The sequence below is a fragment of the Pseudomonas sp. FW305-70 genome (assembly GCF_058783925.1).
In genome coordinates this window covers 170,883-218,819 of record NZ_JBYSYZ010000001.1, presented here as the reverse complement: position 1 = coordinate 218,819, position 47,937 = coordinate 170,883, and the positions used below count along the sequence as shown (strand labels likewise).

Annotated in this window: 48 protein-coding genes and 2 tRNA genes (1 of these 50 cut by a window edge); 22 read left to right on the top strand and 28 right to left on the bottom strand. The window is 60.5% G+C overall.

The window, feature by feature from the left end:
• The 12 genes from AC3WN7_RS01050 to AC3WN7_RS00995 all read left to right on the top strand — a co-directional run.
• Positions 1–176, top strand: a 176-nt coding sequence (locus tag AC3WN7_RS01050) for a FimV/HubP family polar landmark protein (RefSeq protein WP_218276781.1), incomplete at its 5' end; no start/stop codon positions are given.
• A gap of 13 nt (positions 177–189) precedes the next feature.
• Positions 190–1,014 (top strand): tRNA pseudouridine(38-40) synthase TruA, encoded by an 825-nt coding sequence (gene truA / locus AC3WN7_RS01045; RefSeq protein ID WP_095943676.1) that lies wholly within the window; start codon positions 190–192, stop codon positions 1,012–1,014.
• 63 nt (positions 1,015–1,077) lie between these two features.
• Entirely contained in the window at positions 1,078–1,704 is a 627-nt protein-coding gene (locus AC3WN7_RS01040) for a phosphoribosylanthranilate isomerase (protein ID WP_095965299.1), read from the top strand.
• Between the two features lie 191 nt (positions 1,705–1,895).
• On the top strand, positions 1,896–2,816 hold the full coding sequence (gene accD, locus AC3WN7_RS01035; RefSeq protein WP_015095887.1) for an acetyl-CoA carboxylase, carboxyltransferase subunit beta: 921 nt from the start codon (positions 1,896–1,898) through the stop codon (positions 2,814–2,816).
• Positions 2,813–4,120, top strand: coding sequence for a bifunctional tetrahydrofolate synthase/dihydrofolate synthase (gene folC / locus AC3WN7_RS01030; protein WP_102675815.1), 1,308 nt, complete (start codon positions 2,813–2,815; stop codon positions 4,118–4,120). Before accD ends, folC begins: the two co-directional genes overlap by 4 nt.
• Positions 4,104–4,775: an SPOR domain-containing protein gene (locus AC3WN7_RS01025; RefSeq protein WP_102675816.1), complete on the top strand. Its 672-nt coding sequence runs from the start codon at positions 4,104–4,106 to the stop codon at positions 4,773–4,775. The genes folC and AC3WN7_RS01025 overlap by 17 nt, the downstream gene beginning before the upstream one ends.
• A gap of 98 nt (positions 4,776–4,873) precedes the next feature.
• Entirely contained in the window at positions 4,874–5,434 is a 561-nt protein-coding gene (locus AC3WN7_RS01020) for a CvpA family protein (protein WP_007975669.1), read from the top strand.
• Positions 5,435–5,475: 41 nt separating this feature from the next.
• On the top strand, positions 5,476–6,981 hold the full coding sequence (gene purF, locus AC3WN7_RS01015) for an amidophosphoribosyltransferase (protein WP_007975670.1): 1,506 nt from the start codon (positions 5,476–5,478) through the stop codon (positions 6,979–6,981).
• A gap of 73 nt (positions 6,982–7,054) precedes the next feature.
• Positions 7,055–8,266: an O-succinylhomoserine sulfhydrylase gene (locus AC3WN7_RS01010; protein WP_007975671.1), complete on the top strand. Its 1,212-nt coding sequence runs from the start codon at positions 7,055–7,057 to the stop codon at positions 8,264–8,266.
• Entirely contained in the window at positions 8,263–9,039 is a 777-nt protein-coding gene (locus AC3WN7_RS01005; RefSeq protein ID WP_102675817.1) for an SDR family oxidoreductase, read from the top strand. Before AC3WN7_RS01010 ends, AC3WN7_RS01005 begins: the two co-directional genes overlap by 4 nt.
• A 183-nt stretch (positions 9,040–9,222) precedes the next feature.
• Positions 9,223–9,298: transfer RNA gene (locus AC3WN7_RS01000), tRNA-Val, on the top strand.
• 53 nt (positions 9,299–9,351) lie between these two features.
• A tRNA-Asp gene (locus AC3WN7_RS00995) sits at positions 9,352–9,428 on the top strand.
• Between the two features lie 190 nt (positions 9,429–9,618).
• Here AC3WN7_RS00995 and AC3WN7_RS00990 read toward each other — a convergent pair.
• Both AC3WN7_RS00990 and AC3WN7_RS00985 read right to left on the bottom strand, forming a co-directional pair.
• Complete coding sequence (locus tag AC3WN7_RS00990; protein ID WP_102673313.1) at positions 9,619–10,752, bottom strand: catalase family protein; 1,134 nt, start codon at positions 10,750–10,752, stop codon at positions 9,619–9,621.
• Positions 10,753–10,780: 28 nt separating this feature from the next.
• A complete protein-coding gene (locus AC3WN7_RS00985) occupies positions 10,781–12,583 on the bottom strand; it encodes a di-heme-cytochrome C peroxidase (RefSeq protein WP_102673341.1) in 1,803 nt (600 codons plus the stop codon).
• A gap of 267 nt (positions 12,584–12,850) precedes the next feature.
• On the opposite strand from AC3WN7_RS00985, the gene bamJ reads away from it, so the two are divergent.
• The 5 genes from bamJ (at position 12,851) to AC3WN7_RS00960 (ending at position 15,547) form a co-directional block, all read left to right on the top strand.
• Positions 12,851–13,567 (top strand): BamJ family beta-barrel-assembly machinery protein, encoded by a 717-nt coding sequence (bamJ, locus tag AC3WN7_RS00980; RefSeq protein WP_015096142.1) that lies wholly within the window; start codon positions 12,851–12,853, stop codon positions 13,565–13,567.
• A gap of 292 nt (positions 13,568–13,859) precedes the next feature.
• Positions 13,860–14,315, top strand: coding sequence for a YkvA family protein (locus AC3WN7_RS00975; protein ID WP_102673312.1), 456 nt, complete (start codon positions 13,860–13,862; stop codon positions 14,313–14,315).
• A gap of 114 nt (positions 14,316–14,429) precedes the next feature.
• Complete coding sequence (locus tag AC3WN7_RS00970; RefSeq protein WP_007974980.1) at positions 14,430–14,771, top strand: helix-turn-helix domain-containing protein; 342 nt, start codon at positions 14,430–14,432, stop codon at positions 14,769–14,771.
• The gene (locus AC3WN7_RS00965; protein WP_003223109.1) at positions 14,768–15,139 is read left to right on the top strand and encodes a hypothetical protein; all 372 of its coding nucleotides are present in this window, start codon (positions 14,768–14,770) and stop codon (positions 15,137–15,139) included. The genes AC3WN7_RS00970 and AC3WN7_RS00965 overlap by 4 nt, the downstream gene beginning before the upstream one ends.
• Positions 15,140–15,547, top strand: coding sequence for a hypothetical protein (locus AC3WN7_RS00960; protein ID WP_102673311.1), 408 nt, complete (start codon positions 15,140–15,142; stop codon positions 15,545–15,547). It abuts the gene before it with no gap.
• A gap of 510 nt (positions 15,548–16,057) precedes the next feature.
• Here AC3WN7_RS00960 and AC3WN7_RS00955 read toward each other — a convergent pair.
• Together AC3WN7_RS00955 and AC3WN7_RS00950 are read right to left on the bottom strand one after the other, a co-directional pair.
• Positions 16,058–17,842, bottom strand: coding sequence for a bifunctional diguanylate cyclase/phosphodiesterase (locus AC3WN7_RS00955; RefSeq protein ID WP_102673310.1), 1,785 nt, complete (start codon positions 17,840–17,842; stop codon positions 16,058–16,060).
• Positions 17,843–17,987: 145 nt separating this feature from the next.
• Complete coding sequence (locus AC3WN7_RS00950; protein ID WP_173862036.1) at positions 17,988–20,069, bottom strand: carboxy terminal-processing peptidase; 2,082 nt, start codon at positions 20,067–20,069, stop codon at positions 17,988–17,990.
• A 138-nt stretch (positions 20,070–20,207) separates the two neighbouring features.
• On the opposite strand from AC3WN7_RS00950, the gene AC3WN7_RS00945 reads away from it, so the two are divergent.
• Positions 20,208–21,170 carry a zinc-binding dehydrogenase gene (locus AC3WN7_RS00945; RefSeq protein ID WP_102673308.1) on the top strand — a complete coding sequence of 321 codons (963 nt, stop codon included), beginning with the start codon at positions 20,208–20,210 and terminating at the stop codon, positions 21,168–21,170.
• Between the two features lie 113 nt (positions 21,171–21,283).
• On the opposite strand, the gene AC3WN7_RS00940 is transcribed toward AC3WN7_RS00945, so the two are convergent.
• The 6 genes from AC3WN7_RS00940 to AC3WN7_RS00915 all read right to left on the bottom strand — a co-directional run bounded on the left by AC3WN7_RS00940 (position 21,284) and on the right by AC3WN7_RS00915 (position 26,706).
• On the bottom strand, positions 21,284–21,937 hold the full coding sequence (locus AC3WN7_RS00940; protein WP_102673307.1) for an HAD family hydrolase: 654 nt from the start codon (positions 21,935–21,937) through the stop codon (positions 21,284–21,286).
• A gap of 104 nt (positions 21,938–22,041) precedes the next feature.
• Positions 22,042–23,031, bottom strand: coding sequence for an ABC transporter ATP-binding protein (locus AC3WN7_RS00935; RefSeq protein WP_095964001.1), 990 nt, complete (start codon positions 23,029–23,031; stop codon positions 22,042–22,044).
• Positions 23,028–23,828 (bottom strand): ABC transporter permease, encoded by an 801-nt coding sequence (locus AC3WN7_RS00930; RefSeq protein ID WP_095964002.1) that lies wholly within the window; start codon positions 23,826–23,828, stop codon positions 23,028–23,030. The genes AC3WN7_RS00935 and AC3WN7_RS00930 overlap by 4 nt, the downstream gene beginning before the upstream one ends.
• Positions 23,815–24,651, bottom strand: coding sequence for an ABC transporter permease (locus AC3WN7_RS00925; protein ID WP_165824810.1), 837 nt, complete (start codon positions 24,649–24,651; stop codon positions 23,815–23,817). The genes AC3WN7_RS00930 and AC3WN7_RS00925 overlap by 14 nt, the downstream gene beginning before the upstream one ends.
• A gap of 5 nt (positions 24,652–24,656) precedes the next feature.
• Positions 24,657–25,463, bottom strand: coding sequence for an alkaline phosphatase family protein (locus AC3WN7_RS00920; RefSeq protein ID WP_095964004.1), 807 nt, complete (start codon positions 25,461–25,463; stop codon positions 24,657–24,659).
• A 178-nt stretch (positions 25,464–25,641) separates the two neighbouring features.
• Positions 25,642–26,706 carry an ABC transporter substrate-binding protein gene (locus AC3WN7_RS00915; RefSeq protein WP_095964005.1) on the bottom strand — a complete coding sequence of 355 codons (1,065 nt, stop codon included), beginning with the start codon at positions 26,704–26,706 and terminating at the stop codon, positions 25,642–25,644.
• 363 nt (positions 26,707–27,069) lie between these two features.
• Between AC3WN7_RS00915 and phnR the strand changes: the two genes are divergently transcribed.
• Positions 27,070–27,783: a phosphonate utilization transcriptional regulator PhnR gene (gene phnR, locus AC3WN7_RS00910; RefSeq protein WP_095964006.1), complete on the top strand. Its 714-nt coding sequence runs from the start codon at positions 27,070–27,072 to the stop codon at positions 27,781–27,783.
• Between the two features lie 131 nt (positions 27,784–27,914).
• On the opposite strand, the gene AC3WN7_RS00905 is transcribed toward phnR, so the two are convergent.
• The 7 genes from AC3WN7_RS00905 to minC form a co-directional block, all read right to left on the bottom strand.
• Complete coding sequence (locus tag AC3WN7_RS00905) at positions 27,915–30,068, bottom strand: mechanosensitive ion channel family protein (protein WP_102673304.1); 2,154 nt, start codon at positions 30,066–30,068, stop codon at positions 27,915–27,917.
• Positions 30,069–30,146: 78 nt separating this feature from the next.
• Positions 30,147–30,323 (bottom strand): hypothetical protein, encoded by a 177-nt coding sequence (locus tag AC3WN7_RS00900; RefSeq protein ID WP_015096128.1) that lies wholly within the window; start codon positions 30,321–30,323, stop codon positions 30,147–30,149.
• A 171-nt stretch (positions 30,324–30,494) separates the two neighbouring features.
• Entirely contained in the window at positions 30,495–31,784 is a 1,290-nt protein-coding gene (locus AC3WN7_RS00895) for a M18 family aminopeptidase (protein WP_007974949.1), read from the bottom strand.
• Between the two features lie 209 nt (positions 31,785–31,993).
• On the bottom strand, positions 31,994–32,629 hold the full coding sequence (locus AC3WN7_RS00890) for an RluA family pseudouridine synthase (RefSeq protein WP_007974948.1): 636 nt from the start codon (positions 32,627–32,629) through the stop codon (positions 31,994–31,996).
• Between the two features lie 91 nt (positions 32,630–32,720).
• Complete coding sequence (minE, locus tag AC3WN7_RS00885; RefSeq protein WP_007974947.1) at positions 32,721–32,975, bottom strand: cell division topological specificity factor MinE; 255 nt, start codon at positions 32,973–32,975, stop codon at positions 32,721–32,723.
• A gap of 3 nt (positions 32,976–32,978) precedes the next feature.
• The gene (gene minD / locus AC3WN7_RS00880; protein WP_007974946.1) at positions 32,979–33,791 is read right to left on the bottom strand and encodes a septum site-determining protein MinD; all 813 of its coding nucleotides are present in this window, start codon (positions 33,789–33,791) and stop codon (positions 32,979–32,981) included.
• Positions 33,792–33,993: 202 nt separating this feature from the next.
• On the bottom strand, positions 33,994–34,731 hold the full coding sequence (gene minC / locus AC3WN7_RS00875) for a septum site-determining protein MinC (protein ID WP_102673340.1): 738 nt from the start codon (positions 34,729–34,731) through the stop codon (positions 33,994–33,996).
• Positions 34,732–34,849: 118 nt separating this feature from the next.
• Here minC and AC3WN7_RS00870 point away from each other — a divergent pair, with 118 nt between their 5' ends.
• Positions 34,850–35,782 (top strand): lipid A biosynthesis lauroyl acyltransferase, encoded by a 933-nt coding sequence (locus AC3WN7_RS00870; protein ID WP_102673303.1) that lies wholly within the window; start codon positions 34,850–34,852, stop codon positions 35,780–35,782.
• 151 nt (positions 35,783–35,933) lie between these two features.
• A complete protein-coding gene (locus tag AC3WN7_RS00865; RefSeq protein ID WP_102673302.1) occupies positions 35,934–37,088 on the top strand; it encodes a patatin-like phospholipase family protein in 1,155 nt (384 codons plus the stop codon).
• Positions 37,089–37,186: 98 nt separating this feature from the next.
• Here AC3WN7_RS00865 and AC3WN7_RS00860 read toward each other — a convergent pair whose 3' ends face one another.
• The 9 genes from AC3WN7_RS00860 to puuE all read right to left on the bottom strand — a co-directional run bounded on the left by AC3WN7_RS00860 (position 37,187) and on the right by puuE (position 45,386).
• Positions 37,187–37,972 carry an outer membrane protein OmpK gene (locus AC3WN7_RS00860; RefSeq protein ID WP_095964010.1) on the bottom strand — a complete coding sequence of 262 codons (786 nt, stop codon included), beginning with the start codon at positions 37,970–37,972 and terminating at the stop codon, positions 37,187–37,189.
• Positions 37,973–38,004: 32 nt separating this feature from the next.
• Positions 38,005–38,349, bottom strand: coding sequence for a hypothetical protein (locus tag AC3WN7_RS00855; RefSeq protein WP_141249696.1), 345 nt, complete (start codon positions 38,347–38,349; stop codon positions 38,005–38,007).
• On the bottom strand, positions 38,349–39,134 hold the full coding sequence (locus AC3WN7_RS00850; RefSeq protein WP_095964011.1) for an outer membrane protein OmpK: 786 nt from the start codon (positions 39,132–39,134) through the stop codon (positions 38,349–38,351). Before AC3WN7_RS00850 ends, AC3WN7_RS00855 begins: the two co-directional genes overlap by 1 nt.
• Positions 39,135–39,304: 170 nt before the next feature.
• On the bottom strand, positions 39,305–40,663 hold the full coding sequence (locus tag AC3WN7_RS00845) for a nucleobase:cation symporter-2 family protein (RefSeq protein ID WP_095964012.1): 1,359 nt from the start codon (positions 40,661–40,663) through the stop codon (positions 39,305–39,307).
• A 193-nt stretch (positions 40,664–40,856) separates the two neighbouring features.
• Positions 40,857–42,161, bottom strand: coding sequence for a urate hydroxylase PuuD (locus AC3WN7_RS00840; RefSeq protein WP_095964013.1), 1,305 nt, complete (start codon positions 42,159–42,161; stop codon positions 40,857–40,859).
• A gap of 50 nt (positions 42,162–42,211) precedes the next feature.
• Entirely contained in the window at positions 42,212–42,715 is a 504-nt protein-coding gene (locus tag AC3WN7_RS00835) for an ureidoglycolate lyase (protein ID WP_007960046.1), read from the bottom strand.
• A gap of 147 nt (positions 42,716–42,862) precedes the next feature.
• On the bottom strand, positions 42,863–43,858 hold the full coding sequence (alc, locus tag AC3WN7_RS00830; RefSeq protein ID WP_007974931.1) for an allantoicase: 996 nt from the start codon (positions 43,856–43,858) through the stop codon (positions 42,863–42,865).
• An 89-nt stretch (positions 43,859–43,947) separates the two neighbouring features.
• A complete protein-coding gene (uraD, locus tag AC3WN7_RS00825) occupies positions 43,948–44,463 on the bottom strand; it encodes a 2-oxo-4-hydroxy-4-carboxy-5-ureidoimidazoline decarboxylase (protein ID WP_095964014.1) in 516 nt (171 codons plus the stop codon).
• Positions 44,460–45,386, bottom strand: coding sequence for an allantoinase PuuE (puuE, locus tag AC3WN7_RS00820; RefSeq protein ID WP_102673301.1), 927 nt, complete (start codon positions 45,384–45,386; stop codon positions 44,460–44,462). The genes uraD and puuE overlap by 4 nt, the downstream gene beginning before the upstream one ends.
• Before the next feature lie 434 nt (positions 45,387–45,820).
• On the opposite strand from puuE, the gene uraH reads away from it, so the two are divergent.
• The gene (uraH, locus tag AC3WN7_RS00815; protein WP_007974925.1) at positions 45,821–46,174 is read left to right on the top strand and encodes a hydroxyisourate hydrolase; all 354 of its coding nucleotides are present in this window, start codon (positions 45,821–45,823) and stop codon (positions 46,172–46,174) included.
• A gap of 193 nt (positions 46,175–46,367) precedes the next feature.
• Here the strand turns inward: uraH and AC3WN7_RS00810 are convergent, their stop codons facing one another.
• Positions 46,368–46,994 (bottom strand): LysE family translocator, encoded by a 627-nt coding sequence (locus AC3WN7_RS00810; protein WP_102673300.1) that lies wholly within the window; start codon positions 46,992–46,994, stop codon positions 46,368–46,370.
• 72 nt (positions 46,995–47,066) lie between these two features.
• On the bottom strand, positions 47,067–47,937 hold the 3' portion of the coding sequence (locus AC3WN7_RS00805; protein WP_102673299.1) for an NCS2 family permease. It continues 479 nt past the right edge of the window; the window shows 871 of its 1,350 coding nt (coding positions 480–1,350); the start codon falls outside the window, past its right edge; the stop codon is at positions 47,067–47,069.

Below are 47,937 nucleotides of genomic sequence, written 5' to 3'. Positions count from 1 at the left end.
AAGCCGCTACCAAGCTCGATCTGGCCCAGGCCTATATCGACATGGGAGACAGCGACGGTGCCCGCGAAGAGGCCGGAACAGTCAAAGGAGATCTCTCTGGTATCCCCGCCCGGCGGCCTTATAATGCCCGCCTTTGGTACATCATCAGGCTGTCCCTCCTTGGCAAATATAGATAACCCGGCCGCCGAAATGGCAGCCGACGGCTTTTTCCGGATCGCGCTGGGAGTCGAATACAAAGGCTCGCGCTACCGTGGCTGGCAGCGCCAGGCGTCCGGGGTGCTCACTGTGCAGGAAACCCTCGAAAACGCCTTGTCCAAAGTCGCCGATTCACCCGTCTCGCTGATGTGCGCCGGGCGTACCGACGCCGGGGTGCATGCCTGCGGGCAGGTGGTGCATTTCGATACCCAGGTCGAGCGTTCGATGAAGGCCTGGACCATGGGCGCCAACATCAACTTGCCCCACGACGTCAGTGTCAGTTGGGCCAAGGTCATGCCGGCGCATTTCCATGCGCGGTTCAAGGCGATTGCCCGGCGTTATCGCTACGTGATCTACAACGATCAGATCCGCCCCGCGCACCTGAACGAAGAAGTGACCTGGAACCACCGTCCGCTGGACGTCGAGCGCATGGCCGAGGCCGCTCAATACCTGCTTGGAACCCATGATTTCAGCGCTTTCCGTGCCGGCCAGTGCCAGGCCAAGTCGCCGATCAAGGAGCTGCATCACCTGCGCGTCACCCGCCACGGCAAGATGATCGTGCTGGACATTCGCGCCAGCGCCTTCCTGCACCACATGGTGCGCAACATCGCCGGTGTGCTGATGACCATTGGCGCCGGTGAGCGTCCGGTGGAGTGGATGAAAGAGGTGCTGGAGAGCCGGATTCGCCGGACCGGTGGCGTGACGGCGCATCCATTCGGCTTGTATCTGGTGCAGGTCGAGTACCGTGACGAGTTCCAATTGCCAGAACGTTACATCGGTCCACACTTCCTGACCGGCTTCTCCGAACTTGGCGGCTGACGCCCTCGAATGCTTTTGTTACCATCCGGGACTTTCCCGGATTTGTCTTGGAGTTGTGTCGACATGTCAGCCGTTCGCAGCAAGATCTGTGGGATTACCCGCATAGAGGATGCGTTGGCAGCCGTCGAGGCCGGGGCGGATGCCATCGGCTTCGTGTTCTATGCCAAAAGCCCCCGTGCGGTGACGTTCCAGCAGGCGCGCTCGATCATCCAGGCGCTGCCGCCGTTCGTGACCACCGTGGGCCTGTTCGTCAATGCGAGCCGTTGCGAACTGGGTGAACTCCTCGACGCAGTGCCCCTGGACCTGCTGCAATTTCACGGCGATGAAAGCGCGGCGGATTGCGAAGGCTGGCACCGTCCGTACATCAAGGCGCTGCGGGTCAAGGCCGGTGATGACATCGCCGCGGCCTGTGATGCGTATGCCAGTGCCAGCGGTATCCTGCTCGATACCTATGTCGAAGGCGTTCCCGGAGGAACCGGTGAGGCGTTTGACTGGTCACTGATACCGCAAGGCTTGAGCAAACCGATCATTCTGGCCGGCGGCCTGACGCCGGATAACGTCGCCGAAGCCATTGCCCGCGTCCGGCCTTATGCCGTGGATGTCAGCGGCGGGGTAGAGGCGAGCAAGGGCATCAAGGATCACGCAAAGGTTCAGGCATTTATCAAGGCGGTACGCGGTAGCACCTGTTGATGTGACGGCTGGCAGACTGCCGCCGTCCACTGCACTGTACAAAACGGCTGAGGGTCATGGGGTGGTACGCAGGTCACGTTTCGCTGATCCGGCCATTCACTGATCATCGCCGCACACATGAATTTAGCGCTAGGGCATACACGGGGCTGCGAACCAGAGCGTTCGGGCCGCCGGTACTGGAGAAAGAAAGCATGAGCAACTGGTTAGTAGACAAACTGATCCCTTCGATCATGCGTTCCGAGGTCAAGAAGAGCTCGGTGCCTGAAGGTCTTTGGCACAAATGCCCGTCTTGCGAGGCTGTGCTGTATCGTCCGGAGTTGGAAAAGACCCTGGACGTTTGCCCCAAGTGCAACCATCACATGCGTATCGGCGCCCGCGCCCGTATCGACATCTTCCTCGACGTTGAAGGCCGTACTGAACTGGGTGCAGACCTGGAGCCGGTTGACCGTCTGAAGTTCCGCGACGGCAAGAAGTACAAGGACCGCCTGACCGCTGCACAAAAGCAGACCGGCGAAAAAGATGCGCTGGTTTCGATGAGCGGCACGTTGCTGGGCATGCCGATCGTGGTTTCGGCGTTCGAGTTTTCCTTCATGGGTGGTTCGATGGGCGCCATCGTCGGTGAGCGTTTTGTTCGCGCCGCCAACTACGCCCTGGAAAAACGTTGCCCGATGGTCTGTTTCTCGGCTTCCGGCGGTGCGCGGATGCAGGAAGCGCTGATTTCCCTGATGCAGATGGCCAAGACCTCTGCGGTGCTGGCGCGTCTGCGTGAAGAAGGCATCCCGTTCATCTCCGTGCTGACCGATCCGGTCTACGGCGGCGTTTCCGCCAGCCTGGCGATGCTGGGCGACGTGATTGTCGGCGAGCCGAAGGCGCTGATCGGTTTTGCCGGTCCGCGTGTGATCGAGCAGACCGTGCGTGAAAAACTGCCGGAAGGCTTCCAGCGCAGCGAGTTCCTGCTGGAGCACGGTGCCATCGACATGATCATCGACCGTCAGGAGCTGCGTCCGCGCCTGGGTAACCTGCTGGCGCAAATGATGGGCCTGCCGACGCCGAAGTTCGTGGCTGCACCCATCGTTCCAATCGTGGTTCCACCGGTACCTGCCAGCCTATGACCCAACGTACCCTTGGCGAATGGCTCGCCTACCTCGAACAGTTGCACCCTTCGGCCATCGACATGGGGCTGGAGCGATCGCAGCAGGTAGCGTCCCGCATGGGACTGGGCAAGCCGGCGCCACGGGTGATTACGGTCACCGGGACCAACGGCAAGGGTTCCACCTGCGCGTTCGTCGCGTCCTTGCTGCGGGCCCAGGGCTTGAAAGTGGGGGTTTACAACTCCCCGCACCTGCTGCGCTACAACGAGCGGGTAACGGTCAACGGCGTCGAAGCCACTGACGCCGAGCTGTGCGAGGCCTTTGCTGCGGTAGAGGCCGGACGTGGCGACACTTCTCTGACCTACTTCGAAATGGGCACCCTGGCGGCGTTCTGGCTGTTCCAGCATTCCGGGCTTGATGCGGTGGTGCTGGAAGTCGGTCTGGGCGGTCGTCTGGACACGGTCAACGTGGTGGATGCCGACATGGCGCTGGTCACCAGTATTGGCGTCGATCATGCCGATTACCTGGGTGACACCCGAGAGTCCGTGGCCTTCGAGAAGGCCGGGATATTCCGCCAGGGCGCGCCTGCGCTCTGCGGCGATCTGAATCCTCCACAACCCCTGCTGGACAAGGCGCGCGAGCTCAATTGCCCGTTTTTCCTGCGTGGGCGCGACTTTGATCTCGGCGTGACTGATCACAACTGGCAATGGCGCGGTGTCGATACGCAAGGGCGTGCAGTCGAGCTGCGCGACCTGCCGTTGCTCGATCTGCCGATGGAAAACGCCGCGCTGGCGTTGCAGGCTTACCTGCTGCTTGGCTTGCCTTGGGTGGATGCGCAGATTATCGACGCGCTGCGGGCTACGAAGGTGGTCGGTCGTCTGGATCGCCGCGCGTTCGAGTGGCAGGGCAAGCGTTTGAATTTATTGCTGGATGTGGGGCATAACCCGCATGCGGCGGAGTATCTGGCCGGTCGTCTGGCCAGCCGTCCACCGGTCGGCAAGCGCCTGGCGGTGTTCGGGCTGCTGGCGGACAAGGATCTGGGTGGTGTTGTCGGCGAATTGAATGCTAGTGTCCAGCACTGGGCTGTTGCACCGCTGGATTCACCTCGGGCGCGCCCGGTTGCGGATCTGCACGATGCATTGCAAGGTCTTGGGGCCTCGGTCACGTCGTACGGCAGTGTAGCGGCCGCCCTGGAAGGGCAGTGCGCGCAGGCCACGAGCGACGACGAAATCCTGTTGTTCGGATCATTTTATTGTGTCGCCGAGGCCCTTGAATGGCTGGCCCGGCGCTCCACGGAGGAAGCGGCAAATGGCGTTGCTGGATAAGGCATACAAACAGCGCATGGTTGGCGCCCTGGTGTTGGTCGCGCTGGCGGTTATTTTTCTGCCGATGCTGTTTTCCCGCCAGGACGAACAGCGCCAGGTGACGGTCGAAGCGCCGGCGGCTCCGCAGGCGCCTGCATTGCCCCAGGTGCAGGTCGAACCCGTGGTGGTGCCTGAGCCGCAAGCCTTGCCCCAGGAACCCGTGCCGAGCGATGACGAAATCGCCCAGCAGGAATCGGTTGTGCCCGCTGTGCCGGTGGCTCCGGCACCTGCTGCCAAACCGGTTACGCCGCCGCCTGCGCCTGCGCCTGCGCCAGTCCCGGCGCTGGCCGCCAAACCTGCGACCGCGCCTGCCCAACCCATCACGGCAGCACCCGGCAAGCCGGACACCACGCAAAGCCGTGTCGATGCCAATGGTTTGTCGGTCAGCTGGTCGGTGCAACTGGCGAGCCTGGCGAACCGCGAAAGCGCGGAAAAGCTTCAGAAAACCCTGCGCAGCCAGGGTTACAATGCCTACATCCGGACCGCCGACGGCAAAAACCGGGTGTTTGTCGGGCCGCTGATCGAGCGCGCAGAAGCCGACCGGCTGCGGGATTTGCTGAACCGCCAGCAGAACCTGAAGGGGTTTGTCGTGCGCTTTCAGCCTGAACGTGGCTAAAACTATCGCCCCGATATGAAATGCACTGACAATCGCAGCTTACCGATAAGCATGGGCTCTGCTAAAATGCGCCGCCTTATCCGTCTGTAGGCTGCACTGTGCCATTTACCTGGGTTGACTGGGCGATCGTAGCAATCGTCGCCATCTCCGCATTGATCAGTCTGAGCCGCGGCTTCGTCAAAGAAGCACTGTCGCTGCTGACCTGGATCATCGCAGGAGTCGTTGCCTGGATGTTCGGTGGCTCACTGTCCGAGTACCTCGGCGGGTACATTCAAACGCCATCGGCCCGTATAATCACGGGCTGTGCCATCATGTTTGTCGCCACTTTAATCGTAGGCGCAATGATCAATTATCTTATCGGCGAACTGGTTCGCGTCACCGGGCTCTCCGGGACCGACCGATTCCTCGGCATGGCCTTCGGCGCCGCGCGTGGCGGGTTGCTGGTGGTCATCGCCGTCGGGCTGTTGAGCCTGGGGCCGGTACAGCAGGACGGGTGGTGGAAAGAGTCACAGCTCGTGCCAAAATTTCTATTGGTCGCCGACTGGTCCAAAAACCTGATTCTCGGGTGGAGCAGTCAGTGGCTTGCCAGCGGAATCAGCGTACCCGCTGATATTCCGTTCAAGGAGCAGCTCTTGCCGATGGCCAAAACGCCTCAGTAAGTGTTGTTCAGTTCAGATCCATTAAGTAGGGGTTGCGTCGCATGTGTGGCATCGTCGGTATCGTCGGTAAGTCGAACGTCAATCAGGCGCTGTATGACGCGCTAACCGTGCTCCAGCACCGCGGCCAGGACGCTGCCGGTATCGTGACCAGCCATGATGGCCGGTTGTTCCTGCGCAAGGATAACGGCCTGGTGCGTGACGTGTTCCAGCAGCGTCACATGCAGCGCCTGGTCGGTCACATGGGCATTGGCCATGTGCGTTATCCGACCGCGGGCAGCTCGACGTCGGCTGAAGCTCAACCGTTTTACGTCAACTCGCCTTACGGCATCACCCTGGCGCATAACGGTAACCTGACCAACGTTGAACAACTGGCCAAGGAGATTTACGAATCTGACCTGCGCCACGTCAACACCAGCTCCGATTCGGAAGTGCTGCTCAACGTGTTCGCGCACGAACTGGCCCAGCGCGGCAAGTTGCAGCCGACCGAAGAAGACGTGTTTGCCGCCGTCACCGACGTGCACAACCGTTGCGTCGGTGGTTATGCCGTCGTAGCCATGATCACCGGCTACGGCATCGTCGGTTTCCGCGACCCGCACGGCATCCGCCCGATCGTTTTCGGCCAGCGTCACACCGACGAAGGCGTCGAGTACATGATCGCCTCGGAAAGCGTTTCCCTGGACGTGCTGGGCTTCACCCTGATTCGCGACCTGGCGCCAGGCGAAGCGGTCTACATCACTGAAGAGGGCAAGCTGTACACCCGTCAGTGCGCGACCAACCCGTCCCTGACCCCGTGCATCTTCGAACACGTCTACCTGGCGCGTCCGGACTCGATCATCGACGGTGTGTCGGTCTACAAGGCCCGTCTGCGCATGGGTGAGAAACTGGCCGAGAAGATCCTGCGCGAGCGTCCGGATCACGACATCGACGTGGTCATCCCGATTCCGGACACCAGCCGCACCGCCGCGCTGGAGCTGGCGAACCACCTGGGCGTGAAGTTCCGCGAAGGCTTCGTGAAGAACCGCTACATCGGCCGGACCTTCATCATGCCGGGCCAGGCCGCACGGAAAAAATCCGTACGCCAGAAGCTCAATGCCATCGAACTGGAATTCCGCGGCAAGAACGTGATGCTGGTGGATGACTCCATCGTGCGCGGTACCACGTGCAAGCAGATCATCCAGATGGCCCGCGAAGCCGGCGCCAAGAACGTCTACTTCTGCTCCGCGGCGCCAGCGGTTCGCTACCCGAACGTCTACGGCATCGACATGCCGAGCGCTCACGAGCTGATCGCGCACAACCGTTCGACCCAGGACGTGGCTGACCTGATCGGCGCCGACTGGCTGATCTATCAGGATCTGCCTGACTTGATCGAAGCGGTCGGTGGCGGCAAGATCAAGATCGACAAGTTCGATTGCGCGGTGTTCGATGGCCAGTACGTCACTGGCGACGTCGACGAGGCTTACCTGAACAAGATCGAACAGGCACGCAACGATGCCTCCAAGGTCAAGACGCAGGCAGTCAGCGCGATCATCGATCTGTACAACAACTGAGTTTCTACCGGCCCTGAGGGGCCGGTTTTGTATCCGGCTTTTAAATTACGAGAATAGGGAAAGGAGTGACAGCATGAGTCAGGATTGGGATGCCGGTCGGCTGGACAGCGACCTCGAAGGCGTAGCGTTCGATACCCTGGCCGTACGTGCCGGTCAGCACCGTACGCCGGAAGGCGAACACGGTGATCCGATGTTCTTCACTTCCAGCTATGTATTCCGCACCGCTGCCGACGCAGCCGCGCGTTTTGCCGGGGAAGTACCGGGCAACGTTTACTCGCGCTACACCAACCCGACCGTACGCGCCTTCGAAGAACGCATCGCCGCTCTGGAAAGCGCCGAGCAAGCCGTGGCCACCGCCACCGGCATGGCTGCGATCATGGCCGTGGTGATGAGCCTGTGCAGCGCCGGCGATCACGTATTGGTGTCGCGCAGCGTGTTCGGCTCGACCATCAGCCTGTTCGAAAAGTACTTCAAGCGTTTCGGTATCGAGGTCGATTACGTGGCGCTGGCGGATCTGTCCGGCTGGGACGCGGCGATCAAGCCCAACACCAAACTGCTGTTCGTCGAATCGCCGTCCAACCCGCTGGCCGAGTTGGTCGACATTGCCGAACTGGCGAAAATCGCTCACGCCAAAGGCGCGATGCTGGTGGTCGATAACTGCTTCTGCACCCCGGCCTTGCAGCAGCCGCTGAAAATGGGCGCGGACATCGTCGTGCACTCGGCCACCAAGTTCATCGACGGCCAGGGCCGTTGCATGGGTGGCGTGGTCGCCGGTCGCAGCGAGCAGATGAAAGAAGTGGTTGGCTTCCTGCGTACCGCCGGGCCGACCCTCAGCCCGTTCAACGCCTGGATTTTCCTCAAGGGCCTGGAAACCCTGAACCTGCGGATGAAGGCCCATTGTGCCAACGCCCAGCAACTGGCCGAGTGGCTGGAGCAGCAGGAAGGCATCGAGAAAGTCCATTACGCCGGCCTCAAGAGCCATCCGCAGCACGAGCTGGCCCTGCGCCAGCAGAAGGGTTTCGGTGCTGTGGTCAGTTTTGAGGTGAAGGGTGGCAAAGAGGGCGCCTGGCGCTTTATCGACGCCACGCGCCTGATTTCGATCACCGCCAACCTGGGTGACAGCAAAACCACCATCACGCATCCGAGCACCACGTCCCATGGTCGTCTGGCGCCGCAAGAGCGTGAAGCGGCGGGCATTCGTGACAGCCTGATCCGCATTGCGGTCGGCCTGGAAGACGTGGCGGACCTGCAAGCCGATCTGGCGCGCGGCCTGGCTGCGTTGTGATCGAGTTGTCTGCGCCGACCACCGGCTCCAATGGCCGCGTAGCGCTGGTGACCGGTGCTGCGCGGGGCATAGGCCTGGGGATTTCGGCCTGGCTGATCAGCGAAGGCTGGCAAGTCGTGCTGACGGATCTGGACCGGGAGCGCGGGTCGAAAGTGGCGAAAGTGCTGGGCGACAACGCCTGGTTCATCGCCATGGATGTCGCCAACGAGGGGCAAGTCGCGCTGGGTGTGGCCGAGGTGCTCGGCCAATTCGGGCGCCTGGACGCGCTGGTCTGCAATGCGGCGGTGGCCGATCCGCACAACATCACCCTCGAAAGCCTCGATCTGGCCCACTGGAATCGGGTGTTGGCGGTGAACCTCAGCGGGCCGATGCTGTTGGCCAAGCATTGTGCGCCGTACCTGCGCGCTCACAGCGGCGCCATCGTCAATCTGGCCTCGACCCGCGCCGGGCAGTCGGAACCCGACACAGAGGCCTATGCGGCGAGCAAGGGCGGCTTGTTGGCCCTGACTCACGCATTGGCCATCAGCCTTGGCCCGGAGATCCGGGTCAATGCCGTCAGCCCAGGCTGGATCGATACGCGCGACCCTTCGGTGCGGCGTGCCGAACCCTTGACCGAGGCCGATCATGCCCAGCATCCGGCGGGCAGGGTGGGGACGGTCGAGGATGTGGCGGCGATGGTGGCCTGGCTGCTGTCGAGAAATGCCGGTTTTGTCACCGGCCAGGAATTCGTGGTCGATGGCGGCATGACCAAGAAGATGATCTATGAGCAGTGAAAGGCAGCTTCAAGCTTCAAGCTGCAAGTTAAAGCGTGACGGTGGTGTGCCTGCTATATGCATGCTTGCTTTTACTTGCAGCTCGAAGCTTGCCGCTAAAAGCTGTTTTTGAAAAAAACTTCAATCCTGCTATTGACTTAGGTTCGCTACCTGCGTAAATTTCGCGGCCTCGGAGATGCAAGCGGGTGATTAGCTCAGCTGGGAGAGCGTCTGCCTTACAAGCAGAATGTCGGCGGTTCGATCCCGTCATCACCCACCACTCCCGAGATACTTGCGAAAGCAAGAGGTAGGCTGAAATGCCTCCACCGACGCGCAGCGGTAGTTCAGTCGGTTAGAATACCGGCCTGTCACGCCGGGGGTCGCGGGTTCGAGTCCCGTCCGCTGCGCCATATTCGGTAACCTGGAACACTGAACGCCAGGTCACCACAGAAAGCCCGCCTTGTGCGGGCTTTTTGCTGTCCGGGATTTGGCTTTCCTCGCTCCCTGTAGGAGCGAGCCAGCTCGCGAAGGACGTTAACGATAACGCGTAATTTCAGATGCCCAGCGGCGCCCATGGTTTTTTCGCGAGCAAGCTCGCTCCTACAGTCCGGCATTGCGGGCGTGACGGTAGTCGCTGACAGCTTCATATACAGCTTTGCGCAAGCGATTGATCCCGCCGATGGGGCGGTGTGCCTCGATACCGAACCAGGGATTGAATGACTGGTTGTCGCATTGCAGGTTCAGCGCCGGTGTATCGAAGTCCTGCGCCGGCACCCTGATCTGCGCCACCGTCTCGAAGGGCGCATCGCTTTCGCGCCATTCAATGCTGGTGTCCTCAATCGGCATGTACTTGTTGGCGTCCTGTCGCTGGATTTGCAAGACGAAACACGCGGGTACCCGGTCGGTCGACAACTGTTGATTCAGCGCATTGCGCAGGAAGTTCGGCAACTTGCGGTTTTGTTCCGGCAGGTTGTAGGCCGGGCAACTGCCCGGATCGGGCATGACCCGGAACTTCGCATTGGCCTCACCGAATTTGTAGGGTGAAACCGAAAAGTACGTTGTCCTGGTTGGGCTCGATGGAGCAGGGGACAACGTCGCCAGGGCAATAAACAGGTGGCGAACCTGCCACGAACGCGGATCCCAGCCCGGAAAGAACGCCATCATTTTTTTACCCTCGGCCTGGGCAGCGACGTTCTGACGGTATTCGGCCACGTTACTGACAAAGAAGTTCGGATGGCTGAACATCACAAAGTCCTGTTCGCTTCGCCCCGGCTGATCGCTCAATAGTTGTTTGCCCGCAACATCGAACAGCTTGATCGCCATGCCCCGGGCGTCGCGGATGCTGTCGAACTGCGGGTAGGCATTGCCATTGGACAGGCGCATCGTCGCTTGCCAGGTTTTGCCCGGCTCGCTGAACACGCCCTGGCGCAATTCGCTGGCCAGTTCCGGCAACACCTGGACTTCGGCTTTGACGCAGCCGTGGGCCTTGGCGTGGGCATCGCGCAGGTAGCGGGTGCTTTCGCGGTGCTGATCGACGATGCGCACGGCGGTCTGGATGATGTCCCGGGTCATCGCGGCTTCATTGTCCGCAATCGACTCCTGCGCCGACACCGGTCCGCGCTGCTGCCAGGCAAACCAGGCGGCCAATGCCCAGCCAAGCACGCCGAGAACCAGCAGCCACAGCAACAGCTTGCCGAGGAAGGCGCCCAGGCGCAGCCAGAGTGTAATCAGCATGAGAGCGTCCTTTTGGCTGAGTCCGTGGTCATGGCAATTGCGCTTCCAGCGGGCCGCCCAGCACTTTCAGATACTCCAGCAGTGCCCAACGCTCCTGCGGCTGCAACCAGCGGCCGATCACGCCATTGCCGGGTTTGCCGGCACGGAATTCATGACCACTGTTGTGGTTGCCGGTGATTCGCGTGTCGAACAGGAAACCGTTGGCAAAGGCTTCGGTGCGGTAACCCAGGTGCCTTGGGTCATATTCGAAAGTGCCTTTGTAGAACGTGGTTGCACGCTCATCCTGCGGCGACAGCAATTGATAAAGGCTCGGTACCGAGCCGTTGTGCAGAAACGGCGCTGTCGCCCATACACCCGCCAACGGCCTGGCCTTGTACGAACGCAATTCGCGTACGCCGATTGGCAGGCCGAAACCGTCCATTTCCGGGTGCTCGGCGGGGGTGACATTGGCGTCCCGATAGGCGCGGTCGCGGACAAATGCAGTGACATAGGCCAGCCCCTTGGCTACGGACAGCTTGCTCAGGTCCAGTGGTTCGTCGGGTTTTGGCTCTACATCAAGTTTTTCCAGTTCCGCCTGCTTCCACTGCAGCGCCGTCAGGTCAAAGCGATGGTCGGCGATGTTGTTGGCCGCGCCCGGGTCTGTGCCGATGTCATCCACCGGGAGCATTTTCAGGTGCTGAACGTATCGTCCCTCGCCCTGGGTAGTGCGCGGTACATGACAGCCCGCGCAGTTTTCCGCGAACAGGGTGCGCCCCTTGGCTGCCAGCGGCTTGTCGATGGTGCCCAGCAGGTCTTCCGGCCAGGCCGGAGGCGAGAGTCGTTGCAGGGTTTGTTCGATCAGGTGCAGGTCGCGCACGCGGACACTGGAGGGATAGCGGGCATCGCCCATCAGCGGCTGGCCGTTCTGGTCGAAGAAGTTCAGCGTGGCACCGACGCCCAACGCCTCGCCGATGTTGCGGGCCATCGGTTGTTTCGCCGAGCCGTTCCACTGCACCCATTCGAACGTCCACATGTCCCACAACTGCGGATAATCGACCGGAGCATTGGCCACGCGGTAGTTGTCGGGGGAAATCGCGTCACCGAAGCTGGCGTTGGCAATGCGCCCGAAGGCATCGGTGCGCCCCGGGCCTTCCTCGGTTGGATAGAGCCCGCGATGGGTGTCGTTCCAGGCCACTTTGAGGAATGTATCGAGTGAAGCCTTGAGTTCTTTGCGCAGTTGCTTGTGGCGCGTCTCGTAGTCCTGGCCCAGTACGTTGCGTGCGAAACGTTCGAATTTCCACGGGTTGTAGTAGGTCGAGACCAGGCTGGCGACCAGGGCTTGTCCGAAACTGCCCCCTTTGAGCGTAGGAACGCTGGACGGCAGGACATGCTGCGCCGAACCGCCGTCGATACGCACGGCTTGCCCCTTGAAGCGCAGTTCGCCGGTGTGGCAGGCCGCACAGGTGATATCCAGAAACACATCCGGGCTGTCGGCATTCTGATGCCGGGTAAAGCCTGCGGGGAGGTTGCCGGGGTTGTTCGGCGTCGGTTTCTGGCCGGGGTCCACCAGAAAGCCGAAGCGCGCGAGGTACTCGGGGGCGGCAAAGCGTTGCTGCGAGAAGGGCAGTTCGAGGGCGGTGAACCAGTCATAGCGCAAGCCTTTGACCTGGGTGCCCTGGGGGGTGAAGTAATAAGTCTCTCGGTCGACGGCGCTCCATTGCTCCAGGTAATGCACCTGTTGAGCAGGCGACCAGGCCGGCAATTTCGGGTTGGCGACGTAATAGAGAACCACGGCCAGGGCCAGCCCGAGCAGGACTGTGATGAGAGCCAGCAAGCGTAGGAAGAGGCGCAAGATAAACATCCTTGTCGAATTATCATGCTGTTATGCCCGAGTGCCCAAGGTGCGGCAAGAGGCCATTACGCCAGATTGCAGGTTCAGCAATCAGCCCCTGTCGGAACAAGATGAAAGAAGCTTCATCACTCCAATTGTGAAAAGCGTTAAAACACCTGAACTTATCAATTGATTCCGGCTCTCATGCCGGTAGCCATTGGTCGTGGCGGCCTGATAAGCTCGCGGCTTTACTCGATTGCCCTTTAGGCGCATGAACAAGGAAATAGCATGAAACAGCATCGGTTGGCGGCGGCGGTGGCCCTGGTTGGCCTGGTACTCGCGGGTTGTGATTCGCAGACCAGCGTAGAGCTGAAAACTCCGGCGCAAAAAGCTTCCTACGGCATTGGCCTGAACATGGGCAAGAGCCTGGCTCAGGAAGGCATGGATGACCTGGATTCCAAAGCTGTAGCCCAGGGCATCGAAGACGCCGTCGGCAAGAAAGAGCAGAAGCTCAAGGACGAAGAACTGGTCGAGGCGTTCGCCGCACTGCAAAAACGTGCCGAAGAACGCATGGCCAAGATGAGCGAAGAGTCGGCCGCTGCCGGCAAGAAATTCCTCGAGGAAAACGGCAAGAAAGCCGGCGTGACGACCACTGCTTCGGGCTTGCAGTACGAAGTCGTGCAGAAAGCCGATGGCCCTCAGCCAAAGCCGACTGACGTAGTGACTGTTCACTACACCGGCAAGCTGACCAACGGCACCGTATTCGACAGCTCCGTCGAGCGCGGCAGCCCGATCGATCTGCCGGTCAGCGGTGTGATCCCGGGTTGGGTCGAAGGCCTGCAACTGATGCACGTTGGCGAGAAGTACAAGCTGTACATCCCTGCTGACCTGGCTTACGGCGCCCAGAGCCCGAGCCCGGCGATTCCGGCCAACTCGGTGCTGGTTTTCGACCTGGAACTGATGGCCATCAAGGACCCGGCAAAAGAAGACGCCGCTGCCAAGTAAGCAGCGCCTGCTTCGATAACAACGCCTCGCTCATGCGGGGCGTTGTTGCATCTGGCGTTCGGCAGGGGTAAACAAAACGAACAGACGCTCTAGGCCGGAGTCTTAGGCATAGTAGTGTCGGCGGTAGACGCACAAGGCCGCCAAGTCAATGAAATTATGGGTTTTTTTTGATGAGTAAAAAACGCCCGATCTGAACGCAGGCCTTGTAAAACGGGGCTTGCAGCGATGAAAAGCAGCTCTGTTCACAAGGTTATCCACAATTTGTGTGGATAACATTTCAACGGGAGGAATGATGAAAGCACCCTGGAGTTTCGCTCGTTTCCTGCCACTGGCCGGACGTCTGCTGGCACGCGGTCGATTGCCGACCCTGTTGTTCGCAGTCGCCAGTAAAGGTGCAAGCCAGGGCAATCGACTTGGCAAGATCAAGGACGACCTGAAGCTGTTGCAGGCACTCTGCCTGGCCTACTGGCGTGGCGAGTATCGCGCCATCAGCCCCAAGGCGCTGGTTTCGGTTGTCGCGGGCCTGATGTACTTCCTCAGCCCGTTGGATGCGGTCCCGGACTTCATTCCGCTGTTCGGCATGTTCGACGACATCGCAGTCCTGGCGTGGTTGATGAAAGTACTCGACGACGAGCTCAATGCCTTCCGCGCCTGGCGCAAACGGCAGGTCCCGGAGAAGCTCGCGGTGGTTGAGCGCCTGCCCGATACCCCCGAGCAACTTCAATTGCAAGGCTCGAAAAAACGCTGAGTCGATTTTCACGACTTCATAGATTGATGCCCCCCGCGACCTTGGCCGCTGTTAGGATTACACTTCTAGGGAAAAGTGCCGACTCGCTAAGTGTTGTTGTCCTACGGGGTAGTGATGGATATTCAGATAATTACACGCGAAGGCGAGCCCGAGTATGCGGTTCTGCCATGGGCTCAATATCAGGCGTTATTGAAAGCAGCGGGTATCAAGGAGCAAGCGTCGCCTCAAGCCACGAAGCCTCAGGCGGCGACACCAGACGCGATTCTTCCGGGTCTGGATCAACTACGCAGTTTGCGCGAGGGGAAGGGCATCGCCATCGAGGCGCTGGCCCGCACGGTAGGCATCAGCCCGTCTTACCTGGCCATGATCGAAAGTGGCGAGCGTCTGCCCGACGCCGCGATTCGCCGCAGCCTGGCTTGGGAATTGACGGTGCCAGGATGGAGGGATGAATCGTGAGTGTACGCATCAGCCGTCAACACTGGGACGGATTGCTGGGCGAACTGGATCAGGCGCGGCGCCAGCGCCATCTGTTGACGTATCGGGCATTGCTGGAGCGTTTGCAGTTGCCGACCCCGGCCATGCAGACCCTGACGGCGGCCCTTGAGCATCTGGCGGCTCTGGACGCCAAGGCGGAGCAGCCATTGCGCAGTTCGCTGGTGATCAGTCAGGGCGCCAGCCGTTTGCCGCGCACCGGATTCTTTGAGTGTGTCGAGCGTCTCGGGCGTTTTTCCGGGCCGTCGGACGGCGTTGCTGCCGCGTCCTGGCACGCTTCGGAAGTGGTGCGGGTGTTCGAGTACGAATACCCGGAATCGGCCGAGGCCTGAATGTTTTTGCAACTCAAGGCGCGAGCCGGGTACTGGCTCGCGCGCCGGTTGTTTCACTGGTCGTGGTTTGTTCGCCAGCCGCAGGGCTGGCGCTGGCTCGAAGGCCAGTTTGCACGCATGGCCAACCTGGGCGACGTCGGCGCCCAGAGCTTCTATGGGCACATCCTGACGTTTCGCGGTGTCGGCCTCGGCGCTCGTGAAGAGGGCGCGCGTTTGTTGCGCCTGGCGGCGTTGGCGGGCGATGGCAAGGCGGCTTATCAGGTTGGCGTGATCTGTCTGGCCGGGACGGCGAGCAAGGCGCCGGATCCCCTTGAAGCGGCTCGGTTTTGGGAGATCGCGGCGAAGGCCGGGCATCCGTTGGCGCCGATCAAGTTGCAAGAGCTGGCGTCTCGCGAGTCTGAGCTATAGCCCTGGGCTGGCGGGGGGATGGCTATTTGGGGAGTTGTCCTGCGCCTGTCTGCAAGGCGGCCTGCTCGCGAAGGCTGCTTGTCTTTTGTTGACTGTGTACATATCCGTTTCTTCGGTAACGGCGGCTTATGGTTTCGCCCTTACGGCGACTCCCTTTTTTACAAGCGCCTAAAAAAGGAAGCAAAAAACGCTCGCCCCTTACGTACGGCCCCTCGCTGAGGCTCGGGGTTCCTTCGCTCCGGTATTCATCCGGGGGCATTGCCCTCCGGTCGGCTTCGCTTCGACCTACATGCAATGAGTTCGACTGCGTCGAATGGCGCTGCGCGCCCATCCCCGGATGAACACCTCCGCTCAGCCTGCCGAGGGGGCGGGTGGATCAAGATCAAGAGCGGCAGGCGAGCTAACGCTCGGCCTGTTGAATGGTGAGGAGCGTGGGGGGACGCGGATCTGCTTTTGCTCTGCTCTTCTGTGGGAGCGGGCTTGCCCGCGAAGGCGTCCTGCCAATCACCGCTACCCCATCAGGCAAGCACCTTCACGTTCCTGCACCACCCGGCTGTCAATCACATGCACGCTATACCCCTGCACATTCTTCGCATGGTGCTTGGCTTGTGACGCCATTTCCGCCAGCTGGCTCGCATCGAGTTGTCCACAGGCCTGTGGATGAAGATGCACCACGCCGATCGACAGCGACAACAGCGCAAACTCCTGCCGCATGCCCTGGCGATTCGGTGCGATGAAGCAGCCGGCTTCCAGGTGCTCGCTGCGGTAGAAGCGCCGGCACTGGCTCTGGAAGTCGTCGAGCAACTGGTTCAATCGTTTGCGCCAGTCTTCCGGGCCGAGCACCAGCAGGAAATCATCACCGCCAATGTGGCCGACAAAGTCGCGGGACGGGTCGATGCGGTCGTTCAGGCATTGCGCCAGGCACAACAGGACTTCGTCGCCGCGGCCATAGCCGTAGATGTCGTTGAAGGGTTTGAAGCTATCGATGTCCACGTAGCAGATCACCGATTCCCGTTGCTGTTGCAGCAGACGCGTCAGGCATTGCTGGATCGGCACGTTGCCTGGGAGCAAGGTCAGCGGGTTGGCATAGCGGGCTTGCTGGATCTTCAGTTCGGTAATCAGTTTGAGTACGTCTATCACGCGGCCCAGCCCAAGATAGCCGCCATTGAGGGTGATGATGAAATCTTCTTCGATGCGCTGGCGGGCACGGCCTGTGATCAGGCGACTGACTTGTTGCAGCGACTGACTCAGCTCGACGGCGAGGAAGTCATCGTTCATCAGGCGACTGATGGGTTTGCGGGCGAACAGATCGGTGGCAAAGGGCTTGAGCAGGGCATCGGAGAGCGAATGCCGATGGACGATACCGCAAGGCTGACCCTGTGCATCCAGGACCGCCAGCGAGTTCAGGTTGGCCTGGCGGCGAAAGGCTTCGAGCACCGTGGCGGTCGGGGTGTCCCGGTTCACGGCGGGTTGCTCGTTGAGCAGTGCGCTGAGGTCGCTGCCGTCTTCGCTCAGTACAACGCTGGTGCTGTCCTGGCGGGGCATCATTGCCCGGGCATCCCGTGGCGGGTGTTCCTGGGGGCGACAGAGCAGATAGCCCTGGACCAGATCGACGCCCATCTCGGTCAGTACCGTGAGCTCTTCCGGTAACTCGATACCTTCGGCTATGACTTGCGCCCGCGAGGCCTTGGCGATTTGCAGGATCGAGCCGACGAACTCGCGCTTGAGCGCATCCTGATGAATGCCATCAATGAAATGCCGGTCGATTTTGACGTAATCCGGCCGCAGTTCGGACCACAAACGCAAGCTCGAATAACCCGCTCCCAGATCGTCCAGCGCAATCGAAAATCCCATCGCCCGATAGTGATGCAGGGCGGTTTGCAGCAGCTGGAAATCATCCGTTGGCGTCTGTTCCGTGAGCTCGATGACCACCTGACTCGGCGCAATGCCGAAGTCCTGCAGCAATTGCAGGGTGCGTCCCGGTTGATGGGCCGCTTCGAGCAGGGATTCGGGGGATACGTTGAGGAACAACAGGCCGGGCAGTTGTTGTTCATTGAAGCGTCGGCAAGCGCTTTGGCGGCAGGCAATTTCCAGCTCGCTCAAACGACCGGCCTGACGGGCGACGGCGAACAGCGCAACAGGGGAGTGCAGAGGGCTGTTGGACGGCCCGCGACTGAGGGCTTCGTAGCCGAGAACGCGTCGCTCAGAGAGGCTGATGATCGGCTGGAACAAACTGTGCAAACCGCCTTGAGTCAGGATCGAGCTCAATGCACTCAGTTGTTCGGTTGTGGTCATGGCGATCTCTGGCGATAAAAAAGGACTGGCGTGGTCCCTTTCGACAAGGAGCACGCCAGTCCCGTATTTCACGACAGAATGATGACTGTTTGATGACGCCCCGGAGGGCGTTAGCATTAAATTGCCATCACCTGTTTGTAAGCACTCAGTGCTTCGCCACTGCCGTATTGAGTTTCAGGTAGTCCAGCAGAATCCGCCCTGTTTCGCTGAGGTAGGCGTCGTCTTCCGGTTTGGTCTTGTCGTCCTCGGCCGCCAGGGCGTCCTCGTCTTCTTTCTTCAGCTCTTTGAGCGGTTCTTCGCCCTTGGCCTTGCGACGGATGTTCTCCATGGCCAGCTGTTTGGCTTCGATGTCGGCGTGCTGGGCACGACGCTCGACTTCATTGAGGCTGACGGCTTTTTCGGCCATCAGTTTCTGCGCCAGGGCCAGCTTGTCGCGGATGAATACGAACTCTGCATCTTTGGCCGTACGCACGTCATGCTCGGACTGGAGTTGCGTAATGTACGGCTTGAATGGGTCGACCGCCGGCTTGATCGCCGCCTTGATGGTGTCCCACGGCATGGCTTCGGGCAGGGCGCTTTCGCCGATTTCCTTAGTGTCGATGATCGACGGGTAATCGATGTCCGGCAAGACGCCCTGATGCTGGGTGCTCTGTCCGGAAACCCGGTAGAACTTGGCCAGGGTCAGCTTCAGCTCGCCATGGTTGAGTGGCTGAATGGTCTGCACGGTACCTTTGCCGAAGGTCTGGCCGCCGATGATCAGTGCACGGTGGTAGTCCTGCATGGCGCCGGCAAAAATCTCCGAAGCCGAAGCGGACAGGCGGTTGACCAGCAACGCCATCGGGCCTTTGTAGAACGCGCCCGGGTTTTCATCCTCCAGCACGTCAACACGGCCATCGGCGTTACGCACGAGCACGGTCGGGCCTTTGTCGATGAACAGGCTGGTCAGCTCGGTGGCTTCCTGCAAGGAGCCGCCGCCGTTGTTGCGCAGGTCGATGACCACGCCGTCGACTTTCTCTTTCTGCAGTTCGGTCAGCAGTTTCTTGACGTCGCGGGTGGTGCTCTTGTAGTCCGGGTCGCCGGCACGGAAGGCCTTGAAGTCCAGATAGAACGCCGGGATCTCGATGACGCCGAGCTTGTAGTCCTTGCCGTCCTGCTTGAGGTTCAAGACCGATTTCTTCACGGCCTGGTCTTCGAGCTTCACCGCTTCGCGGGTGATCGGCACGATCTTGGTGGTCTGGTCGTTCGGCGCATTGCTGGCCGGGATCACTTCCAGGCGTACCACGGTGCCTTTCGGACCACGGATCAGCTTGACCACTTCGTCCAGGCGCCAGCCCACCACGTCGACCATTTCCTTGTTGCCCTGGGCAACGCCGATGATCTTGTCTGCCGGTGCCACCTGCTTGGTCTTGTCCGCCGGACCTGCCGGCACCAGACGCACGACTTTCACCTGGTCGTTATCGCTCTGCAACACGGCGCCGATGCCCTCGAGGGACAGGCTCATGTTGATGTCGAAGTTCTCCGCGTTATCCGGCGACAGATAGTTGGTATGCGGGTCGTAGGACATGGCGAAGGTATTGATGTACGCCTGGAAGATGTCTTCCGCGCGGGTCTGGTCCAGGCGCGCCAGCTGGTTCTTGTAGCGCTTGGTCAGGGTTTCCTGGATCTGCCTGGAATCCTTGCCGGCGATCTTCTGGCGCAGGACCTCGTCCTTGACGCGTTTGCGCCACAGGTCGTCGAGTTCCGCGGTGGATTTGAGCCAAGGGGCGTCCTTGCGGTCGATCAGCAAGGTTTCCTTGGCGGTGAAGTCGATCTTGTCGACGCCCTTGTTCAGCTCGGCAAGGGCAAAGTCCAGACGCGCCTTTACACGATCCAGGTAGCGCTTGTAGATGGTGAACCCGGCGTTCAGGTCGCCGCTCTTGAGGAAGTCGTCGAACTGCGTCTTCCACTTGTCGAATTCGGCAATGTCGCTGGCCATGAAATAGCTGCGCGATGGATCCAGCAGCTTGAGGTAGCTGTCGTAGATGATCACCGAGCGCGCGTCATCGAGTGGCGGCTTGCTGTAGTGGTGGCGTTTGAGCAATTCCACGACGTTCAGACTGGCGATCACTTCGTCACGATCGGGTTGAAGCTTGTCCCAGCTATTGGCTGCGAATGTATTGCTCGACAGCGGCAGCAAGCCGATACCGATGAATAAGGTGAGGGCAGTGCTGGGGAACAGATGCTTCATGCTGATTCGACGCGGGGACAATTGATAACGCATATTAGGCCGTCTTTGAAGTCGCCGGCTCTTTGGGAGCCGGTCGCATAATGCAAAAAGCCCGGCGATACAGCTTCGGGCTCAGTCCAGACTCACTATGGAGGCACTGTGAAAGCATTGCAAGGCGTTGACGGTCAAGTGGTATGGGTTGATGAACCCGGTCCTGCATGCGATGTAGGGCAAGTTCGTATTCGAGTGGCGGCAGCGGGCCTCAATCGTGCCGATTTGTTGCAGAAAGCCGGTCTTTATCCGCCACCGCCAGGGGCCAGCCAGGTGCTCGGTCTAGAGTGCTCGGGGGTCATCAGCGAGGTCGGCGCCGGCTCCTCCTGGCAGGTGGGCGATCGGGTTTGCGCCTTGCTGGCCGGGGGCGGGATGGCCGAAGAGGTGGTTGTCGACGGGCGGCATGTATTGCCGGTTCCCGACGGAATGTCACTGGTCGAAGCGGCGGCATTGCCCGAAGTTTATGCAACAGTCTGGCTGAATTTGTTTCAACTGGCTGCGCTCAAGCCGGGACAGAAAGTTCTGCTGCATGCCGGAGCAAGTGGCATTGGTTCAGCGGCCATTCAGCTGTGCAAGGCCTTCGGTAACCCGTGCTGGGTCAGCGTCGGCTCTGCCGAGCGACTGGCGTACTGCGAAGCGCTGGGTGCCCAGGGCGGCGTGGTGCGTAACGGTGATCTGGAGGGCTTGCGGGATCTGGGGCCGTTCGACGTGATTCTCGACCCGGTGGGCGGCAATTACGCGGCCTTGAACCTGAAGTTGCTGGCTCAGGATGGTCGCTGGGTGTTGATCGGTCTGATGGGCGGGCGCGAGGCCAAGCTGGACCTGGCCCAGGTGCTGGCCAAGCGCGTGCAGTTGCTGGGCTCGACCCTGCGCAGCCGGGATGATCAGTTCAAGGCAGATCTGTTCAGCGATCTGGGCCTGCACGTGTGGCCGTTGTTCGCCGAGGGGCGCTTGAGTGCGCAACTGGCCAGGACATTCCCGATCAAGGATGCCGAGGCAGCGTTTGCCGAGTTGGCGAGCAATAACGTGGCGGGGAAGGTGGTGTTGGTGATTGACGAGAGTCTGAACTGACAACGAGAAACCTGTGGGAGCGAGCTTGCTCGCGATTAGCGGAGTGTCAGTTGATATTAATGCAACTGACTCGCCGCCATTGCGAGCAAGCTCGCTCCCACAGGGGGGCCGGGTTATTTCCAGTCGTGGATCGGCCACCCGGCCTTTTCAGCCTGCTCGCGCAACACCGGATCCGGGTTGACCACGTGGGGGAAATCCACCTTCAGCAACAGCGGCAAATCATTACGTGAGTCGGAATAGAAACTCGCGCCTTCGAGGTTTTCCTCCTCCGCATCCAGCCACTCCAGCAAGCGGGTGATCTTGCCTTCGCGATAGGTCAGGGTGCCCACGGTATGGCCGGTGTAAACGCCCTGAACCACTTCCAGTTCGATGCCCAGAATCTCGTCGATGCCCAGGCGCTCGGCGATGGGGCGGACCAGGTGGGTGCCCGAGGCCGAGATCACCAGGATCCGGTCGCCGGCCTTGCGGTGTGCCGCGATGGCTTTGGTGGCGTCACTGAAAATGATCGGCTCGATGTAGTCTTCCACCCAGGGGCCAACCAGATGCTCGACCTCTTGTGGCGTGCGGCCGATCATCGGCTCCAGGCTGAAGGTCATGTAGTCTTCCATGCGCAATTTGCCGTGGCTGTAGGCATCCATCAGCTCGTTGTTCTGTCGCATGAACGACTCGGGGTCGACCCAGCCCAGGCGACCCATCTGCTCGCTCCAAAGGGTGGCGCAGTCGCCGTGGATCAAGGTTTCGTCCAGATCAAAAATTGCCAGGGCCATCGGGTTCTCTCTGAGAACAGCTGCAAGCTGCAAGCTGCAAGAATTGGGTTAGGTGGTCAGCAGTCTACAACTTGAAGCTTGCAGCTTGAAACTTGCCGCTGCCTTCAAGCTACCTCACACAGGGCCGTCGGATCGATGGAAAGCGCCAGGCGCTGACCATCGGGATGCAGGTCGGCCGCCGAGCGGTTCAGCACATCCACCACCAGTTCCACGCCCCGGGCTTCGACCCGGTAGCGGATTACGTTGCCCAACAGGCTGTGGCTGCGTACCTGCGCGTCCAGTTCACCGTTGAGACTCAGTTCGATGGCTTCCGGGCGAATGGCGATGCGCTTGTTGATTGGCCGCTGCAGCAGCTTCGAGGCGCTGTCGGCGTCCAGCAGGTTGTAGTTGCCGATGAAGCCGGCAGCGAACACATCCACCGGCGCAGTGTAGAGGGTTTCGGCGTCGCCGCTTTGTACGATTTTTCCCTGATTCATCAGGAAAATCCGGTCAGACATGGTCAGGGCTTCTTCCTGATCGTGTGTGACGAAAATCGTGGTCAGGCCCAGTTCGCGCTGGATCTGACGGATCTGTTCGCGCAGGTGCTTGCGAATGCGCGCATCCAGCGCCGACAGCGGTTCGTCCAGCAGCAACAGGCGTGGCCGGGTCACCAGCGAGCGGGCGAGGGCGACGCGCTGGCATTGGCCACCGGACAGTTGATGTGGATAGCGTGCGGCGAAGTCCTGCAACTCCACCAGTTTCAGTACTTCGGCGACGCGTTTCTGGCTGTCATCGGCATTGACCTTTTGCATGCGCAGACCAAAGGCGACGTTTTGCTCCACGGTCATGTTGGGGAACAGCGCATAGCTCTGGAACACCATGCCGATCCCGCGTTTCTGCGGGCTCACCGGCACGATATCGGCACCATCGAGCAGGATTTTGCCGCCATCCACCGAAGTCAGGCCGGCGATGCAGCGCAGCAGGGTGGATTTGCCGCAGCCGGAGGGGCCAAGCAGGGTGACGAACTCACCTTTCTGGATTTCGCAATTGATGTCGCTGAACACTGTGGTGCCGGCGAAGCTTTTCTGAAGATGTTGGACGCTGACATAGCTCATTCGCTTTTGTCCCTGTTCAAGATATTGGCAATCCAGGTCAGAACCAGCACAAAGAAGAAGTAGGAAATCACCAGCGCACTGGTGAAATGACCGCTGCTGTTGCGCATGTTGTTGAGGTAGACCTGCAGGGTTTCGTAGCGGGTGCCGACGAGGATGTTGGCGAACACGAACTCACCGAACAGGAACGAGAACGACAGCAGCAGCGCCACCATCAGGCCCTTGCGCAGGTTCGGCAGCACCACCAGGAAGGCGGCTTGCCAGGTACTGGCGCCGAGCAACTGGGCGGCGTCCATCAGGTCGCGCAGGTTGATCGCTTGCAGGTTGTTGGTGATCGCCCGGTACATGAACGGCAGCGCCACGGTGAAGTAGCAACCGATCAGGATCCAGGGTGTACCGACCATGGCGAACGGTCCGGAACCATAGAGCTGCAGCAGCCCCACCGACGACACCACCGGTGGCACGGCGAAGGGCAGCAGGATCAGGATGTTCATCAGCGCATCGAGTTTCGGGAAATGGTAATGCACCACAAACAGCAGCGGCAGGATCAGCACCACGGAAAGAACCAGTGAACCGACGCAGACCAGCAGCGATTGCCCGAACGCATGCAGGAAGCGCGGATCGCTCCACAGCTGGATGTACCACTTGAGGGTGAAGCCGCTGGGCAGAATGGTCGCCGACCAACTGCTGGCGATCGAATAGATCAGCGTGCCGGCCAGCGGCAACAGCAGGATGGCAAACAACAGGTAAACCACGACGCGGTGGTAGACACCGGCGGGCCCGAGTTCAGCGCGAGACATGGTAGCTCCTCTTCAACAGCAACTGATGCACGATGGTCACCAGGGTCATCAAGGCCACCAGCACCACGGCCAGGGCGCTGGCCAGGTTCGGGTCCAGGGAAATGTCACCGGACACCATCGCCGCAATGCGGATCGGCAGCACGTTGAAGTTGCCGGTGGTCAGGGCGTACACCGTGGCGTAGGCGCCGAGGGCGTTGGCCAGCAGGATCACGAAGGTGCCCAGCAGTGCCGGCGTCAACACCGGCAATCCGATGTGCCGCCAGTACTGCCAACCGTCGGCGCCCAGTAGCGCAGCGGACTCTCGCCAGTCTTCGCGCAGCGCATCGAAGGCCGGGTACAGCAGCAGCACGCCGAGGGGAATCTGGAAGTAGGTGTAGAGAATGATCAGCCCGGTTTTCGAGTACAGGTTGAAATCCTGGATGATGCCGGCCTGCTTGAGCATGATGGTGAAGCTGCCGTTGAAGCCGAGCAAAATGATGAACGCAAAGGCCAGGGGCACGCCGGCGAAGTTGCTGGTCATGTTGGCGAAGGCGTTGACGAAGTTGCGCAGTTTCGAATCGACCCGGCGCAGGGAGTAGGCGCCCAGTATCGCGATGATGATCCCGAACACGCTGGACCAGAAGCTGATCTCGAGGCTGTACTGGATCGCCTGCAGGTAAAACTTCGAACTGAAGATTTTGCTGAAGTTGGCCAGGCCCCAGCCGAACTCTTCCGATTGCAGGCTGTTGATCATCACCCAGGTCAGCGGTGCGATCTCGAACACGATGAAGAACAGTGCGAACGGGACCAGGCATAAGGCTGCCAGCCATTTACTGCGGGTCATGGCATTCACTTGAGCAGCTCCCGGCAAACCGGTTTGTCGTGGGGCGCGCCCAGCAACTCGCAGACGGTGCCGCAGATCTCGGTCTGTTTCGGCGCTGCACCGGCGTCGAAGGTGAATGCGTCGCCGAGAACGAACAACGGCACCTCACGTTCTTCCGGCAGCAGGCCGTTGTGGGAGCGGTCGTTGTTCATGCCGTGGTCGGCGGTGACCAGCACCTGATAGCCGGCATCGAGCCAGCCTTGCAGGTAGTCGGCCAGGATGATGTCGGCCGAGCGGGCACTGTTGCGGTATTGCGGGGTGTCGAGGCCGTGCTTGTGCCCGGCGTCGTCGATGTTCATCGGGTGGATCAGCAGGAAGTGCGGCGCATGGCGCTGGCGCAGGTTTTCGGCGTCGGCGAACAGGTGCGAATCGGGGTAGTGATCGTTCCAGTAGAAATGTCCATGCTGGATCGGCAGTTGCGGGTCATCGGTGTGGCGGTCCCGTGCCGCCACGAAGGGCGAACGGTTGTACAGTTCGCTGACCCAGTGATAGGCCGCCGCGGCGGTGACAAGACCTGCGTCGGTGGCGTAGTGATAGATGCTGCGCTGGTTGGACAGGCGCGAAACGTTGTTGTGGACGATACCGCTGTCGATGGGCGCAACGCCGGTCAGGATGCATTCGTACAGCGGGCGGGACAGGGCCGGCAACTCGCACTCCAGCTTGTAGAGTGCCGCACGTCCTGCTCCGACGTACGCCTGCAGGTGCCCCATGGCGTGACGGGCGACCTCGTAGTTGAGGCCGTCGAGCACCACAAGGATAACGTTGTGCTTCATAGGGGGAAAAACTCCGTGTTACAGATATTCGAAGCTCACTCGATCCACTGTGGGAGCGGGCTTGCTCGCGAAAGCGGTGTGTCAGTCGACATCGATGCTGAATGTCAGTCCGCTTTCGCGAGCAAGCCCGCTCCCACATTTGGATCACCATCAGATCCCGAAATGGGGATCTTCCCGGTTATTGCATATTGATGATGACTTCTTCCTGCCACTTCTGAGGAAGGGCCTTGGAGGTCTTTTCCCACGCATCCGCGTCTTTGATCGGCGTCACTTTCTTGTACTGCTCATTAGGCAGCAGCTTGGCCTTCACGTCGGCCGGCAGTGTGATGTGCTCGGCACGGATCGGGCGGGCGTTGCCCTTGGCCAGGTTGATCTGGCCGGCGTCGCTGAAGATGTATTCGCGGGTCAGCTTGGCGGCGTTCGGGTTTTTCGCGTACTTGTTGATGATGGTGGTGTAACCGGAAATCACCGAGCCGTCGGACGGGATCAGCACCACGTAGTCATCCGGGTTGGCCATCTTGGCCTTGTAGCTCAGGCCGTTGAAGTCCCAGACCACGCCGACTTCGATTTCGCCTTTTTCCATGGTGGCAATCGTCGGGTTGGACATCGACAGGCGACCTTGCTTGGCGATGTCGGCGAACAGATCCAGGGCGGGCTTGAGGTTTTTCTCGTCGCCACCGTTGGCCAGTGCCGCGGCCAGTACGCCGTTGGCTGCCTGGGCCGCGGTGCTCACGTCACCGATGGACACCTTGTATTTGCCGTTCTTGAGGTCAGCCCATTTGGTCGGGGCTTCGGAGCCGTGCAGCAACTTCTTGTTGACGATGAAAGCGATGGTGCCGGTGTAGGCCAGTGCCCAGTTGCCGTCCTTGTCCTTGGCCCAGGCTGGCACCTGATCCCAGGTGGAAGGCTTGTAGGGCTGGACTACGCCCTGCTTGACCGCGATCGGGCCGAACGCTGCACCGACGTCGCCGATGTCGGCGCTGGCGTTGTCTTTCTCCGCGGCGAACTTGGCGATCTCCTGGGCCGAGCTCATGTCGGTGTCGATGTGCTTGAGGCCATACTTGTCGCTCAGGTCTTTCCAGGTGCCGGCCCAGTTGGCCCAGTCATCGGGCATGCCGACGCTGTTGACGGCGCCTTCCGCTTTCGCAGCGGCTTCCAGGGTTTTCAAATCATCGGCCGCCATGGCGGCAGTGCACATTGCGATGGTCGAGCCTAACAGTGATGCCAGGAAAAGCTTTTTCATTCCGAAGCTCCTTGGGTCGTGTTCAACGCTGCGATTGCGGTTTGTGTTGGTCTAGGTCAGCAATACCTGAGCCAATTTAAGGGGGCTGGATGACACTTTGATGTCGCTCGTCGCCCTGGAGGACTTTTTGTTCAGCGGTATCGCGACTGGCCTGATAAGCGTAGACCATGGTCAAGGCCTCGGCTGGCAAGGGACTTGGCCGATGAATTGCAGGTTTTTGAGCTCGCAGAATGGCGACCGTTGGGCAGCTTTGTCACATCTCGGTCATCTACGCTGCCTACGCTTGCAGACTATTGAATGAGCCGGTTTGCGCGGCGGTTCTGCCCTGATTTGGTGCTGGTCTAGTCCAGAAAGGAAACGTTGATGCGTGAAGAGGCAACAAAAGCGGTAACAGCCATCGGTCAGGTGCTTCAGGAGCAGATCGACCACGGACTGTTGACCCCTGGCAGCAAATTGCCGGCCGAGCGCAAGCTCAGTGAATTGTTCGGCACCACGCGGATCACTTTGCGTGAGGCGTTGTTGCAGTTGGAGTCGCAGGGGCAAATCTACCGCGAGGAGCGTCGTGGCTGGTTCGTCTCGCCGCCACGCCTGGCGTACAACCTGATGCAGCGCAGCCACTTTCACGCGATGGTCAGTGCCCAGGGGCGGGTGCCGTCCACCGAGGTGATTTCTGCGCGATTGCAACCGGCGTCGGCGGCCGTTTGTGCCTGGCTGCAATTGCCGGCGCTGTCGAGCGTGATCCAGATCTGCCGCTCACGGCGGATCGACGGGCGGCTGGTGCTGTATGTGGAGCACTATCTGAACCCGCAGTACTTTCCGGGCATCCTCGATTTCGATTTGAATCAGTCGATCACCGAGTTGTATTCGCGGCATTACGACTTGCACTACGGGCGGGTGCGCTTCGAGATTGTGCCCACGGCGTTGTCGGTGGATGCGGCGGCGGCGTTGAAGGTGTCGGCGGGTAGCCCGGGCTTACGGATTGCCCGCGTCAATTATGACCAGCATGAACGCCTGATCGACTGTGACCTGGAGTTCTGGCGGCATGATGCGATTCATGTCGGTGTGGATGTTGTCTAGCGTCCGACCTTCCTGTAGGAGCGAGCTTGCTCGCGATGGTCGTTAACGATTACGCGTGTTTACTGGCAAAACGCGGTGTTCTTGAGTTCATCGTCGGAACGCCGCCCGGAGCAAGCTCGCTCCTACAGGGGCTATTCATTCTGCGGGCCACCACCGGTGGTCATTACCTGAATGCTCATCCGTGGTGTCGCCAGATCCAGTCCGGCTTCATCCATGTGCCGCTTGAGTGACAGGTTGAACGCTCGTGACACTTCCCACTGTTTAATCGGCGCGGTCTTGAATCGGGCGCGCAGGATCGCGTTGCCCGACTCGAAACTTTCCACCCCCTGGAACTCCAGCGGCGACCAGATATTGCGCCGCTGCAACGGATCGGTGCGCATTTTCTGGCCGACTTCGCGCATCAGTTTGATGGCGTTGTCGATGTCCATGTTGGCCGGCACCGCGACCCGGAAGATCGCGTAGCCGAATTCCCGGGAGTAGTTCTTGATACTTTTGATTTCACTGAACGGAATGGTGTGGACGATGCCGTCGATGTCCCGCAGGCGCACGGTGCGGATGGTCAGGCCTTCGACCGTACCGAGGTGGCCGCCGACATCCACGTAGTCGTCGATGGCCAGGGAGTCTTCGATGATGATGAACAACCCGGTAATCAGGTCGGCCACCAGCGACTGCGCACCAAAGCCGATGGCCAGACCAATCACACCGGCACCGGCCAGCAGGGGCGTGACGTTCATGCCCATGTTCGCCAGGGCAACGATCAGCGCGACAATGAAAATGGCCACGAACAGCACGTTGCGAATCAGCGGCATCATCGTCTGCGCGCGGGCATTGGCCAGGCCTTTGCGCGAGCGGGTCAGTGCGTGGTGCACGGCGGTGTCGCTGAGAATCCAGATCAACCAGGCGAACAGCAGCGTGCCGGCGAGGCTGAACAGCTTGACGCTGACTTCGTGGCCGTCGCCTTCGGTAAAGCGGATCAAGGACATGCCCCAGACCCGCAGGCCGAGCTCGATAAAGGCCAGCCACACCAACAGGTGGAGGATTGTGTAGAAGAAATTCTTCAACCGTTCCGAATACACGGCGTAACGCCGGATGCCGCGCTGGGGCTTGAGGGCGTGGCGGCGTACCAGGCCGTTGATGACCATGCACAACACCAGCAACACGGTGCAGATCAGCGACTGGCGCAGGGCCGTGCTGGTGTCGCCGGCGGAAATGAAGGTCGCGAACAGGGAAATGGCCACCAGCACCAGCGCCGGCACGTACCAGAAGGTGCCGAGAATCGACAGAGTGTCGTTGAGGGCGCGGCGGGTCAGGCGTCGGGACAGCGGCTGGTTGCGGATCAGGTGGGCGATCGGGCGGCGGAAACGCAAGATGAACCGCGCAGTGGACAAGGCTGCCAGGACGTTGGCAATCGTGGCTGCCGTATGGGCCAGATGACTGCCGAGGCTGGCGACCAGTTTTGGATCGCTCAGTGCTTCGCCAAACGCGGCGAAACTGCCGATCAGCCACAGCGGTCGAAACGCCTGGTGCCGCAGAATGTACAAGGCGCGGTGGCGGTGTGGGCCGTCGAGCAGGGAAAAGGCAATCACGCAGATGGCCGAGAAGCAGGTGCCGACGACCAATGCATAGGCCAGCACCATGGCCAGGCTTTTGCCCAGGGACGAGGGCAGGGCATAGCTCATGTAGATCGTGATCACCAGGGCGATCAGCCATGGCCCGAGCTTGCGCAAGGCAAAGCGCAACATGTCCAGGGCACGGGGGTGCTGCGGCAGTTCTTCAGTCAGGCCGAAACGCATGCGCACGCGGTGGCTGATCCAGATCAGCGCGGCGGCCAGCAGGCTCCAGACCATCAGGATCATGGCGAACGCAAAGAGCATCGGCAGCCATTCATTGGCCGGCAGCGCCAGGGCCATCAACTCTTCCTGGGCCTGGTCGAACTCGCTGGACCAGCGCGTGAGCGGACTGTCGTCGCCGGAAAATTTCTTTTCGATCGTGGCCAGGGTTCCGCCAATCAGGCCCAGCACGCCTTCTTCGGTAATCGGCTGGGCCTGTTTGGTGGTGTCACGCAGCCTTTTCAGATCGGCCAGCAGCTGGGTGCGTTGCTGATCGTTTTCCAGTGACTTGATCACTTCGTCCAGGGACTGCCCCAGCGGTTCCTGTGCTTCGGGCTGTGCCTTGGCCTGGCCGCCGAGCAGGCTTGGCAGGCCGGCCGCCTGGGCAGGTGCCACTGGCAGCAGCATCAGGCAGGCAAGGAAAAAATACGGAAGGGCAAAAAGACGAGCGAACACTAGGCGGTCAACCTCGCAAGGAGCGGATCGACCGAGTGTACGAGCCCGTCAAAATCAATGCGAGCCAAGGGCGATGAATTATTCGTTGAGTTTGGCGAGGATCTTGATCACCACGGTCGCGAGGATGGTCAGCATGCCGATCCACATGGCGAACACACCGGCATTTTTGTCGCGAAAGTTGAAACCGACGGCCAGCAGGAGCATCCCGGCAAGAATCGGGATCAGCATGGCGTGAAAGGAGGACATCGAGATCATGGAGACAGCCTTGTCGAAGGGATACTTGAAGTCTAGGCCGCTTTTGACGCGGCCGGCGTGATGTGTGTGTAGGAGCGAGCTTGCTCGCGATGGATTTCAGGGCGCCGCGTTTATCCAGTAAGCACGCATGACCGTTCACGTCCATCGCGAGCAAGCTCGCTCCTACAGGGTTTACGGCAATTCGCGGCAGGCGTAGAACGCGCTCAGTACCTTGACCAGGTGCGCCAGGTCGTGGCTGCCGCACAGTTCGCGGATCGAGTGCATGGCGAATGTCGGCAGGCCGATGTCCACGGTACGCACGCCCAGGTGGCTGGCGGTGATCGGGCCGATGGTCGAGCCGCAGCCCATGTCGCTGCGCACCACGAAGCTTTGCACCGGCACTTCTTCAGCCATGCACAGATGACGGAAGAACCCGGCGGTTTCGCTGTTGGTGGCGTAGCGCTGGTTGCTGTTGACCTTGATCACCGGGCCGGCGTTGAGTTTCGGGCCGTGGTTGGCATCGTGCTTGTCGGCGTAGTTGGGATGCACGCCGTGGGCGTTGTCAGCCGAAACCAGCAGGGATTTCTGAATGGTGCGTACGAATTCATCACCTTCAGGCAGCAGGCGACGCAGGGTTTGCTCAAGCATCGGGCCGTCGGCACCGCAGGCCGAGCAGGAGCCGACTTCTTCGTGGTCGTTGCAGACCAGCACGCAGGTTTCGTCGGTGTCGGCCGTCAGCAGCGCTTGCAGGCCGGCGTAGCACGACAGCAGGTTGTCCAGGCGCGCGCCGGCGATGAAGTCGCCATGCAGACCGATGACCGCAGCGCTTTGGGTGTCGTAGAAACTCAGCTCGTAATCGAGCACCACGTCGGCATTCAGGCCATGTTCGCGGGCCAGTTGGTCGGTGAGCACTGCGCGAAAGTCCACGCGCTCGTCACCGGCGAATTGCGCGAGGATCGGTGGCAGTTCGGTCTGGGCGTTGATGGCCCAGCCCATGTTGGCTTCGCGGTTGAGGTGAATCGCCAGGTTCGGAATGATCGCGACCGGGGCCTTGAAGTCGATCAACTGGCTCTCGACCTTGCCGTCACGCCGGAAGGTCACGCGGCCGGCCAGGGACAGGTCGCGGTCGAACCACGGTGCCAGCAGAGCGCCGCCATAGACTTCGACACCCAGCTGCCAGAAACCCTGGCGCTGCAGCTCCGGTTGCGGCTTGACGCGCAGGCACGGGCTGTCGGTGTGGGCGCCGACCAGGCGAATGCCGCCGTGCAGCGGCGAATGGCGGCCCATTTTGATCGCGACAATCGAAGAGTCATTGCGGGTGACGTAGTAGCGGCCGTTGGCTTCGGTATTCCACGGCTCGCGCTCATCGAGGCGTTGATAGCCCGCCGCTTCCAGGCGCTGAACAAGGCTGGCGGTGGCATGGAACGGGGTAGGGGAGGCCTTGAGGAAATCGATCAGGCCTTGGTTCAACTCTTCGCGCATAAAGTAGCTCCAGACAGCAGTGGCGCCAGTTTAACGTATTGGTCAGGGAATTGGCGGTGGTGTGCGGGTGGAGTGGCGCCCCGCCCCGCCCTGTAGGAGCGGGCTTGCTCGCGATGGTCCCAAGAACACCGCAGGGCGCCAGGCTTCCCGCGTTATCGTTGACGACCATCGCGAGCAAGCTCGCTCCTACAGGGGGGAGTGCGTTGCGTTCAGAACGGAGCCGGGCACTCGAAGCGCAGGCGCTCGCCGGTCTGGGGATGGGTGAAGGTCAGCATGCTCGCATGCAGGCACAGGCGCGGCCAGGCCGCCAGCGCCTGCTCGTGGGCATAGAGCCCGTCGCCCAACAGCGGATGACCGATCGAGAGCATGTGCACGCGCAACTGGTGGGAGCGGCCGGTAATCGGTGTCAGCTCAACGCGGCACCAGTCGCCGCAACGCTCCAGCACGCGCCAGAAGGTCAGCGCATGTTTGCCGAATTCATGATCGACCACATGCCGCGGCTTGGTTGGCGGGTCGTAGCGCAAGGGCAGGTCGATGCTGCCGCTGTCCAGTTCCGGCTGACCCCAGCACAGGGCGGTGTAGGCCTTTTCGGTTTCGCGGTCGTGAAATTGCCGGGACAGCTCGCGATGGGTATCCGGGTCGCGGGCCAGCAGGATGATGCCGGACGTTTCCCAGTCCAGCCGATGGACGATTCGCGCTTCCGGGTAGCCGTTTTCCTGCAGGCGGGTAATCAGGCAGTCCTTGTTGTCATCGGCCCGGCCAGGGACAGAGAGCAACAGGGTCGGCTTGTTCACCACCAGTACGGCAGCGTCCTGATGGATGATGTGGATGTTGGACAACGGCATTAAAACAGCCTCGTAACAAACGCCAACGGCGGGTCAGGCCCCTTCCGGTTGCAGAAGGGGCCTGAGCCGCCGTGGCTCCTGGCGGATCGACTCAGCGATCAGGCAGGGTGATGTTGAGTTCCAGAATCGAGCAGCTGCCCTGGCTTTCCAGTGCGACGTGCACGTCATCGGACCCGATATTGACGTACTTGCGGATCACCTCGACCAGTTCCTTCTGCAAGGCCGGCAGGTAGTCCGGGGTGCTGCGTTGGCCGCGTTCGTGCGCCACGATGATCTGTAGACGCTCTTTCGCTACCGACGCGGTGCTTTGCTTTTTGTTGGCACGAAAGAAGTCAAAAAGGTTCATTGCTTAGTTGCCTCCAAACAGGCGCTCGAAGAATCCCTTCTTCTGTACATCAAGGAATCGATGATCCACGGTTTTGCCCAGCAGGCGGTCAACGGTATCGCTGTAGGCCTGGCCGGCATCGCTCTGGTCGTCGAGAATCACCGGAACACCCTGGTTGGATGCCTTGAGCACCGCCTGGGATTCAGGGATCACGCCGAGCAGGGTCACCGAAAGGATTTCCTTGACGTCTTCTACGCCGAGCATTTCGCCTTTGCTCACACGCTCCGGGTGGTAACGGGTAATCAGCAGGTGTTCCTTGATCGGGTCTTCGCCGCGTTCGGCACGACGGGACTTGCTGGCCAGCAGGCCGAGCATGCGGTCGGAGTCACGTACCGAGGAGACTTCCGGGTTGGTCACGACGATCGCTTCATCGGCGAAGTACATGGCCAGGTGGGCGCCTTTCTCGATGCCCGCCGGGGAATCGCAGACCACGAACTCAAAGTCTTCCTTGAGTTGCATCAGGACTTTTTCCACGCCTTCGACGGTCAGCGCGTCTTTGTCGCGGGTCTGGCTGGCGGCCAGCACGTAGAGGTTTTCCAGGCGCTTGTCTTTGATCAGGGCCTGTTGCAGGTTGGCTTCGCCGTTGACCACGTTGACGAAGTCATACACCACGCGGCGCTCGCAACCCATGATCAGGTCGAGGTTACGCAAGCCCACGTCGAAGTCGACGATCACTGTTTTGTGGCCGCGCAGAGCGAGGCCGGTACCGATAGCGGCGCTGGTGGTGGTCTTACCCACACCACCCTTGCCGGATGTAACCACGAGAATCTTGGCCAAGGTGTTTCACCCCTAAGGAAAAAGGACTTTTCAGCCCCTGAAAAACATCTCCTGAAAAACTACTGCAGTCGGACAGCCTTGGCTGGAATCCGGTTTTGAGCGGCGCTTACCCCCGGTAAACACTGCTTTCGGCCTTTTTCCTACTTCGTTTGAGCCGTTTTCGCTATGTTTTAGAGATGCTTGGAAAATGCGGCAGTATCCGTTAAAGCCGAATGATGTTCAACACGTCGCCGGACAGGCTGACCTGCACACCCGAACCCCACAGAGGATCGCGGCGCAGATCTTCGGAAACCTTGTAATGTCCGGCAATGGAAACCAGTTCAGCACTCATTTGCTGACAGAAAATCCGCGCCTTGGTGTCGCCCTTGACGCCGGCCAACACGCGACCCCGCATCGGGCCGTATACATGGATGTTGCCATCGGCGAGAAGTTCCGCCCCCGGGCTGACCGAGGAGATCACCACCAGATCGCAGCCCTGGGCATAAATCTGCTGGCCACCACGTACTGGCGAGGTGATGATTTTTGTCGGTTTGATGGTCGGTTCAGGCGGTTTTTCCGGTTTTTTCTTCGGTTCGCCTTCGGTCAGGTCCAGTGGACGCTCCCGGGCACCGGACGGTGGCAGCACCGGCAGGTCGACCGCAATGGCGGCGGCGATGTCTTCGATGCGGCTGGCGCGGATCGCCAGGGTGCGCAGGCCATGCTGGCGGCAAACGCGCATCAGACCTGGCAGATCGACCGCGCCTTCGCTGGCCGGGAGTTTGTCCAGGGCCAGTACCAGCGGCGCGTTGCTGAAGAAGTTGGGCGCCTGGGCGACCTTGGCGGCCAGTTGCCGATCAAGGCTTTCGAGGTCGTTACGGGCCAGTTCCAGCACCGTAATGGCCAGCATGCTGCCCTTCAACTGGAACACGGGATCTTGGTCTAGCGGTTCGGTTTGGCTCATGGTCGGCATACAACGACTTGTCACTAAAAGTGCCGAGACTTATAACGAGAACGCCCGCAGGCCGCAAGCCGGGTCGAACGATGTAGAATGCGCGGCCATTGTCATTCCGGAAGCATTAATGGACCGCCCGCGTTTTCGAAAAGCATTTCTATCTCCACGTTTCTGGCCGCTGTGGTGTGGCCTGGGGCTGTTGTGGCTCATCGTCCAGTTACCGTATCCGGCACTGCTGTGGATCGGTCGAGCATTGGGCGCATTGATGTATCGCGTGGCCGGCGACAGACGGCGCATTGCCAAGCGCAATCTGGAACTGTGTTTTCCGGAAAAGACCGCCGCCGAACGCAAACGCCTGCTCAAGGAAAACTTCGCCTCCACCGGCATCGCATTTTTTGAGATGGCGATGAGCTGGTGGTGGTCGCGCAAGCGTCTGGCGAGTCTCGCTCACGTTGAAGGGCTGGAGTATCTGCAGCAGGCCCAGCGCGAAGGCAGGGGCGTGATCCTGATGGCGCTGCACTTCACCACCCTGGAAATCGGCGCGGCGTTGCTCGGTCAGCAGCACACCATCGACGGCATGTACCGCGAGCACAAGAATCCGCTGTTCGACTACATCCAGCGCCAGGGCCGCGAGCGGCATAACCTCGATTCGCTGGCGATAGAGCGTGAAGACGTGCGCGGCATGCTCAAATTGCTGCGCTCGGGCCGCGCGATCTGGTACGCGCCGGATCAGGACTACGGCGCCAAGCAAAGCATCTTCGTGCCGCTGTTCGGCATTCAGGCGGCGACCGTCACCGCCACGAGCAAGTTTGCGCGGCTGGGCAAGGCGCTGGTGGTGCCGTTCACCCAGGAGCGTCTGGCGGACGGCAGCGGTTATCGCCTGGTGATCCATGCGCCGCTCGAAGGCTTCCCCGGCGAAACCGAGGAAGAAGACTGCATTCGCATCAACCAATGGATCGAAGGCGTCCTGCGCCAATATCCCGAGCAATACCTGTGGGCCCACCGCCGCTTCAAGAGCCGTCCACCGGGCGAGCCGAAGCTGTACGCCAAACGCCGTTGAACCCCGATCCCCTGTAGGAGCGAGCCTGCTCGCGATGGACTGGAGAGCGCCACGGGGCGTCAGGTTACCCGCGTTATCGTTGACGTCCATCGCGAGCAGGCTCGCTCCCACAAGGCAACGTCATCCCATCAAGCACCATGGAGAGTTGTGCATGAGTCCAGTTGAACCGGTTACAGGGTTGATTCTTTCCGGTGGCGGGGCTCGGGCGGCTTATCAGGTCGGGGTGCTGGCGGCGATTGCCGAATTGCTGCCGCCGGGGGCGAGCAATCCGTTTCCGGTGATCGTCGGCACCTCGGCAGGCGCGATCAATGCGGTCAGCCTCGCCAGCGGGGCAATGGACTTTCGTCATGCCATCCAACGCCTGACGGCCTTCTGGCAGGGCTTTCGCAGCCCTCTGGTATTGCGCAGTGACTGGCCCGGGGTCATTCGCCAGGCCACTCGCTTTGTCAGCCATAGTTTGCTCGGCATCGGTTCCCAGGTTCCGGTGGCGCTGCTCAACAGTTCGCCGCTGCGGGATCTGCTCAACGACAAGCTGCATATGGGGGGCATCGCCGAAGCGATCGCACAGAAGCAATTGCATGCGGTGGCGGTCACGGCGTTCGGCTATGAGTCCGGCCAGGCCGTCACCTTTTATCAGGGCGGCGGCAAGATCGATGCCTGGTTGCGCCATCGACGCATCGGCGTTCCCACCCGACTGTCGGTTGAACACTTGCTCGCCAGTTCGGCGATTCCACTGCTGTTCGCCCCGGTGAAAATCGGCGAAGAGTATTTCGGTGATGGCGCGGTGCGTCAGTCGGCGCCGATCAGCCCGGCGCTGCATCTGGGCGCCAGTCGGGTGCTGGTGGTGGGCGTCAGCGGCAACCCCCGCGGTATCGACCCGCAACAACCCTTGCAGCGCAGCTACACCGGGCAGCAACCGACCCTGGCGCAGATCGGCGGGCATATGCTCAACAGTACGTTCATTGACAGCCTGGAAAGTGACATCGAACTGTTGCAGCGCCTGAACCAGTTCAGTCACCTGATGCCTGATGGCACACCGACCCGCGCATTGGGCGTGGCGCCGGTGGACGTGTTGGTGATTTCACCGAGCCAGCCGATCGATGAGATTGCCGCGCGACATCGTCAGGAGTTGCCGCCGGCATTGCGCCTGTTTTTACGCGGGCCGGGCGCGACCAAGACCAGCGGGGCAGGGGTACTGAGCTACCTGCTGTTCGAGTCGGGGTATTGCAGCGAGTTGATCGAGTTGGGGCGCAGCGATGCGTTGGCCAAGCGCGGGGAGTTGTGCCGGTTTCTCGGCTTACTGTAGGAGCGAGCTTGCTCGCGATGGACGTTAACGATGACGCTGGGAGCCTGACACCCCGTGGCGCTCTCTAGTCCATCGCGAGCAAGCTCGCTCCTACAAGATCAGAAGTGAACCTTGACCAGGAAGCTGGTCACGCTCTGATCCGTCTTGAAGCCCTGGCTGTCTTCAATCCCGTACTTGTTTTTCCAGTAGTCATACTCGACACCGACGTACAGCTGCTTGGCACCCAGGTTCAGCGCCTTGCCCAGGTCGTATTTGACCTGCGGATTGAAGTGCAGGTTGGCGTGGTACTCGCCTTTGCTGTTGACATCGTTGTCGACGACCCAGTCCATGAAGCCGTCGATCAGCACGTCCGAGTCACCCACCGGGATGGTGTAGGACCAGACCGGCGAGACCTGCCAGATGTTGTCGCCCGGGCGGTCGCCTTCGGTGTGACGGTTGTAGAAGTTCAACTGGAAGTAGTCGAAGCCCGGGATGGCCAGGTCGAAGCCAGGGCCGATCAGGTACGACTCGGTGTCGTCTTCGCCGAACTCATAGGTCATGGCCAGCAGGACGTCCTTGATCGGGCCTAACTCGAACTTCTGGTCGAAGATCTTGTTGAACGACAGGCGCGGGCTGAGCTCGCCATAGTGGGTGTTTTCACCCGCGAAGTGGTCTTCCTTGCCGTTGTAGAAGATCTTGTCGATGAAGAAGAAGTTGTCACCGTACTTCCAGCCATCGGCGTGTTCGAAGGTCACCGTCTGCTGGATGCGCGGGTTGACCTGGAAATCCTTGCCATACAGGTAGGTCAGGCTGTTGTTCTGCCACTGCAGCAAATCGCCGGCCATGGCCTGGCCCCCGGCCAGCATCGATCCCGCCAGCATCAGGCTAGTGCACGTACGTTTCATTCGGTTGCTCCCAAAAAGTAGGTGGTTCCACGTTATTTTTTTAAGGTCGACGCTCTGGTGTGGCGCCTTTTTCCGTAGCGGTAAAAAATCATCCAGTCGGTCAGCTTTGTGCTGATAGCAAGAGCTGAGCCAAGGCTTTCAAAAAGCAAAAAAACTCCCGCTCGACGGCTCAAAAGCGGTCGATTGAGAGGGGGGGTGGAGTGCCTTGGTGCCTGCCAGCGCCGGGATAAGTTGGCCTGCTGGTCAGGTTTTACATCCGGGCTTTTTTTTAAACCGGATTCGGGCGGCCGCGGAGAATACTGACTCCTCGGCCAGGTCTCAAGTGCTCCGCAACGGCGCACCGACGACAGGTTTGGCGCACGGTTGCGGGGCAGCATCAGAAATGCACCTTCACCAGCAGGCTGGTGGTGTTTTCATTGGTGTCGAATTTGCCGCTGTTTTCGATGCCGTATTTGTCTTTCCAGTAGCTGTATTCAGCGCCGACGTACACCTGTTTCTCCCGCCAGCCCAGGGCCTTGCCCAGGTCGTACTTGATCTGCGGGTTGAAGTGCAGGTTGGCGTGATAGGTGCCATGGGCGTTCTGGTCGTTATCCACGACCCAGTCCATGTAGCCGTCGATCAACAGGTTCGAGTTGCCCAATGGCAGGGTGAAGGACCAGGCCGGCGAGATCTGCCAGACATCGTCGCCGGGACGCGAGCCTTCGGTCTGGCGGTAATAGAAGTTCAAGGTGAAAAAATTGAAGCCCGGTACCGCGAGGTCGAATCCGGGGCCGATCAGGTAGGCCTCGGTGTCGTCTTCGCCGTTCTCGTAGGTCATGGCCAGCAGCACGTCCTTGATCGGGCCGAATTCGAAGCGACGGTCGAGGATCTTGCCCAGGGAGAGGCGCGGGCTGAACTCGCCGTAGTAGGCGTGGACGCCTTTGTTCCGGTCTTTCTCGCCGTTGTAGTAGGTGCTGTCGATGAACATGAAGTTGTCGCCGTACTTCCAGCGGTCGGCGTGCTCGAAGGTTATCGTCTGCTGGATTGATGGGTTGACCACGAAATCCTTGCCGTACAGATAGCTCAGGCTGTTGGTCTGCCACAGCAGTAAATCGCCGGCCATGGCCTGACTCGCAGCCAGCAGGCCAGCACCCAACAGCAGGTTGGTTTGTGTCCGAATCATCTGTTGCTCCCTCTTGTTTTTATTTTTGAGGCGCAGGCAGCCCTTGCCCCTGTAGGAGCGAGCTTGCTCGCGATGGTCGCTAACGATTACGCGTGTTAGCTGGATAAACGCGGTGTTCTTGCGTTCATCGCGAGCAAGCTCGCTCCTACAGGGGGTCAGTGCCTATTCAGTCAATGTTGGTGAGCGTGGCAGTCGTTGATGGCCGCGCGTTCGGCACCGCCAAGGATGTTGAACAGCAGGTTCAGCGTCAGCGCGCTGAGGGTGGCCATGGCGATGCCGCTGTGGGTGATCGGACTCATCCACACGGGCAGGTGGGCGAAAAACTCCGGGCGCACCACCGGGATCAGGCCCATGCCGATGCTCACCGCCACCAGCAATTGGTTGCGACGATCACCGATATCGGCTTCCTGGAGAATCTTGATCCCGGTGGCGGCGACCATGCCGAACATCGCAATCGCTGCGCCGCCCAGGACGGCCGGCGGGATCGAGGCCACCAGGAACGCGGCCTTGGGGAGCAGGCTCAGGACGATCAGCAAACCGCCGGCGACGATGGTCACGGAGCGGCAGCGCACACCGGTCATCTGCACCAGGCCGATGTTCTGGGCAAAGGAGGAGTGGGTGAAGGTGTTGAAGAACCCGGCGAAGAACGAGGCGCCGGCATCGCACAGCAAACCGCGACGCAGCATCCGTGGGCTGACTTCCTGGCCGGTGATCTTGCCCAGCGCAAGAAACATCCCGGTGGACTCGACGAAAATGATCACCACCACCAGGCACATCGACAGGATCGGTGCGAGTTCGAATTTCGGCATGCCGAAGTGCAGTGGGGTGACGAATTGCAGCCATGGCGCCTGCGCCATGCCGCTGAGGTCGACCATGCCGAGCAGGCCGCAGAGCACATAGCCCAGGCACATGCCGATCAGCACGGAAATATTGACCCAGAAGCCGCGCATGAAACGGTGCACCAACAGGATGGTGCCCAGCACCAGGGCGGCGATGGCCAGGTAGATCGGCGAGCCGAATTGAGCGGCGCTGGCACCGCCGCCAGCCCAGTTCACGGCCACGGGGAACAGCGACAAACCGATCGAGGTGATGACCGTGCCGGTCACCAGAGGAGGGAAGAAGCGCACGACTTTGGACATGAATGGCGCGATGAGCATGCCGAAGAAACCGGCGGCGATGGTCGCGCCGAAGATCCCTTGCAGGCCGATACCGGGCATGCCGGCCATGGCGACCATGCTGCCGACGGCGGCGAAACTGGCGCCCATCATCACTGGCATGCGAATGCCCATGGGGCCGATGCCGAGGGACTGGACGATGGTGGCAATACCGGCCACCAGCAGGTCGGCATTGATCAGAAAGGCGATTTCTTCACGACTCAGGCCAGCGGCCTGTCCGATGATCAGCGGCACCGCGATGGCGCCACCGTACATCAGCAGAACATGTTGCAAACCGACCAGGATCAGTTGCAAGAGGGGCAAACGCTGAATGGCGGGTGCGTCGGGGATGCGCGCTGCGGATAGCTCGGACATGCAACACCTCGGATCTTTTTTATTCTTGTGATTTTGTGTGTCAGGCAAACCTGTGGGAGCGGGCTTGCTCGCGAAGAGGCCATAACATTCAACATCGTTGTTGACTGACCCGACGCTTTCGCGAGCAAGCCCGCTCCCACAGGGATTGATGGTGTCCATGTGGGAGCGAGCCTGCTCGCGAAGCGTTCAGCGATTAATTGGTCTGGGCTCCCTGCACAATCCAGGCACCGATCAGGTCGCGTTCCTGCTGGGTCATCTGGGTGATGTTGCCCAGTGGCATGATCTGGCTGGTGACGGCTTGCGCCTGAATCCGCGGTGCGTTCTGGCGGATCTGCTCGGGGGTGTCGAGCATCACGCCGGCAGGGGCCGCACTGAACAGCGGGCTGGTGGGCTTGGCCGAGTGGCAGACCGTGCAACGTTCCTGAATCACGCTGTGCACTTTGTCAAAGCCAGGGCCGGCGTTGGACGCTTGCGCCGGAGCGGCGGCTGGCGTTTCTGCAGGTTTGGCTTCGGCGGGTTTCAAACCACCGCCCACTGCGGTTTCCGGTAGCGGCTGGTATTCGATTTTCGCTGGAGCGTTGGCCACTTCAGGGGCGCTGGACATCGGCTTCGGACCGGACACATAGGCCAGGCAGATCATGCCCACCGCTGCCACCGGCAGGGTCCAGGCAAACTTGTGGCTGTCATGACGGGTGTTGAAGTAGTGACGCACCAACACCGCCAGTACCGCGATCCCGGCCAGGATCAACCAGTTGTACTGGCTGCCGTAGGTGCTCGGGAAGTGGTTGCTGATCATGATGAACAGCACCGGCAAGGTGAAGTAGTTGTTGTGACGCGAACGCAGCAGGCCTTTGGCCGGCAGGGCCGGATCCGGCGTGCGGTTCTCGGCGATCGCCGCCACCAGTGCGCGCTGTGCCGGCATGATGATGCGGAACACGTTGCCGACCATGATGGTGCCGATGATCGCGCCGACGTGCAGGTACGCACCGCGACCGCTGAACACCTTGCTGAAGCCATAGGCCGCGCCGATGATCAGCACGAACAGGATGAAGCCGAGCAGGGCAGGGCGTTTGCCCAGGGCCGAGTCGCACAGGAAGGAGTAGATGAACCAGCCGATGAACAGCGAGCCGAGACCGATGGCCACGCCTTCAGGACCGCTCAGGGTGCTGCCCGGAGCCAGCAGGTAGAGCGTCGGGTTGGAGTAGAACACCACGCACAGCAGCGCGATCCCCGACATCCAGGTGAAGTAGGCTTCCCATTTGAACCAGTGCAGGTTGTCCGGCATGGTCGGTGGAGCCAGTTTGTATTTTTCCAGGTGGTAGATACCGCCGCCGTGGATCGCCCACAAATCGCCGGCCAGGCCGGTTCTCGGGTTGACCCGGTTGAGGTTGTTTTCCAGCCAGACGAAATAGAACGACGCACCGATCCAGGCCACGCCAGTAATCATGTGAACCCAGCGCACGCTCAGGTTCAGCCATTCCAACAGATGTGCTTCCACAGTCTTTACCTCTCGCCTGTCACTCTGTTGTCGAGTGATCAGACCTTCTCTTATTGGTGGGGGGCGAGGATCAAACGCTCATCCTCTTTGAAAAAATGCTCATCGCAGTTATTGCCTGTGCCACTGCGATCAACCACCAGGAAGTCATCCCGCTTTTCGATCGTCAGCACCGGGTGGTGCCAGACGCCGCGATGGTAATTAATGCCCTGCCTGCCGTTGGTGACGAAGGCGCGGACCAAGCCTGATACAGGTTCATCGCCAAGTGGCGCGACCACGATCAGAAAGGGGTTGCCGAGCAGCGGAATGAAAGCCTGGCTGCCCAGCGGATGACGCTCCAGCATGCTGACGGTCAGCGGCATGTCCTGCGCGTCGGCGCGGAAAATGCTGATGATCGCGTTGTCCTCTGGCGTGGCGGTTTCCACCGTCGCCAGTTTATGGAAGCGCATGGTCGAACCGTTGTTGATCATGAAGTGATCGCTGCCGTCGGTTTCGATCACGTCACCGAAAGGGGCGAAGGCTTCTTTGGTCAGCGGTTCAATCGTCAGTGTGCGCATGCTGTTCTTCTTAATCTGTTTAGGTATTGATGGTTCTTTGTAGGAGCGAGCTTGCTCGCGAAAAACGTCAAGACACCGCATTCATTCAGATTGGGCGCGTTTTCGTTGACGACCATCGCGAGCAAGCTCGCTCCTACAGGCTCAGCATTACTTCGCGACCTTGCCTAAAACGCGCAGGCGGCTCACACCACCATCCGGGAACACGTTCAGGCGGATGTGGGTGATCGGGCCCAGTGCCTTGATCTGCTCGGCGAAGGTGTGTTCGGCGTGCATTTCCAGCTTCTGGCTTGGCAGCAGTTCGCGCCAGAACAGCGACTGGGTTTCGATCTGGCTGTCGGTGCCGCCCTTCACGAAGGCGCCCTGGATCGAGCAGCTGTCCGGGTAGTTGCCCTTGAAGTGCAGGGTGTCGACGATGACTTTCTCGACTTCACCGGCATGACCCAGCGCGACGATGACCCAGTCATTGCCCGGGGTACGGCGACGCGCGGTTTCCCAGCCGTCGCCCATGTTGATGCCGCGGCCCGGGTTGAGGATGTTGCTCATGCGGCCGAAGTGTTCATCGGAGCAGGCGAGGGCGCGGCCACCGTTGAGGGCCGCGGCCAGGTCGACTTGCTCGTTGTCGCCGATGGCCGACCAGTCGCGGAACGGCACGCCGTACACACGCAGACGGGCCACGCCGCCATCCGGGTAGATGTTGAAGCGCAGGTGGCTGAAGGCCTGGTCGTTGCTGATTTCGTGGTAGTGATGGCTGTTGCCTTGCAGCTCGACGGCGGACAGCACTTCGGTCCACTGGGTGTTTTCATCAGGCTCGCCGGACGCCAGGAAGCAGGCTTCCAGGGACGCCGATGGCGGGAAGTTGCCGGTGAAGAATGAAGTGTCGATGTCGACGCCCTTGATCGAACCCGGTACGCCCAGGCGGATCACGGCGCTGTCGAAGCCTTCGAAGCGCTTGCGGCGCGATTCCCAGCCGTCCATCCACTTGCCGTTGTCATCGAACACGCCCTCCTTCCATACGGCCGGGGTCGGTTGGAACAGACGGTTGGCGTCTGCGAACCAGTCATCGGTGACCGAGATGATTTTGGTGCCCAAGCGGGCATCGGCCAGGTTGACGAACTTCTCGAAAGGTACGGCGTAAGCTTTCATTCTTCTTGTCTGCCTTTAAATAAGTGGCTTGGGATGCTTGCAAGGCCCTGGGCGGTTTCGGCGTTCATGAAATCGCTGGGCCAGGCTTGCTATAGGGTCAGTAATCGGAACAGGGCGATCTTGTTGATCTGCGCCAGCGCGCACTTGAACTCGGTGTCGACCGGGTTGTGGATGCGCGTTTCGAACGCTGCGAGGATCTGATGCCGGTTGCTGCCTTTTACCGCCATGATGAAGGGAAACTTGAACTTGGCTTTGTAGGCGTCGTTCAGCTCGGTGAAGCGCTGGAACTCTTCGGCCGTGCATTGGTGAATACCGGCGCCAGCCTGTTCATGGGTGCTGGCTTCGGTCAACTGGCCCTGGACGGCGGCTTTGCCGGCCAGGTCCGGGTGAGCGTTGATCAGAGCCAACTGGCTGGCGTGATCGGCGCTCAACAGGATGTCGCTCATGCGCTGGTGCAGGGTTTCGATCTCGTCGATCGAAGCGTCCTGGCCCAGGTCGAAGGCCTTTTCGGCCACCCATGGCGAATGTTCGTAGATGTCGGCGAAGGCTTTGACGAAGGCGTCGCGGCTCAATGTCGAGGGTTTCAATGTTTGAAAGGCGCTCATTTCGCGGCCCCTTGGTACGGGTGGGTTTCCTGCCAGTGGCGCGCGATGTCGACGCGACGGCTGAACCACACCTGTTCATGACTTTTAGCGTATTCGATAAAGCGCTTGAGCGAAGCCAGACGCGCCGGACGGCCGATCAGGCGGCAGTGCAGACCGATCGACAGCATCTTCGGTGCTTCGGCGCCTTCGGCGTAGAGCACGTCGAACGCATCCTTGAGGTATTCGAAGAAGTCGTCGCCCTTGTTGAAACCCTGGACCTGGGTGAAGCGCATGTCGTTGGTGTCCAGGGTGTACGGGATCACCAGGTGCGGCTTGCCGGTCGGGTTGTTCGGTTCCCAGTAGGGCAGGTCGTCGTCGTAGGTGTCGCAGTCGTAGAGGAAACCGCCTTCCTCCATTACCAGGCGACGGGTGTTCGGGCCGGTGCGGCCGGTGTACCAGCCCAGCGGGCGTTCGCCGGTGATTTCGGTGAGGATGCGGATTGCTTCGAGCATGTGCTCGCGTTCCTGGTTTTCGTCCATGTACTGGTAGTCGATCCAGCGGTAGCCGTGGCTGCAGATCTCGTGGCCGGCATCGACCATGGCGCGGATCACGTCCGGGTGACGCTGGGCGGCCATGGCCACGGCGAAAATGGTCAGCGGAATGTCGAATTCCTTGAACAGCTTCAGGATCCGCCACACGCCGGCACGGCTGCCATACTCGTAAAGCGATTCCATGCTCATGTTGCGCGCGCCTTGCAGCGGCTGGGCAGACACCATTTCCGAGAGGAAGGCTTCGGACTCTTTGTCGCCGTGCAGGATGTTGCGCTCGCCGCCTTCTTCGTAATTGAGTACGAACGACAGGGCTATGCGGGCATTGCCCGGCCAGTGTGGATGAGGAGGGTTACTGCCGTAACCGACCAGGTCGCGTGGGTAGTCAGCGCTCACTGCAGGCTTCCTTCTTGTTCGATGATGACGGTTGGTGTGACGCAGCTGAAGATTGGTTGGCAGGCTGGCGTCACAGCGATGGGCTGATTGTATACAACTTTATATTCACTTTGTAAGCCTGAATTTTCGCATTTTTAACCGACTGTCATCTTTTACTGCTATTGGCGTGAGCCTGCAAGAAATCTGCCTGACTGGTCAGTAATTTGATGAAGGGTTCACAGAGTGTGCGGTTCGGCGGGAAATCGACGGTAAATGTGCAGGTGCGGGGTATAACGCGAAAAATGTCGTTTTTATTGTGTACAATTTTTTTGAAAAGTGTCTTAATCAATCGCTCGCCGCAACTTTTCGTGCTCCGAATCGGTGCGGTCTCCTTTTCAACTGACTTCGGGAGGCGCGAAGTCTGACTGCTCCACGCAGGCAGGCGCGCAGAATCAATGGGACGTTTGACTACACACGTTTTGGACGCAGCACACGGTTGCCCGGGCAGCTCGATCAAGGTCGAGTTGTACCGCGTTGAAGGGTCGCACCTGGAATTGGTCGCCAGCGCGATAACCAACAGCGATGGCCGTGTCGATGCACCGCTGCTGCAAGGCGATGACTACCGCACCGGGGTCTATCAGGTTCAGTTTCATGCCGGCGATTACTACCGCGCCCGCGGCGTCAAGCTGCCGGAGCCGGCTTTCCTGGATGTGGTGGTGCTGCGTTTCGGCATCTCTGCCGAGCAGGATCACTACCACGTACCGTTGTTGATTTCGCCTTACAGCTACTCCACCTATCGCGGCAGCTGATCCCCCAAGCAGCAGCTGCACCCTGGAAGCGACTGCGCATATAGCTTCTTTGGTCTTTCGCCCGCTCACACTGCGGGCTTTTTTTCGTCTGTAGGAGCGAGCTTGCTCGCGATGGAGGCCCAGACAACGAGGGCATTCAGATGGCCCGCGTCATCGTTAACGTCCATCGCGAGCAAGCTCGCTCCTACAGCTGTTAGCGGCTCAGCAGAGACGCAGCCCCCGCACCACTGAACAACCCCGCACTGATCCGGTTGAACCAGCTCTGCCCCTTGCCGCTGCGCAGATACCGGGCCGCGCCATGGGCGCCGAGGCCGTAGGCGAGCTTGCACAGCAGGTCGAGCAGGGTCCAGGTCACGATCATCACCAGCAGCTGCGGCAGGAACGGCTGTTCGGCACTCAGGAACTGTGGCAGGAAAGCGGCGAAGAACAGGATGTCCTTCGGGTTGCTGGCGCCCAGCATGAACGCACGCCCGAACAGCGCACGAAAGCGTGGCACCGGTGCGGCTTGTGGCACTTCAGCGCCATGGGAAGGCAGGCGCGATTGCTGCCAGCTCTGCCAGGCGAGGTAGAACAGGTAAACGGCACCCAGAATCTTCAGGGCGCTGAACAGCTGTTCCGACGCCAGCAACAACGCACCCAGGCCCAGCGCCGAAGCACTCAGCAGGCAGATCGATGCAGACACGCCGCCGAGAAAGGCCGGGTAAGAGCGGCGCAGGCCGTAATTCAGACTGTTGCTGATCATCAGCAACGACAGCGGCCCCGGGATCAGGATCACTATCAGCGCAGCGCCGCTGAACAGCAGCCAGGTTTCCAGACTCATCACTTTCCTCCATTTGCACAAAAGCCCCACCCGACGGGGTGAGGCTGTTTTCAAGCGTGTACCGCGTGTGGCTTACAAGAAGATGAACTTGGCGATGAAGATCGCGCAGAGCACCCACAGGCTCACCGAAATTTCCTTGTGCTTGCCGGTACCGGCCTTCATCGCCACGTAGGTGATGAAGCCCAGCGCGATGCCGTCGGCGACCGAGAAGGTCAGTGGCATCATGATTGCGGTAACGATCGCCGGAATGCTGTCGGTCGCTTCATCCCATTCGATGTGGGCCATGCCGCCCATCATCAGCATCGCTACGTAGATCAGTGCACCCGCGGTTGCATAGGCAGGGATCATCCCGGCCAGCGGCGCGAAGAACATGGCTGCAATAAATAGCACACCTACGGTCACTGCGGTAAGACCAGTCCGACCACCCGCTGCAACACCGGCTGCACTTTCCACGTAGCTGGTGACCGGCGGAACGCCGACTACTGCACCGAATACGCTGGAAGCACTGTCGGCTTTCATGGCGCGGGAGAGGTTTTCGATCTTGCCGTCAGCGCCTACCAGGTTGGCGCGTTGGGCAACACCCATCAGGGTGCCGGCGGTGTCGAACATGTGCACGAAGAGGAAGGCCAGGACCACGCTGACCATGCTGATGTTGAACACGCCGGCGATGTTCATGGCCATCCAGGTCGGAGTCAGGCTCGGCGGGGCGGACATGATGCCCTCGTAGTGCACCAGCCCAAGGCCCCAACCGGCGAGGGTCACGGTGATGATGCTGATGAGGATCGCACCGAACACCTTGTGATAGCTGAGGATGGCGATCATCAGGAAGCACACGGCGGCGAGCAGTGGGCCGGGTTCGCGCAGGGAGCCGAGCTTGATCAGCGTGGCCGGGCTATCGACGACGATACCCGCGGTTTTCAGGCCGATCAGCCCCAGGAACAGA

What these genes read in the sequence shown, in the direction of transcription:
- truA (WP_095943676.1), top strand. Translation starts at nt 190, where the DNA reads ATGGCAGCCGACGGCTTTTTCCGGATCGCGCTGGGAGTCGAATACAAA.
- AC3WN7_RS01040 (WP_095965299.1), top strand. Translation starts at nt 1,078, where the DNA reads ATGTCAGCCGTTCGCAGCAAGATCTGTGGGATTACCCGCATAGAGGAT.
- accD (WP_015095887.1), top strand. Translation starts at nt 1,896, where the DNA reads ATGAGCAACTGGTTAGTAGACAAACTGATCCCTTCGATCATGCGTTCC.
- folC (WP_102675815.1), top strand. Translation starts at nt 2,813, where the DNA reads ATGACCCAACGTACCCTTGGCGAATGGCTCGCCTACCTCGAACAGTTG.
- AC3WN7_RS01025 (WP_102675816.1), top strand. Translation starts at nt 4,104, where the DNA reads ATGGCGTTGCTGGATAAGGCATACAAACAGCGCATGGTTGGCGCCCTG.
- purF (WP_007975670.1), top strand. Translation starts at nt 5,476, where the DNA reads ATGTGTGGCATCGTCGGTATCGTCGGTAAGTCGAACGTCAATCAGGCG.
- AC3WN7_RS01010 (WP_007975671.1), top strand. Translation starts at nt 7,055, where the DNA reads ATGAGTCAGGATTGGGATGCCGGTCGGCTGGACAGCGACCTCGAAGGC.
- AC3WN7_RS00990 (WP_102673313.1), bottom strand. Translation starts at nt 10,752, where the DNA reads ATGCTGATTACACTCTGGCTGCGCCTGGGCGCCTTCCTCGGCAAGCTG.
- bamJ (WP_015096142.1), top strand. Translation starts at nt 12,851, where the DNA reads ATGAAACAGCATCGGTTGGCGGCGGCGGTGGCCCTGGTTGGCCTGGTA.
- AC3WN7_RS00975 (WP_102673312.1), top strand. Translation starts at nt 13,860, where the DNA reads ATGAAAGCACCCTGGAGTTTCGCTCGTTTCCTGCCACTGGCCGGACGT.
- AC3WN7_RS00970 (WP_007974980.1), top strand. Translation starts at nt 14,430, where the DNA reads ATGGATATTCAGATAATTACACGCGAAGGCGAGCCCGAGTATGCGGTT.
- AC3WN7_RS00960 (WP_102673311.1), top strand. Translation starts at nt 15,140, where the DNA reads ATGTTTTTGCAACTCAAGGCGCGAGCCGGGTACTGGCTCGCGCGCCGG.
- AC3WN7_RS00955 (WP_102673310.1), bottom strand. Translation starts at nt 17,842, where the DNA reads ATGACCACAACCGAACAACTGAGTGCATTGAGCTCGATCCTGACTCAA.
- AC3WN7_RS00950 (WP_173862036.1), bottom strand. Translation starts at nt 20,069, where the DNA reads ATGAAGCATCTGTTCCCCAGCACTGCCCTCACCTTATTCATCGGTATC.
- AC3WN7_RS00940 (WP_102673307.1), bottom strand. Translation starts at nt 21,937, where the DNA reads ATGGCCCTGGCAATTTTTGATCTGGACGAAACCTTGATCCACGGCGAC.
- AC3WN7_RS00935 (WP_095964001.1), bottom strand. Translation starts at nt 23,031, where the DNA reads ATGAGCTATGTCAGCGTCCAACATCTTCAGAAAAGCTTCGCCGGCACC.
- AC3WN7_RS00930 (WP_095964002.1), bottom strand. Translation starts at nt 23,828, where the DNA reads ATGTCTCGCGCTGAACTCGGGCCCGCCGGTGTCTACCACCGCGTCGTG.
- AC3WN7_RS00925 (WP_165824810.1), bottom strand. Translation starts at nt 24,651, where the DNA reads ATGACCCGCAGTAAATGGCTGGCAGCCTTATGCCTGGTCCCGTTCGCA.
- AC3WN7_RS00920 (WP_095964004.1), bottom strand. Translation starts at nt 25,463, where the DNA reads ATGAAGCACAACGTTATCCTTGTGGTGCTCGACGGCCTCAACTACGAG.
- AC3WN7_RS00915 (WP_095964005.1), bottom strand. Translation starts at nt 26,706, where the DNA reads ATGAAAAAGCTTTTCCTGGCATCACTGTTAGGCTCGACCATCGCAATG.
- phnR (WP_095964006.1), top strand. Translation starts at nt 27,070, where the DNA reads ATGCGTGAAGAGGCAACAAAAGCGGTAACAGCCATCGGTCAGGTGCTT.
- AC3WN7_RS00900 (WP_015096128.1), bottom strand. Translation starts at nt 30,323, where the DNA reads ATGATCTCGATGTCCTCCTTTCACGCCATGCTGATCCCGATTCTTGCC.
- AC3WN7_RS00895 (WP_007974949.1), bottom strand. Translation starts at nt 31,784, where the DNA reads ATGCGCGAAGAGTTGAACCAAGGCCTGATCGATTTCCTCAAGGCCTCC.
- AC3WN7_RS00890 (WP_007974948.1), bottom strand. Translation starts at nt 32,629, where the DNA reads ATGCCGTTGTCCAACATCCACATCATCCATCAGGACGCTGCCGTACTG.
- minE (WP_007974947.1), bottom strand. Translation starts at nt 32,975, where the DNA reads ATGAACCTTTTTGACTTCTTTCGTGCCAACAAAAAGCAAAGCACCGCG.
- minC (WP_102673340.1), bottom strand. Translation starts at nt 34,731, where the DNA reads ATGAGCCAAACCGAACCGCTAGACCAAGATCCCGTGTTCCAGTTGAAG.
- AC3WN7_RS00870 (WP_102673303.1), top strand. Translation starts at nt 34,850, where the DNA reads ATGGACCGCCCGCGTTTTCGAAAAGCATTTCTATCTCCACGTTTCTGG.
- AC3WN7_RS00865 (WP_102673302.1), top strand. Translation starts at nt 35,934, where the DNA reads ATGAGTCCAGTTGAACCGGTTACAGGGTTGATTCTTTCCGGTGGCGGG.
- AC3WN7_RS00860 (WP_095964010.1), bottom strand. Translation starts at nt 37,972, where the DNA reads ATGAAACGTACGTGCACTAGCCTGATGCTGGCGGGATCGATGCTGGCC.
- AC3WN7_RS00855 (WP_141249696.1), bottom strand. Translation starts at nt 38,349, where the DNA reads ATGCTGCCCCGCAACCGTGCGCCAAACCTGTCGTCGGTGCGCCGTTGC.
- AC3WN7_RS00850 (WP_095964011.1), bottom strand. Translation starts at nt 39,134, where the DNA reads ATGATTCGGACACAAACCAACCTGCTGTTGGGTGCTGGCCTGCTGGCT.
- AC3WN7_RS00845 (WP_095964012.1), bottom strand. Translation starts at nt 40,663, where the DNA reads ATGTCCGAGCTATCCGCAGCGCGCATCCCCGACGCACCCGCCATTCAG.
- AC3WN7_RS00835 (WP_007960046.1), bottom strand. Translation starts at nt 42,715, where the DNA reads ATGCGCACACTGACGATTGAACCGCTGACCAAAGAAGCCTTCGCCCCT.
- alc (WP_007974931.1), bottom strand. Translation starts at nt 43,858, where the DNA reads ATGAAAGCTTACGCCGTACCTTTCGAGAAGTTCGTCAACCTGGCCGAT.
- uraD (WP_095964014.1), bottom strand. Translation starts at nt 44,463, where the DNA reads ATGAGCGCCTTTCAAACATTGAAACCCTCGACATTGAGCCGCGACGCC.
- uraH (WP_007974925.1), top strand. Translation starts at nt 45,821, where the DNA reads ATGGGACGTTTGACTACACACGTTTTGGACGCAGCACACGGTTGCCCG.
- AC3WN7_RS00810 (WP_102673300.1), bottom strand. Translation starts at nt 46,994, where the DNA reads ATGAGTCTGGAAACCTGGCTGCTGTTCAGCGGCGCTGCGCTGATAGTG.